Genomic DNA, 56,681 nt, shown 5'->3' with positions numbered 1-56,681 from the left:
TTCGGTGGCGACGACGGCAAAGCCGCGTCCCTGTTCCCCTGCGCGCGCCGCTTCCACGGCCGCATTCAGGGCCAGAATATTGGTCTGGAAGGCGATGCCGTCGATCACGCCGATGATGTCGACGATCTTGCGCGACGAGGCATTGATGCTGCCCATGGTATCGACCACTTGCGAGACGATATGGCCGCCGCGCACGGCCACTTCGGACGCGCTTTTGGCCAGCTGGTTGGCCTGGCGTGCATTGTCCGCATTCTGTTTCACGGTCGAGGTCAGCTCTTCCATCGAGGACGCGGTCTCTTCCAGCGAACTGGCTTGCTCTTCCGTGCGCGACGACAGGTCGTAATTGCCGGCTGCAATTTCGCTCGATGCGGTGGCGATGGCATCCGTGCCCTGGCGTACTTGCGCCACCACGCCCAGCAAGCTGTCGTTCATGGTTTTCAGCGCTTGCAGCAAGCGGCCTGTTTCATCGCTGGAGTTGACGACGATCTGCGATGACAAATCGCCGGACGCTACCGTTTCGGCCACGGCCACGGCGGCGTTGATCGGCTGCGTGATCGAGCGCGTAATGACCCAGGCAACAAAGGCGCCGGCCAGCACGGCAACGCTGCCCAGGGTAATCATGGCGGTGCGCGCGCTGTTGCTCAGTGTTTCGGCCTCGGCCGCCGCCTCTGCCACTTGCTCGCCTTCATAGGCGACCAGCTTGTCGAGTGTGTCGAGCACCCTTTTCAGGGCCGGCGCGGCTTGCTGGGTCAGGACGCCGGCCGCTTCTTCCGTCTGGCCTGCCTTGCGCAGTTCGATCACCTTATTGTTCAACGGTGCGCCCGCTTTCAGGGCGGCATCGAGTTCGCTCATCAGTGCGGCTTCCTGGCCGGTCACTACTTGCTTGAGTAATTGTTCCTTGGCCGCGCCATAGTGCTGGCGCGCCTCGCCTATCTTTGTTTGTTCCGTTTGCACCAGCGCATCCGTGGGCGCCACCACCAGGCTGGTGATGGCCAGGGTGATGTTGCGCACGTTGTCGCTCATGGTATTGGCCAGCGCCGTTTTGACGTTCTTGTCTTCAACGATGTCATGCGTGCGGCCGCTCAATTTCGCCATGGAATACAGGCCGACCAGCAATACGGCGACCAGCAAGCCCAGGACGACTGCAAATCCAATTCCCAGGCGGGTGCCGATTTTATAATGTGTAAGTGACATGATTGCTTTCGTGTTTCTGGAATAAAGAGGAATACCTGCTTGTGACGCCAGGGCGCTACGGGTTTATACGTAGCGAGGCCAGGCCATAATTGTTCCTGAAAATTCCGTGTGGCAATACTGTTAATTGCTGTCAATCTAATAAAAATTGGAAGATCGGCAGCAAATGAAATAGCTTGTCGTATGGAAACAACGAGAGAGGTGCTGAAGCGAACTCAGCCTTTTTGGAAAACGTGCTCCGCCAGGAAGTCGATCAAGGCGCGCAGCTTGGGTGACACATGGCGGCTGCCGGGCCACAGGATGCGGAAAGCGCCGGTGTGCTGCGTATGCTGCGCCAGCACGGGCAACAGGCGGCCGGCCTCGCGCGCGGCGCGCACGGCAAAGTCGGGCAGGGCGGCGATCCCCAGGCCGCTTTCGGCAAAGTGCAGCAAAGTCTCGACATTGTTGCAGCTGAGAACGGTGGGCAAGCCAGCCGCCAGCAAGCCGCTCCATGCCGGCAGCGGCCAGGCTTCGATCTTGCCGCTGCTGGGAAATTTATACAGCAAACAAGTGTGCCGGGCCAGGTCTGCCGGCGCGGCTGGCGCGCCATGCCGGGCCAGGTAGGCGGGCGAGGCCACGAGCTGCAGCTGGAACAGGCCCAGTTGCCGGCTCATCAAACGGCTGTCGGCGCTTTCGCCGGCCCGCACCACGGCGTCATAGCCTTCCTCGATCACGTCGACCCGGCGGTCCGTAAAATCGAGCTCCAGTTCCACTTGCGGATAAGCGTGGGCGAAGGCTGCCAGCACGGGATTGAGCAAGCTGCCCACCAGCGGCAGGCTCACTTTCAAACGCCCCTGCGGCGCATTCTTGCTGTTCGACAGTTCCAGCTCGGCCGCTTCGATTTCGCCGAGGATGCGCCGGCAACGTTCCAGGAACACACTGCCTTCGCTGGTCAGCGTGATGCTGCGCGTATTGCGGTGAAACAGGCGTACGCCGAGGCGCTCTTCCAGCCGCGCTATGCTCTTGCCGATGGCCGACGCCGAGATGCCCAGCACGCGCCCGGCCGCCACGAAACTGCGCGTTTCCGCCGCCTGCACGAAAGCCGTGAACCCTGCCAGATTATCCAATGTGTTCTTTCGATTGCGGATGTCAACGTCCGCTGTGAAAGAAACTATAGCCCATTTTTCTTTGATGACGATAGTTTTACGCTGTCAGCCTGTACTTTTACAAGGCTAGTCATGACCATCGATCTTTCTCCCGTCAATCTGTCATCCCGCATCGATACCCTGCTCGATACCGTCGTGCAGCAGCAGCGCCTGGTGGGCGCGGTAGTGCTGGTGCGCCACCAGGGCCGCGAAATTTACCGGCGTGCCGCCGGTTACCTGGACCGTGAAGCGCAACTTCCCATGCGCGGCGATGCGCTGTTCCGCCTGGCGTCTGTCAGCAAACCCATCGTCTCGACCGCCGCGCTGGCGCTGGTGGGCCAGGGCCGTTTGGGTCTCGATGACCTGGTGGCCCGCTGGCTGCCGTATTTCCAGCCGCGCCAGCCTGACGGCGCCGTGGCGCAGATCACCGTGCGCCATTTGCTCACGCATACGGCAGGCCTGGACTATGGCTTTTTCCAGCCGCCCGGTGGCCCGTATGCGCAGGCGGGCGTGTCGGACGGCATGGATGCGGCTGTCATGACGCTGGAAGATAATCTGCGCCGCCTGGCCAGCGTGCCGCTGGCTTATGCACCGGGTGAGCGCTGGGCGTATTCGATCGCCACCGATGTGCTGGGCGCCGTGATCGAGCACGCCAGCGGCTTGCCACTGGCGCAGGCGGTGCGCTCTCTGGTGACGGCGCCGCTGGCCATGCACGACACAGGTTTTATCGCCGTGGACCCGGCGCGCCTGGCGGTAGCCTATGCCGACCGTACGGCGCCCGATGCGCAGCCGCGCCGCTTATTGGATGTGGGCGACGATCATTTACCGTTCCTGGATGGCATGGCGGGCTTTCGCTTGTCGCCGGCGCGCGCCCTGAATGAACAAGCCCATGCTTCGGGTGGGGCCGGCATGGTAGGTTCAGCCGATGATTTCATGCGCTTGCTGGAAACGCTGCGCCTGGGTGGCGCGCCCTTGTTGCCGTCCAGCCTGGTCGAGCAATTGGGCGCCAGCCAGACGAGTCACTTTGAACTGCCATTCTGGCCCGGCCGTGGTTTCGGCCTGGGCTTTACCGTGCTGAACTATCCGCATTTGGCGGCCACGCCGGAGGCGGCCGGTACCTGGCGCATGGGCGGCACCTATGGCCATTCGTGGTTTGTCGATCCTGCCCGTGAGTTATCGGTGGTGGCGTTCACCAATACGGCGCTCGAAGGCATGGCGGGAGCGTTCGTAGGGGAACTGTGCCAGGCTGTGTATGGCGTGCAGGAAAAACCATGATGCGCCCGCAGCCGATTGTTTTTCTCGCGCTGGGCTTGTTTGGCCTGTATTGCATCGAGTTTGGCGTGGTCGGTATCTTGCCGATGATTATGCAGCGTTTCCAGGTGACGGCCGCGCAAGCCGGCTGGCTGGTCAGCCTGTTTGCACTGGTGATCGCGGTGGGTGGTCCTTTCCTGGTCTTGCTGGCCACGCGCTGGCGCCGCAAGCGCGTGCTGCTGGTCTCGCTGTGCGTGTTTGCGCTGACCAGCCTGATTTCAGCGTATGCGCCCCGTTTTGAATGGTTGCTGGCGCTGCGCATGGTGCCGGCGCTGTTTCACCCTGTGTATTTTTCGCTGGCGATGGTAGCGGCTGCGACCCTGTATCCGCCGCAGCAAGCGGCGCGGGCCAGTGCGCATGCCTTTGTCGGTACCAGCCTGGGCATGGTGCTGGGTATTCCGCTCACCACCTGGATTGCGGCCCAGTATGGTTATGAGGCATCGTTCCTCGCCTGCGCCCTGGTCAATGCGCTTGCCGCGCTGGGAGTGTGGCGTTATCTACCCGATGCGCCTCAGGAAAAACCCATGGCCTATGGCCACCAGCTGGCCATCCTGCGCAAGGGCGCGCTATGGCTCAATATCATCGCTGCCGTGCTGGTGTTTGCCGCCATGTTTTCCGTGTATGCGTATGCAGCCGCCTACCTGGAGCAGGTGACGGGCTTGAGTGCGCGCCAGACGGGCTTGATCCTGGTGGTATTTGGGGTGGGCGGCGTGGCTGGCAACTTGCTGGCGGGCCGTTTGCTGGGCATGCACGTATTGCGCACGGTGCTGTTGCAGCCGATCCTGCTGGGCCTGGCATATGGGCTGCTATACCGCTATGCGGGAGCGGACATGGGCTGGGCTGGTTTGGCCGTGCTGGCGCTGTTCTGGGGCGCGGCCCATACAAGCGGGCTGATCGTCACGCAAGTGTGGCTCAGCGGCGAAGCGCAGGAAGCGCCCGCGTTTGCCATCGGCGTGTATATCGCCGCCATCAACCTGGGCGTGACGGTGGGCGCGCTGGCCGGTGGTATGGCGATTGCCCGCTACGGCATGCAGGGGGCGATCGCCAGCGGCGTGCTGTTTGCCGTGCTGGCGCTGGTGGTGATCGTGTTCAAGGCCTGGCGCTACCGGGTGCCGTCCCTGCAGATGCTTGGGACGGCGGAATAGTCGATCGGTATCGCGTAGTCTTACAACGCCTAACAAAACCGTAGCGAGCGGAAGCTAGTTGCGGCTGAGAAGCGGAACTGTGCGCAGGCACAGTGAGCATCGCAGGCTGCAAATCGCGACGCGCAGTAGGTTTTGATAGGCGTTATCAGACGGATTTCAGGAAGACGCGTATGCCGGCCAGCAGCATTTCGATCGCCATCGCCGTCAGGATCAAGCCCATCAGGCGCTCGAAAGCGGTCATCACGCGCGGACCCAGCGCCCGTTGCAATCGTTCGGCGCACAGGAAGACGGCCAGCCAGACCATGGCCACTGCCGTCAGGCCCGCCACGTGGGCGACCACTTCGCTCATTTCATGCGAGGAAAACAGCAGTACGGTCGCCAGCGCGGAAGGGCCAGCCAGCGCGGGAATGGCCAGCGGCACGATGAACGGTTCGTCGCCGATGTCGTGGTCGTTATTGCCATTGCTCGGTTGCGGAAACACCATGCGCATGGCGATCAGGAACAGGATCACGCCGCCGCCGATGCGCAGCGCGACTTCCGACAATTGCATGGCTTTCAGGAAGTGGCGGCCAAAGAACATAAACAACAGCAAGATACCGAAGGCGATCATGCATTCGCGCACGACAACTTTCCAGCGGCGCTCGACAGGAACACGTTTCAAGGCATTGACGAAAAGGGAAACATTGCCGAACGGATCGGTAACGAGCAAGAGCAAAATAAAGGTCTGGAAGAAATTCTGTGTCATGTTGGTGCCGAAAGAAGGGGGAAACCGTCACCGGGATGGGTGCGGTTCATCAGGCTTGCGATGATATCAAGCGCTTCGGCAATCGCCCATGTTTATTGATGCATAGCAGCATTTTTTTTGGCTACGGAGGAGGTCGGCTGGTAAAACGCCGTCGGCGTGGTGCCGAAATGCTTTTTGAACATGGCAGCAAATGCGCTCTGGCTGGTGTAGCCATTGTCCAGCGCCACGTCGATCACCTTGCCGCCGCGCGCCAGTTGCTCGAGCGCCCGCAGCAATCTTGCCTGCTGGCGCCAGTGACCAAAGCGCATGCCCGTCTGTTTCTGGAATAAGCGGTGCAGGCTGCGCGCGGTAATGCCCAGTTGCCCGGCCCAGTCATCCACCGTCGCATGCTCGCCCGGCCTGGCCATCAGCTCGCTGCACACGCTGCGCAGGCGCGGGTCGGTCGGCACCGGCAAATACAGGGGCAGCACGGGCAGGCTGTCGAGTTCGTGCAACAGCAGTTGCAGCAAATGCCAGTCGCGGCCCCCTTCCGTGAAGCCGGGCACGATATCGATGGCCGCCAGGATCAGCTGGCGCAGCAGGGGGCTGACCTCCAGCACGCAGCTATGGCGCGGCAACAAGGGGGAGTGGGCGCAATCGACGAACACCGTGCGCATCTTGACCTCGCCACTCATGCGTATCTGGTGTTCCACGCCCGCCTGCAGCCACACGCCGCGCGTGGGTGGCACCACCCAGCGGCCGTCTTGCGTTGCGATGGTCATCACGCCATCGGTGGCATAGATCAGCTGTGCATGCGTATGCCGGTGCACGGAAATCACGTGGCCATGCGGATAATCGACAGCCAGCGCCATGGCACGCGTGTTCACGGGGATCAGGACTTGGTAATCAGCAATTTGCACGATATGTCACTTTTGCGATAGGTGTAGACATCTTAACGCGAGAAGGCGCGCCACGGTTGCGGCATGATGGTTTTCCATTATTCCTGGAGCCTGACAATGCCTGTCCGTGCATATATATATCCCTTCCTTGCCATGTTGCTGTGGGCCGGCAATGTGGTCGTGTCCAAGCTGGCCGCCGCCAGCATCGCCCCCACGGCCATCACCTTTTACCGGCTGGTGCTGGTGTTGCTGGTAATGACGCCCTTCATCATCCGCCCGCTGTGGTCCAACCGTGCCGCGATCTGCCGCCAGTGGTGGCAGCTGGCCGTCTGCGGCCTGATGTCGATGGCGCTGTTCCAGAGCTTGTCTTACCGGGCGGCCGATAGCACCACTGCCACCAATATGGCCATCGTCACGGCCCTGGCGCCCTTGATGACAGCCATCCTCAGCGTGCTGCTGCTGGGCGAGCGCCTGACGGTCGGCATGGCGGCCGGCGGCCTGCTGTCGTTTGGCGGTTTGCTGTACCTGGTCGGACGCGGCGATGTGCTGGCGCTGCTGCACGAAGGCGTGCATGCGGGTGATGGACTGATGCTGCTGGCCACCTTGATCTTTGCCCTGTACGGTGTCTTGCTGCGCCGCTGGCGTTTATCCGTGCCACCCTGGCAAATGATTTATTGCCAGGCGCTGGCAGCGCTGTTGTGCATGCTGCCGTTTTTCCTGCTGCTGCCGGCTGGCCATGCCGCGCTCGACGCCACCACCTTGCCGCTGATCGCCTACGCGGGCATAGGCTCGTCCATTGTTTTATCGTTTCTGTGGATACAGGGCGTGAAGTTGCTGGGCCCCAACCGTTGCAGCATCTACGTTAATCTGTTGCCCATACTGACGGCATTACTGGCCATCGTCTGGTTACATGAAAGCATGCGTGGCTATCATTTGATCGGTGGCGGCATCTCGCTGCTGGGCGTGCTGCTGGCGCAAACGGTGCAGCAACCCTTGTTTGCGCGGCGCGCAAACGTATCGGGTGTTCAGCAAAGCACGTTTTAATTTAAATAGCATAAATGGCGTTCCGCTACGACCCCGGAGCGCCATTCTGCTTAAAAAACATCAGTCTAGTGTGACAATGTGTGAAAATTGATGGTGAATATTGCTACTGATAATGTTTCCCTGTATCTTGAAATCAGGAAATAAAAACCGGGTCAACCTCTACCCCGTTACCCTGATTTTTCTCCTTATCGATCTGAGCGGGCCGCCTTTCCCCCTGCTGCCGCAGACGCTCCATCGACCGGTGTTTGCCCTGAACAAGTCATTCAAATCCTCGTCCATTTGACGTTTCTTTTTTGCTGGAGAAACGCGGGGATAGTTGCGCCCTTACCCTAGGAAAAATTGCATGTTCTCCAGAATTACAATAAAGATGCGCCTGATCGTCACCATGACTGTGCTGGGGCTGCTGATCGCTGTCCTGGGCGCCATGAGCATCATCGGCCTGAAGGCAGCCAATGGCAGCTTGAACGAGGTGTACACCAACCAGCTCGCTTCCACGCAGGCGATCGGCGAATCGCAGATTGCGCTGGGCCGCGCCCGCTTCACGATGGACCGGGTGCTGCTCCATCCCGACGCGCCCGATGCCAAGGATACGCTGGGGCGCGCGGAGCAGTTTGTTGAGACGTCCAACAAGGCCTGGAAAGTGTATCTGGCGCTGCCGCAAAACACGGATGAAAAACGTTTGTCCGATGACCTGGACAAGAAGCGCGGTGACTACATCAACAATGGCTTGCTGGCCATGGTCAAGGCCCTGCGTGAAGGAAAGAATGAGCAGGTGGACCGCATGATGATGGTCGATGTGCTGCCCCTGTCGCGCGCAGCCGAAGCGGCTGCCGTCACGCTGACCGATTTCCAGCTGACCTCGGCGCAACAACTGTATAACGATAGCCAGGCCCGTTACCGCAGTCAGGTGGCGATGGCCATCGGCGGCCTGGTGATCGGCGTGTTGTTGATCATCATCTCCAGCGTGCTCTTGCTGCGCGCCATCTTTGGCCCGCTGGATCAGGCCCTGCGCCACTTCGGCGCGATTGCCGAAGGCAACCTGGCCAATACCATCGTCATCGCGCGCCGCGATGAAATGGGACAATTACTGGATGGCTTGCAGAAGATGCAGGAGCGCTTGTCGAACACGGTGCGCGGCGTGCGCGATGGCAGCGGCGCGATCGCCACAGCCAGCAATGAAATTGCTTCGGGCAACCTTGATTTGTCGAGCCGCACGGAACAGCAAGCGTCCAGCCTGGAAGAAACCGCTTCCTCGCTGGAAGAGCTGACCTCGACTGTCAAGCAGAATTCGGACAATGCGCGCCAGGCCAATCAACTGGCTGTGTCCGCCTCCGACGTGGCCGTCAAGGGTGGTGCGCTGGTGGCGCAGGTAGTCACCACCATGGGCACCATCAGCGCCTCGTCGAAAAAGATTGCCGACATTATCGGCGTGATCGACGGCATCGCCTTCCAGACGAATATCCTGGCCTTGAACGCGGCCGTGGAAGCGGCGCGTGCGGGTGAACAGGGGCGCGGTTTTGCCGTGGTCGCTACCGAAGTGCGCAACCTGGCGCACCGCTCGGCCAGTGCGGCCAAGGATATCAAGCTGCTTATCGAAGCGTCGGTGCAGAACGTGGATGCAGGTAGCGAGCTGGTCAGCCAGACGGGCAGTACGATGGAAGAAATCGTCGCCAGTATCCGCCGCGTGACCGACATCATGGCCGAGATCAGCGCTGCCGGCCGCGAGCAGGAAATGGGCATCGGCCAGATCAACCAGGCCGTGGCGGAAATGGATACCGTGACGCAGCAGAATGCGGCGCTGGTGGAAGAAGCGGCGGCTGCCTCGGCCGCGATGCAGGATCAGGCGGCAGAGCTGGCCGCGATGGTCAGCATCTTCAAGGTTGACGCCGGACACCGCGGCGTGGAAGCTGCAGTGCGCAAGCCGCTAGCCACCACGCCAGCCCCGCGTGCGCCGCTGCCCAGCCCCGCCAAAAAACTGGCGGTCAAGCAGCGTGCCGCCAAAGCGGTAGCCGACAGCAGCGGCGAGTGGGAAGAGTTTTAATGCATTAAGTTAAAGATCCAGCGCGGCGCCACCAGGCTTGTCTTGCAGCGCCGCCGCTTTTTCAGCTTCTTTGGCGCGCCTTTCCGCCGCCGCCAGCTCTGCTTTCTCCATCGCATCATGGCGTAGCTGCAAGGCGGCCCGGGCGCGAACGAAGACGATCTTGATCGCCGCCATTACCGGTACCGAAAGGAAGATGCCGACTACGCCACCGAGCTGGTCGCCGGCCAGCAAGCCCACGATCACCATCAGCGGACTCACTTCCACGCCTTCGCTCATCAGATACGGATTAAGCACATAATCCTGGAACAGGCGGTAGGCGGCGATAAAGCCGATCAGCCAGAACACGTGGTCGAAACCGCTGAAGCCAGCCACGACGACGGCCAGGATCGCTGCCGCCAGCGGACCGGCAAACGGGATGAATTCCAGCAAGGCAGCGGCGCCGGCCAGCAGCAGGCTGTATGGTACGCCCATCAGTGAAAAGACCACGCTGTAGCAAATAAAGGTGGCGATCGACAGCAGCAGCAAGGCGCGCACATAGCGCGACAGCAAGATGTCGAGGTCTTCAATGATGGCGCCCCATAGTTTCTTGTTGGGGCGGTTCAGCAAGGACAGCAAGCCGTCGCGCATGTCCGGGCCTTCCTTGATCAGCAAAAAGCTCAGCACGGGCACCAGCACCAGATAGATCAGGTTGCTGGCCGCATGCATCACCGTCAAGCCCAGTTCCTTGGCCAGGGGCATGGCTTGGCCGGTGCCGCTGCTCAATTGTTCCTGAATGAAAGATAGCAGGCGGGCGCGCAAAGGTTCCATGAATTCCGGCAAAGGGATGCGCTCGGCAAAGTTACTACCTTTGAGCAAGGTCGGCAGCTGCGCGCTGAGTTTGGTCGCTTCCTCTTCGATACGGGTGCCGAAGATGGAACCCAGTATCGCCACCAGCAAGATGACGACGAGAAATACGATGCCGATGGCCGCCGTGCGCGGCAGCCGTTTCGGTCCATACCGTTCCAGCAGCTCGATCAGTGGATACACGAGATAGCTGAAGAAAATGGCAAACACCACCACGATCAGAGTCGATGCAACACGGTAAGTCAGGTACAGCAGCAGGGCGACCAGGAAAGTCGTCCATATCATCTTGGCGACACGCAAGTTAAAACCGAACATAAAAGTTCCTTAGGCAGAATGGCTACGCAAGCGTGGCGGAGCTGGAAGAGAGGGGCGGACAGGGCAGGTGCCGGGCACAGCCGCTTGATCGGAAATCATACCGCAGAATAGCAAAATGCCATGTTCTTGTGCGGCGTGGAAATTATTTACCTGGATACCTGTGCCGGTTCGCGGCTGCGGGGCGTGCCAAACATGCGCGGCGCTTGTGGCAGGAGTAACTGACTTTGGTATTGCTGTGGTGTTAGTGACGTGACGGTGTTTGCCGCTATTACTCGTTTATCTTAAGTAAAGATTGCCACTATTCGACGCCAATCAATTAAGCGAACATCATTGTGAATCCATATCATTTTCTATGCTTGTTAAAAAACCATCTCTCAATTTGTGTGCAGGAACAGAAATAAAGTCGATTGCTGTCGGATTGATGAAGATGGATCGGTGATAGCCTTCAGCTGGTAAGCAGATCATGTGTTTCTCATCATCGGCCGCACGTTCCAACATACTGAACATATCAGAAATTGTCTGGTTGCTATCAATGTATTCTTGGCGCTTTTTTCCCGATGATAGTTGCCAAGTCACCGTAGTTGCGCGCGCATAAAATGCTGCTGTACGCTTGTCCGCTTCTTCTCTAACTTCTGCACGGGAGTCCTCCGTTACATGCCCTTTAGCGACTAGATCGTTGAGGTCTTCCTCACTAAGCGATATCTTTTCAAATACCTCCTTGGTTCGCTGCAACCCGTAGTCTTCTTCTACAAATGTCGGATCTTCAAAGAATTCGACGATATGCCAAAAATCGTCATCAGGATAAATACCCAAATGATGTTCGTAGCTGCCATGTTCAGGTCCGTAGTCGTCATAGGCGTCGCTTGATAAAAAGATATCTGTAACGGCTGCCCGCCTGACATAGATCACTTGATTGTCCAGGCTTTCAACGGAAAATCCACTTCCTGTTTCTTCTAGCTGCGAGTACAGGCGATCACGTTCCTTCTCAGAGATTGGAAGTAACAGGGATGGATTTCCCGAATTAAAATGAATAACAATTTCGCCGAAGTAACTGCGAGCCCCATCTCCATTCTGTTGAATACCCAAATAGTCAAACGGCAGAGGCGTACCTTCAATTTCTGCGATAGTTGTTCCAAGGACTTTCGCTAACTTACGGATACTGTTTTTTGGAATTTTTGTGGCGCCTGTTTCCCAGCGCTGATAGCTCGGTTGGGCAATCCCCATGGCGATGGCGACTTCAGCCTGCGTTAGTCCTGCCAGAAGTCGGTGCTTCTTGAGATGCGGGAGCGTCATAGAATCCTCTGTTTGATATTATGCGTATATTTTATGTGTTAAGTATATATTTAATTTCATCTTTAGGGGTGTTCATTAAATAATTTAAATGGAAGCGACTGAGTTGTGTCAATTGACTTGGTAATGCATTTGCATTACCATTGACACTGTCCCTATCCTTGAGATGATTACCATGAATGCTGCGCTGGAAGCCGAGTCGACGCTCACGGATCGTTACCAGACGACCGTTCCGGAACCCGTGCGCCGTGCGCTCAAGCTGGGCAAACGCGACAAGTTGCAATACACGATACGTCCGGATGGTACGGTGGTGATTGCCCGTGCCGTGCCGCCCGATGAGGCTGATCCTGTGCTGGATCAGTTTTTGAGCTTTCTGGCGGTTGACATTGCCCGGCATCCTGAGCGGATAAGCGCCGTCGATACGGCCTTGCTTGCCCGTATTGATGCGCTGGTCGGTCAGGTGGACGTCGATCTGGATGCCTCCTTGCTTGAGGACGACGAGTAATGCCGCTGAGGACCAAGCCGCTGGTCGTCAATGGCTGGACTATTTTTGCCCATCCCTTGTTTCTTGACGCGCTGGAAGCCTTGATACGGAAAGTGGAAAGCTTGCGTCTGAAAGATCCGCTGGGCTATGCAAACAAGAATGCAAGCAAACGTCTTGCCGCCATCGCCAGGCTGGCTTTTGATGTGATTCCGCAAGATCCGACACGTTCCGAATACCGCCAGGGCCATACCCTGGGTGGCCATCATACGCACTGGTTCCGCGCCAAGTTCTTTCAGCAATATCGGCTATTTTTTCGCTACCACCTGGAAAGCAAAATCATCGTGTACGCCTGGGTCAACGATCTTGATACCAAGCGCGCTTATGAAAGCGACGATGATGCTTACCGGGTGTTCCGCAAGATGCTGGCAAGTGGATATCCGCCGGACGACTGGCTTGCCTTGCTGAACGAGGCGCAAGCAGGGCAGGGGCGGTTGGATCAGCTCGGCGAGAAAAAAAGCCCGCTATTTTAAAGTGGCCGTGCCGGCGGGGTGCCAGCCAAAGAAGCTGGTTACTGGCGGATTGACGTAGCTCAGGCTGTCGGAGCCGATGTAGTCGCGCTTGTTGAGCTGGCAGCCGTTGTGGCGCAGGATGTCGTGCGCGGTCGTAATGTGGAAGAAAAAGTTCGGCAGCAAAAAACTCAGCAGATAGACATCGCCGCGCATGACGCCGTTGATGCTGCGAAAGCGCAGCTCGTTGCTACGGCTCTCGCTGCCTTCCAGTTGTTCCGGCGTGATCGTTTCAAGGAAAGCGACGGTCTTGGCCACGCGTTCCTGTAACTCTTCGAGCGTGGTTTCGGTATCGGCGAAGTTGGGGCCGGTGATCCCTGCCAGGCGAGCCGCACCACCCTTGGCGTTGTCGCTGGCGCGTTGCACCTGGCCAGCCAGTGGCAGCATGTCCGGCGCCAGGCGCGCCTGTAGCAGCACCGAGACGGGAATATTCTTTTCGATCGCATAGGCTGCTGCCTTGTCGAGATAGTGGGACATGATGGCCAGGCCGCGGATCAATACCGGGATGGACGCATCGTACATGGAGAGGGACATGATGGTTCCTGTTGTGTTGGTTGTACGGGGTGTAGACAAACCAGCACTTGCACCCTGTCAGATGCAAGTGCCCGATCATGCTTAAACCTGCGCCATGCCGCCGTCCACTGGCAAATCGATACCGGCGATATAGCTGCTTTCATCGGACGCCAGGAACAGGGCAGCAGCAGCGATTTCGTCTGCCTGACCCATGCGGCCCAGAGGCACCTGGGTAGCGAAGAAGGCACGTACCTGGTCGGCGCCTTCCTTGCTCTCAGCCTGGCTGTCGATCATCGGTGTGTCGACCGGTCCTGGGCTCACGGTGTTGACGCGGATGCCGCGTTCTTTCAGTTCCATGGTCCAGGTACGGACGAAGGAACGCACTGCCGCCTTGGTGGCGCTGTAGGTGGCGTAGCCAGGGAAACCCTTGGACGAGACGATGGACGAGACCACGATGATGGCGCCGCCATTGCTGATCAGTGGCAAGGCTTTTTGCACGGTGTAGAACACGCCTTTGGCATTGATGTTGAAGGTCTTGTCGAAGTGCGTTTCGTTCGCGTCAGCGGTCGACTTTGGTTCCACGATGCCGGAGTTGGCCACCACGATGTCGAGCTGGCCTTTTTCGGCCTGGATGGTGGCGTACAGGCGGTCCAGGTCGGGCAGGCTGGTGACGTCGCCTTGCACGGCGGTGACGTTGTTGCCGATCAGTGCGACTGCCTTGTCCAGCTCGGATTGGCGGCGGCCGGTGATGTAGACGTACGCGCCTTCCTTGACGAAACGTTGCGCCGTTGCCAGGCCGATGCCGCTGCTGCCGCCCGTGATGACGGCGACTTTACCTTGAAGATTGCTCATGTCGATACTCCATTAATGGTCAGGTGAAGGGCTTGCTTGCGAGGGCCAGGTTTGCCTTGCATCCAAGCTACCCATGAAGCAAGTATCGGGGCGGGGCTAGCCGCCGATAAGACCATCCAGCCGTATAATGCCTATGCCTAAAAGGCATGAATAAGCTTGGTAGTGACGGTAGCTATAGCTAAAGGAGCATCAATTGGATCGTCTTTTACTCATGCAATGCTTCGTGCGCGCGGTGGAAACCGGCAGCTTTTCGGCCGTGGCGCGCGAGCTGGGCACGGGGCAACCTAACGTGAGCCGTAACATTGCGGCGCTGGAACAGCATCTCGGTACGCGGCTGCTGCACCGTTCGACGCGCAAGCTGACGATGACGGCGGAAGGCGAGCGCTACTACGCGGAAGTGCGGCAAGTGCTCGATGCGATTGCCGAGGCTGAATCCAATGCCCGGGGAGAAGACAAACCCGGCGGCGTGCTGAAAGTGAGTTGCCCCACTTCACTTGGCCGCACCCAGTTGCTGCCATGGGTGGTGACATTTCTGGAACAGCATCCCGGGATGGAAATCGACGTGCAGATCAGTGACCGCTTTATCGACATGGTGGAAGACGGGATCGACCTGGCCATCCGCATCGGTACCTTGAAAGATAGCAACCTGCGTGCCCGGCGCATAGGCGCGTCCGAGCGTGTATGTGTCGCCAGTACCGGCTACCTGCAAAAGAATCCGGCGCCGAAGCTGCCGACAGACCTGGCGCAGCATAACTGCATCGCCTATACCTTGTTTTCCGCTGGCAGCTCCTGGCTCTTCAGCGATGGCGAGGTGGCCATCAAGGGTAGCCTGAAGTCCAACACGCTCGATGGCGTGTATCAGGCCGTGATCGATGGCCTGGGTATTGGTTATGGTCCCCTGTGGATGTTCGAAGACGCCGTGCGCCGTGGTGAGGTGAAGCTGCTGCTGACCGATTTTAGCCCGCAGCCGGTGCCGATCCAGATTGTCTATTCAGCGGCCAGGCTGATGCCGCGCAGGGCCAGCGTCTTCATGGATTTCTTTTCAGAAGCTTTCAAAAGCCAGCCATCGCTGAACGAAGGAGCTTTGCAGAAACTGCTGGCTAGCCAGGGGCCAGGCGACAGTTTTACCGCTTGATTTGAGGAGATAAAAAGCAGCGATACAGTTTGGCGTTATGTGATGTAACTTTGGCGCGATCTGATTGGCGCGTGGCGCGCAGTAGTTTTACTCTGGACTTGTGCACTGTCAGCGGGCCTCAAAGTGGCTTGCTTGACGGGGCTATCGTCCCTTTGCTGCCCATCATTCCATAAAGGTTAGCCATGAACACCTCTGTTGCAAAAGATACGATCCAGACCATCACCACCCATTACATCAATGGCGCTTTCGTCGAGTCGCACGGCCGTGAAGTCGTCGACATCATCCGCCCCACCGACCGCGCCGTCATCGGCCACGCCACCCTGGCCGACGAGGAAGATACACGGCTTGCCATCGCTGCCGCCAGACGCGCCTTCCCCAGCTACAGCCAGTCCAGCAAGGAAGAGCGGACGCAAATCCTGCGCCGCCTGCATGCCGCCACTTCGGCCCGCGTGGATGACCTGACCGCCGCCATGGTGGAAGAATATGGCGGCGTAGTGCAGTTTTCCCGCCTGATCGTGGAAGCCGCCATCAACGCCTTCCATGCGGCAGAAGTTGCACTGCAAGACATGCCGCTGGAAAGCAGTTGGGGCACTACCACCGTGACCCAGGAAGCGGTCGGTGTCGCCGGTTTGATTACCGCGTGGAACGCCAACGCCCTGTTCATTTGCCTGAAACTGGCCTCGGCCGTGGCCGCCGGTTGTACTGTTGTCGTCAAGCCCAGCGAACTATGCTCGCTGCAAACCCGCGTCTTGCTCGAAGCGCTGCATGCGGCCAACTTGCCCAAGGGCTTGCTCAACGTGGTCACGGGGCGCGGCGACGTGGTTGGCGCGGAATTGGTGCGCCACCCGGACGTGGACAAGATCTCGTTCACGGGTTCGGTTGGCGTTGGTCAACACATCATGCGCGAAGGCGCGGCGACCATGAAGCGCGTCACCCTGGAACTGGGCGGCAAGTCGCCCACCATCGTGCTGGACGACGCTGACCTGGGCCAAGCGATCCCATCGGCCTTGATCATGGCTTTCCTCAACAGCGGCCAGGCTTGCGCCGCCGGCACGCGTTTGCTGGTGCCAAAGAGCCGCCTGGAAGAAGTCAAGCAAGTCACGCAGGAAGTGATGCGCGTCTTTGCCGTCGGCGATCCGGCCGACCCGAAGACGGCGGTGGGGCCGATGGTGTCGCTCAACCAGTATGAGCGCGTGCAGTCGTATATCCGCAAGGGTATCGAGGAAGGAGCCGAAGTGCTGGTCGGAGGCCTTGGCCATCCAGAAGGTTTTGAAGCCGGTTATTTCGTAAAACCGACGGTCTTCGTCAACGTGAAAAACGATATGACGATTGCCCAGGAAGAAATTTTCGGCCCCGTGCTGGCCATCATTGCCTACGACACGGACGAAGACGCGATCCAGATCGCCAACGATTCCAACTACGGCTTGCACGCCGCCGTGATCGGCACCGACTTGCAGCGCGCACGCCGCGTTGCCGTCCAATTGCGCGCCGGCCGCGTTGTCATCAATAATATGGCGGACGATCCGCAAGCGCCCTGGGGCGGATTTAAACATTCCGGCGTCGGCCGCGAATATGGCCGCTACGGCATTGAGGCGTATCTGGAACCACGCGCCATCCTCGAATCCAAAGGAGCATTCTAATGAGCAAGCACATCACCATTTCCCCAGCAGAAGCTGCCGATCGTCTGGCCATCCGTGAACTCGTCGAGGCCTACGCCTATTGCGCCGACCGCCGCGATGCCGAAGGCCAGATGGCGCTGTTCACCGAAGACACGCATTTCGTGGTGTTCATGGACGCCAAGGACCCTACGCCATCGATGGACTTGCACACGCGCCAGGACCTCGCTCTCGTATTCGCGGCCCTGAATCAGTACGAAGCGACGACTCACTTTATCGGCCAGAGCACCATCTTGAGCTTGACGGGCGACACCGCCACCGGCGTGGCATATTGCCTGGCGCACCATGTAACGGTGGCTGACGGCAAGCGCCGCCTGATGATCGCTTCGATCCGTTATCACGATACCTTCGTGAAAGCGGATGGCGTCTGGCTGTTCTCGGAGCGCCAGTTGCTGGTCGATTGGGTAGACGAACGTCCATTAGCTTAATTGAGATGGCCAGGGACAACATGCTACTGTAGGCGTCCCTGGTCCTTTCTTCACTACTTTCTAATCCCTACGATGGCTGACCGTGTCCCCATACCCATGGTGCTGTTCGAGCATCTTGCGCAAACCGGCCTCGATGTCGATGCCGTCCTGCGCCTGGCAAAACTGCCGCGCTCGCGCTTCAACGTTGCCAGGCCGGAAGGCACGACGGCCGAGTTTTTCGCCTTGTGGCGCGCTGTCGAACAGACCGCCGCCGATCCGGGCCTGGGCTTGCAACTGGGGCATGCCGCGCTGACCGATGAAGAGAACGTGGCGTCGCTTGCCGCGCTGCATTCGAATACCCTGGGTGAAGGGCTGGAGCGCCTGGCCCGCTACAAGCGCCTGGTGTGTCCGGAAAAAGTCTGGCTTGATATTGCGCATGGCGAAGCGCGTTTGCGCTTTCAATGGCTGCTGGCCAATGAAGAACCGCCGGCGCTGCTGACCGACCTGATCTTTGCAGGCATCGTCAAAGTGGCCCAGCAAGGCACGAATACGCCCATCAAGCCGCGCCGCATCGAACTGACCCGTGCGCCCGCGGATGAAATCATGCTGCAACAGCATTTCGGCTGCGAAATCTGCTTCGACGCCCCGCACGACGTGATGGTCTTCGACGAAGCCGCGCTGGCCTTGCCCATGGTCAAGCGCAATGCCCAATTCCTGGCGATACTCTTGCCGGGACTGGATCTCGCCCTATCGAACAACGATGCCAGCCGCACCCTGGTCGACGACGTGCGCGACGCGCTGGTCGAGACCATGGCTGGTGAACGCCCCGCGATATCAAAGGTAGCCAAGTCGCTTGGCATGAGCGTGCGCACCTTGCAGCGCCGCCTGGGCGAACTGGGCACCACGCACCAGGACCTGCTCGACGAAGTGCGCCACCAATCCGCCCGCCGCCTGTTGAAAGCCACCAGCCTGGGCATAGGCGAAGTCGCTTTCCTGCTGGGCTACGAGGAAGTCAACTCCTTCACCCGTGCTTTCCATTTGTGGGAAGGCGTCACGCCGGCGGGGTGGCGGCTGAACGCCGCAGCGTGAGTTGCCCTTAGAGCCGGATGAAATTATGTGCTGACAGGGCGCCAAACGGCAGCGAGGCCAATCGGCCTCCCGCGTCCAAGGTGCCCAGGTCCACCGGGAAGAAACCCGTCCTTTCGATCAATTGCCGCACTGCCGACTTGGCCGCTGCGTCATCGCCGCAATAAAACAGCACGCGCTTGCCACCGTTCGCTTCCGCTTCCGCGTAGGCATTCGCGTCGAGGTGGTTGTATGCCTTGACCACGCGCGCGCCAGGCAGCAACTGGCTGATCAATTCACTGGAATGCTGTGCTCCAAGATCGATGGCCTTGATGCCATAAGCGGCCAGCGGATTGGCCGGATCCTTGGCATCTGGCGAATTGGGGTCCAGGAATTCGACCGGGTTGATGCCGTCGATCACGATACGTCCATGCCAGGCCGGCAAGTGAGCCAAAGCCTGCTTGGCATCGGCCCAGCGCAAGGCAAGAAAGACGATATCCGCGCTGGCCGCTTCTTCGACCGTCCCTGCCGTGATGGCCGGCCCCAGTTCCTGCACCAGCGCCGCGAGTGATTGCGGACCGCGGCGGTTGGCAATGGTGGCGGCAATGCCGTTCCTTGCCAGGAGGCGGGCAATGCTGGAACCGAGGGCGCCTGCGCCGATAATACCTATACTCATGATGTACTCCTGTGGATGTGAGGGGCTAATAAGAAGAGCCGTCAGCGCCCCTGCCGGCTGGCGGTCCTTTGCATGCGTCGCTCGCACGAAGAATGTGTGTTTATGACACATCGACATTTATAAATAAAAAAATCACCAAATCAATGGAATGGAAAATTTCCCCAGACGCGACACTTCCAGCGCAATATCCGCAACGGTGGTTTTTGCCAATTCATCCTCCAGCGCGCCACGCGCACGGGCCAGTGCAGGCTGCAGCGCATCGAGAATATTGCCGCCCACAGCGCAGCTTTCACAAGGCGGCGTCCGGTGCACGGAAAACAGTTCCGTATCCTCGACCGCCGCATACACGTCCAGCAGCCTGATCTCGGCCGCAGGCTTTGCCAGCATGGCGCCACCACCAGCCCCCAGTTGCGAGCGCGTCAACCCCGCATCGTTCAGGCGCGACAGCAAGCCACGGATAACGACAGCGCCCGTGTTCGCGGAATATCCCAGATCTTCGGAGCGCAATGGCTTGTCGCCACTGACGGCCAGCGCAGCGAGGACATGGACGGCAACGGCGAAGCGGGTACTGGTAGGCATGGTGAGATAATTGGTTTGTGTGTCGGTGACTTTATTACAGATTAATCGTCATGTCAATTCTTGTTTGGTCTGCGTGCTAGCTGCGCTACTGGTTTTCCTCTGATCCATCAATGGTCCTTGGGTATGCGCAAAGAACCTGTTTAGCATTTTGATGTCCAACGCTCCATGCGTCGAACCATGACTGGGTCATGCCGCACTGACCGATGAAGAGAACGTGGCTTCGCTCGCCGCGCTGCACTCGAATACCCTGGGCGAAGGGCTGGAACGCCTGGTTCGTTACAAGCGCCTGGTCTCCCCGGAAAAAGTCTGGCTCGACATTGCGCATGGCGAAGCGCGTTTGCGTTTTCAATGGCTGCTGGCTAATGAGGAACCACCGGCGCTGCTGACCGACCTGATCTTTGCAGGCATCGACAAAGTCGCCCAGCAAGGCACGAATACCCCCATCAAGCCGCGCCGCATCTAACTGACCCGTGAACCCGCGCACGAGTCCATGTTGCAACAGCACTTCGGCTGCGATATTTGTTTCGACGCTCCGCACGACGTGATGGTTTTCGACGAAGCTGCGCTGGCGCTGCCCATGGTTAAGCGCAATGTCCAGTTCCTGGCGATACTATTGCCGGGACTGGACCTCGGGCTATCGAACAATGATGCTAGCCGCACCCTGATCGCGACCATGGCGTGCCCGATGAAGTACACTACCAATCCGCCAGCCGCCTGCTGAAAGTCACCAGCCTAGGCATAGGCGAAGTGGCTTTTTTGCTGGACTTCGAAGAAGTCAACTCGTTTGCGCGGGCCTTTCACCTGTGGGAGGGCGTGACACCGGCTGCGGGGACGGGGGCCAAAAAATTGATTTAGTAGGTTTTCTCCACGCCAGGACGTCAATATTCATCAAGTTCAATGTTGATCAAGTTTCGGGTCTCTACCCCGTGACCTGTTCCCCTATATCCTGTTGCACAGAGCTTGAGACGCCGGCATCGGTGCCTCCCAATAGAGCATAGACAATATCTCCAATTTTTTTTGCGAGAAGAGGGGGAACAGCATTTCCTACCTGATGGAACTGTTCGGTCCTATTCCCTTGAAAAAAATAGTTGTCCGGGAAGGTTTGCAGCCTGGCTGCTTCGCGCACAGTCAGGCTTCGGCACTGCTTTGGATCATAATGGATGAAGTAGTGACCATCTTTGGAAATGTGACTAGTGACCGTCGTGGCTGGCCGTCCGCGCAACTGGACACGGAAGCGATCAGAGAACTTGCCCGTTTCCCAATTATCATGATTAGGCCTCAATCCCTGCAGTGAGAATTCGACGTGTCCCTTCGGCGACCTGCCAAACGCGTCGGCAAACGCCGCAGCGTAAGCATAGCGCCGCAGATCGGTGCGCATATGTCCTCTGGCGTCATGGTTCAGCCAGACCGCAAGCCGTGGATCGTGATACCAGCCATTGAGTAGTTCCGGACTCTCCATATCCTGTTTTAGGATACCAAGCTGCTTGTTACCCGTGCCGAGTCCTCGTTTGATTGAAACAGATGCTTCTTTGAGTACCTCCTGCAATCCAGCATGTCCGTGGTTTTCCTTGACCTCATGTGCCATTTCGCTAAAGTGATTTGCCACCACGTCCCCCCAACCTTCATCCGAATCAGGCTCCTTGCTGAGCCGGCTGCGTAGCTTGGGTAGAGAACCAATAACTTGCTCTACGGTGACCTCACGTGCTTTCGCGATCTGCCCAGGGGGGGGCAAGCCTATATCTTCACGAACGCCGATGAGAATCACACGGTGCCGTGCTTGTGGTATCCCATGCTGTTCTGCCTTGATGACGAAATCGTGCACATCGATATTGCGAGGAGCGTCCTTGGCGGAATAGCTGGTCGCACAGGTAAGCGAATGGATACGGTATCCGCTTCCGGAGGCTGGCATTTTCATTGCCTTATCAGGATCCGAAAGATCTTTGAGGATCGTTTCGAAAATTTTCTTTCCACTAACAGTTGCTGTGAGAATACCCTTTACGTTTTCCATTACGAATACTGCAGGACGGTATTTCTGAATGATCCGTAAATATTCCTTGTAGAGGAAATGACGATGATCGTCTTCAGCACGGTACTCGACCTTGCCGCGGTTTCGAGCTCGCCCCACGAGCGAATATGCCTGACATGGAGGTCCGCCAATTAGTACCCATGGAGTGTCTGGACCGAGCTCATGGGCGGAAATTCTTCGGTCAAGCTTATCGTTATCATGAGGCTTCCCCAACTCCAGTTGCAGCGCTTCTTCGCCTGCCTCTACCCATGCGTCATGGTTGGTGTTGTCGTATGGGCATTCCGACTCGCCATTGCAAAAAAGATAATAAGATTCAAGGGAATTTTCGCCTCGACGTTTGAGTAGACGATAGAAAGCTCTCAGATGAAGTGTACTGTGCGCAGAAGAACTCATTTCTGCCGATACAATTATTCTGAAAGGATCATTTTCTACTGACGAAAATCCTTCGCCAAGACCTCCTGGGCCAGCAAAGAGGTCAACGATAGGAATATTTCCCGTAAAACTGGATTTCTGTTTGATGAGCAACTTTGCCTTAGATAAAAACTCGTATAGACCCATAGGATACCAGGAAAAATGGACATAGTCGATTCGGAGACTCGGTCGAGAATGATGTCAGGGATTCAGTCGAAAAATACGAAACCCGAAATGGCTGTACGACGATACCTCCATGGGCAGGGCTTCCGCTACCGACTGCACGTGCGTAAACTACCCGGCTCGCCAGATCTTGTATTGCCAAAATACCGCGTAGTGATTTTCGTGCACGGATGTTTTTGGCATCAACACGCTGGCTGTCGCTTTGCGACGCAACCTGCATCGAATACCGAACGATGGAAAACGAAGTTCCAGAACAACTTGGAGCGCGATGCCAAGAATCTTGCTGCTTTGCAGACAACAGGATGGCGCGTTATCGTTGTGTGGGAGTGCGAACTCAAACGCGAACCGGATGACAGACTTCAGCGGCTCGCTCGAGAAATCACGTAGTAGGACGTTGATTAGCCGGCGTTTATCCGATTGCGTTGCGGCTAACTCTGTCGTTCGTGTCTTCAATCGTCCTCATCTAACACACTTAAATTCAGCGCTTGTTCCGTCAACAGATCGTGGCATCTGAAAGCTGTACTTTCTTGCCTAAGCTACGAAGAGCGACAGAAACGTCGGGCAGTCAAATCAGCAATCAGAAATGTTTAGGGAAGTGGTGTTATTCTAAAAATACTGCAATAAATTCACTAATACCCTCTTTTAATTGAAATCCCGTTGGAAATCAGGGAAAGTATGGTGAGAATTTTGTAGCTCCCCCAGTCGCAGCATACTCCAGAGTATGATTCTGGATGCCCTTGACGTACTCTTTTGTATAAACAATACCCGATGAAGACGCTTGTTGTGGCTTTAATAAAGATGTATTCTAGAAAAGAAATTGCGAATGGTTAATTATTTAATGGGCCGAGTTAAACCATCGCTTTTCTGTAGGTAAAGTTTGCGTGGGGCGTGCAAATGTATTTTGCAGCGCATCTCAGAAAGCCGTCCAGCCTGAATCTTTTAAATATCGTCGATGTCCTGCGAGCGAGGGCAGTAATTACAACTCTATCGAGGAAATAAATTTTTGGCCAAGACGCTTGAAGTGCTTCCAGATCCAGTAAGCCTTATTGAATCCATGCGCGCGATTGGATATACCCCTGAAACCGCTTTGGCAGATCTCATCGACAACAGCATTTCTGCAGGTGCAACTAGCGTTAATATTGAGTATGACGGCACCGGCGAACCGTTTGTCGCAGTCCTTGATGACGGGCATGGCATGAGCGCTGCAGGTCTCACTAAGGCGATGCGTCACGGCAGCAGCAACCCGGTTGATGCCCGCTCGGCACAGGATCTCGGCCGTTTTGGTCTCGGACTGAAAACGGCCTCCCTATCCCAGTGCCGCCGCCTTACTGTCGTCACCAAGCAGGAAAACAAAGTTCATGTCCGTTGCTGGGATCTGGACGTAGTACGTGCCGAAAAGCGCTGGGTTGTAGTGGTACCTGACTTACGTGAATGCAGGGAGCTGCCGCTGTACGAAGAACTGCGGGGACAGGAAAGAGGAACGCTGGTGGTTTGGCAGCAGCTGGACCGTCTTATGTCGGGCTCACTCGATCCTGCTACAGAGATGACGGCGCGAATGGCGAATCTACATCAACACCTTTCCTTTGTGTTTCACCGTTACACCCGACGAGAGGCTGGTAGCCCTCCTGTCGCCATTGCGATTAACGGATTGCCACTGAAATCTATCGATCCATTTCTGAAGGGCAATAGCTTCACCCAGCCGCTGGAAGGGCAGACTATCAGCGTGAACGGACAGTCCATTCAGGTGCAGCCTTACGTGCTACCGCACATGAACTATCTGACGCGAGATGAGGCAGAGTATGCAGGAGGTCGCGAGGGTCTACGCAGCAGTCAAGGATTCTATGTTTACCGTAACCGCCGGCTGGTCATTTCTGGTACTTGGTTTCGGTTAGTCCCAAAGGAAGAATTTTTTAAGCTGACGCGCGTGCAGGTCGATATCCCCAATACCCTTGACCACCTGTGGTCGCTGGACATCAAGAAATCGGCAGCCTACCCACCTGACATTATCAGAAACCGTCTGCGCGAACTGATTCCCCACTTCGCCGGTACCAGCAGGAAGACGGTTACCTTTCCTGGGCGCCGGCAGAAGCAACCTCCTGGCTTCGAGCCCCTTTGGGATCGAATCGAGCCTTCGCCTGGAGCCTTCCGCTATGAGCTTAATCCGGATCATTCGATCATCCGTAGTCTGACGGACACTCTTGATGGGTCAGCACAAAAAGCGCTGCAACATATCCTCGATCTGGTGGCGGCCGCGCTGCCGCTGGAATCAATCTACTCCGACATGTGTGGTGATCGGAGGACAAAACTAGAGGATAGATATGCGGAGACAGCCACCGTCGCAGCAAGAATTATGGAAATTACCGGATTCACGATCAAGACCGTGATCGCCCTCGATCCAGTTGCACGTTTTCCTCAATATCACGAACAGCTTCTGAAGGAATTTGAACAATGAGCAGTTTTTCAATGGATCACGTTGGAATGGCAATGATGTTAATCAATGGACGGACGCTTACTGACGAACTTCTTCAAGAAGTGCTTGGGAAGCTGGCTCTGCTCGATACAGGCTTGGGTCAAGAAGGCTTGGCGCACGTATGCAAGAAGCTGGAATCGACAATCGGCATCCGCATGACGGTCGGTGAGGTCGTACGTGAGAGCAGCTTTGCACCTTGGGTTTCCGATGTAAAGGGTAGTATCGAATGGAACTACTGGGATAGCTACAGGCGGTTGCTACAGAGCCAGGGCTGGAGTCCCAACGTTGTCCGCGTGCTCGACGAGGACACAGATGGCATTCTGACAGAATGCGGCAATCCCGTCAGAGAGGAGTCATGGGGAATCCGAGGTCTGGTGATGGGCGATGTGCAATCTGGCAAAACGGCAAGCTACAGCGGACTGATCGCCAAGGCCGCAGATGCCGGTTACCGTGTAATAGTACTGCTGACCGGTGTGATTGAGGATTTGCGCAAGCAGACCCAAGAGCGGCTCGATTTGGGATTCGTCGGGCGAGATAGCAGCAAGCTTCTTGCCCGCGATCGCGAGAGCAAAGCCATTGGAGCAGGAATCAATAGAAAGCGTTCCGCTAACGTGCTAACGTCAGTCGAGCGTGATTTTCTTACCAGTAATGCCCAAGTACTCAACGGCATTCCCTTGGCAAACATCAGCGAGCCAATCTTGTTTGTCATGAAAAAAAATAAAGCGCCGTTGGAGAATCTCGTCGCCTGGCTTGAGGCACAACTTAAACTGACGGGCCACGCCGTCCACGACATGCCGCTGCTTGTTATAGACGACGAGGCAGACAACGCCTCGGTTAACGTTCGAAAGGAAGGTCAAGAACCAGCGACGATCAACCGCCTCATCCGCCAAGCCATCGGGAAGTTTTCCCGTTCATCTTACGTGGCCTACACCGCGACGCCATTTGCCAATGTTTTCATCAATCCGGACAATGAAACGGATCTCTTCCCGTCAAATTTCATTTATAGCCTTAACACGCCATCACATTACATCGGCGCCTCGAGCATCTTTCTCGAAGATGGCAGGTATTATCACCAGCTTCGTGACATCACCGACGTGGAAGAGAGCTTTCCGTATGTCCACAAGAAAGACCATATTGTAGACGCATTGCCTGAGAGCCTGCACGACGCTGTCCGTGTGTTTTTGCTCACCTGTGCCATACGCGATATTCGCGGTGAAGAGCTGAAGCATCGCTCGATGCTCGTTAACGTGAGTCGCTTTACCGATGTGCAGGGACGCGTATCAGAGAAGATCAATAGTTTTCTCTACACTCTGAAACAGGAAATTCATCAGTATCTCGCCGGGAGATCGTGGCGCACTCACCCAGAACTCGTTAGTCTGAAGACCGCTTGGGACGAGGAGTTCAAAAATGTGGAAGTCACTTGGGACCAGATCCGCAAGACTCTTAATGACTCTGTTGCTTCTATCAAAGTCGTAACGATCAATCAGAAATCACCGCCGGAGGAAAAGCTCGATTACTCGACCTATCGCGATACCGAAAAAGGTCGCCGTGTCATTGCGGTAGGGGGACTCACGTTATCCCGGGGAATCACTTTGGAGGGCCTGAGCGTTAGCTATTTCTATCGCAACTCCAAAGCATATGACACCCTTCTGCAGATGGGGCGCTGGTTTGGTTACCGTGCTGGATATGACGATTTGTTCCGTATCTGGATGGATGCCGATACCCAAGAGTGGTATGAACATATCGCCCAAGCGGTCGCAGAACTGCGTACCGACTTCCGACGCATGAGTGCCAATCGCTTACCTCCATCGAAATTTGGCATTCGGGTTAAGTCACATCCGGATACGTTAATCGTCACCGCCCAGAACAAGATGCGAAGCGGCCAGGACGTGGAGCATTCCGTATCATTCAGTGCATCTGGCATTGAGACTGCAAGCGTTCCGCGGGTTCCTGCCCTAAACGCAGAGAATGTCCGATTGGTTGAGAAATTTGTGCTTGAACAAGGGGGGGCCGAAATGGTTGGTAACCGTTTTGTCTGGTCTGGAATTGACAAGAGTCGGATCGCCACCATCCTTTCAGCGCTCAATATCAGCAACATGAATACGGAGTTTATTCCGGACTCAGAGGATGGTGTCCGCCCCTTGGTGCGTTTCATACAAGGTAACGGATACGCCGCGCTTGAAAAATGGGACTTGTCCATTCCGCAAGGCTTGGGCGAGATCGTAGCAGGCATAACGGTACCACTCGTCAACGGAAGTTTCGGGACAGTGCGCTGTCGGAAACGGCAATTCGAGAAAGTACCAAAAGGAGTTTCATATCTCAGGCTGAACAAGCAGAGGGTCGGTGATACAAGCGATGAGCTTGTAAAGATGGAGGCCAAGGAGATTCAAGCTGCCGAACTTGATTGGGAGCAGCAGAATAAGAAGGATCAGAAAACGCGCTCGGTGCCGGGACACCAATACCGGAGGTTCCGCTTGCGTCCTTTGCTGACGATTCACTTCATCCAGGCTAAAGAGCGGATTGAAAAGAACCTTAGTAAGAAGAGCCAAGGTAAGGGCATGATGGATGTCTCGGAAATCGGTACGGAACCGATGGTTGCAATCAGCCTCAGTTTCCCGGATTTCGATCCACTATCGGAAGGAGAGACAGTCGTATACCGACTAAACCAGGTCGCGCTGCGGGATCTGTTCGGCGATGATGCAGGAGAAGATGATGATGACGAAGATTGAGGATATATGGAGAGCCATCCGGGACGAGGCTATCACTAGTCCTTCCAATGACAACGGGTGGAAACTGGTCAGGCTCGATCCGGATCACCCCTTCGATATCTATGCCGCTATCGATGGGAGCGGGCTTGCGATGCTCGCCTTCGGCTTGAGCGCACTTCCTCCATCGATTGATGGTGATACTGATGCGCTTGACTATGTACGTTTTCAGCGTTCTGCAGGTCGATGGCTGATGGGGTTGCGGCTGGCAGGCCAAGGACTCGAAAGCGTGTTCGGCCGATTGTGCCAAGACTTGGTTGACGCGGCTGCGGAGATTCCCAGTGAAACGGCCCTTGTTGCTCTGTTTCGGGAGCGCCTGATGCTTTGGAAGCGGCTTTTCCGGGACGGTGGAAATGGGCTGCTGCAAAAATTCCAGATTAAGGGTTTGATAGGAGAGTTAATTGCGCTGGAAGAGTTTATCCGACTCCATCCTGACAAGCCATTGCTATCAGTATTAGCTTGGACAGGTCCTGGAGGTACAAGTCAGGATTTTATGTTTTCCAATTATGCGGTCGAGGTAAAAGCAGTATCTGCCAACGCATTGACAGTCAGTATTTCTTCCGCCGAACAGCTGGACTGTCTATTGCCGCTGGTACTTCGCACGTACGTACTGCGGGAGGCACCGACGGAGGAAGCCGGTGCTCTCACACTGCCCCTGCTTGCGGCGCGTATTGAACAGCTCTTGGCGGTTGTTCCGGGTGGCGCTGCTATGTTCCGGGAAAAGCTCCTCGAGTCAGGCTATGTGGAACACGAATATTACCGAAGCGTAGCGTACTCCACACTCGAGATGCGGCTCTATACTGTGGGTCCAGCCTTTCCCCGAATTACTCCGGTCAGCCTGCCGGTCGGGATTCCTGACGTTAGTTATTCCATCCTGTTCTCCTCGCTCGAGCAATTCAGGATACTGGAGACCCAAGATGCAGCCTGAAGACTTTCTTGGCGAACTGAGGCAGATGGTGGCACGACGAAGCTCTGCTAGGCATCTCGTCGATACCTTGGCCTTCGTACATGAAGTAGCCGACAGACTCGCAGAAGACCCCGTGTTCGGTGAATTCCGGTCTGCGGAATACCAGTCGTCTGGGACGAAAAACAGGACACTGAAACTGCACGGCTTTACACCGGTCGACGAATCCGACGGCACCGTCGGTATTGTCATCGGAAAGTGGGAGGACATCACGGTGCCGCAGACGCTTGGAAGCGCCGTGGTCGATCAGCTTTCCGCGTGGGTGGAAAATTTTGTTCGTGAGGCAGTCGAGAACAGCTTGCACGAGAGCATTGCTCACGCAAATGATGCCTATGATCTAGCGCTCCAGCTTAATAGCGAAGTACACCGGATCAACCGCATTCGTATCCATATCTTCAGCAACCTCTCCCTGAGTAGTCGCTTCAAGGAAGACGCTAGAGACGATATTGCAGGAATCCCCGTAGAACGACACATCTGGGATTTAAACCGCTTGACCGCGTTGTATGACTCCGGGCGCGAACGCGAAGCAGTAAGGATCGATCTTGAAGAGGCTGGAGGCACAGCAATTCCGTGCCTTGAGGCAGCCCAGAGCGGTGATATTTGCTCCTATCTATGTGTCGTAAAAGGAGATCAACTGGCCGACATGTTTGAACGTTACGGAAGCCGTCTTCTCGAAGGCAATGTGCGCGCTTTTCTTGGAATGAAAGGTGGAGTCAACAAGGGCATTCGCACCACGATACAAGATGAACCGGGGCTATTTTTTGCTTATAACAACGGTATAGCTGCAACTGCCTCGGATGTAAAGGTTGAGTCACGCGATGGCCAGCTAATGATCACGGGGTTGACGGACCTGCAAATCGTAAATGGAGGCCAGACCACGGCCAGCATACTTAGTGCCCGCAAGAAGGACCATCTTAGTCTGACAGGCGTGTCGGTGCCGATGAAACTCACAAGAGTCCTACCGGACAGGGCGCAGGAGCTGATCCCTAGCATTGCCGAGTTCGCCAACACTCAGAACAAGGTGGCGGCAGCGGACTTCTTCTCAAATCATCCGTTCCACAGGAAGATGGAAGAAATTTCGCGCAGGCTGCTTACGCCCGCACGTGCCGGTCATCGTATTCAGAGCAAATGGTTCTACGAGCGGGCCCGTGGTCAGTACCAGAATGGTAAGCTTTATCTCGACAAATCCAAGAAAGCGGTGTTCGAGCGGGAGTATCCTGCAGAACAGCTTATAAGCAAAACAGATCTGGCTAAGTACGCCCATACGTGGGATACAAAGCCACACTGGGTAAGTCTTGGTGCGCAGAAGAATTTTACGAAGTTCGCGGGCGCATTCTCCAGCGGGAATGCGGAGATATCCGAGTTCGAGCATTGGGAACGTATTAGTCCCAACTACGGCGAATCTTTTTTTCGCAGCATGGCAGCGGTGTGTCTCGTCTGGAAGAAAATGGAAGAAACGGTTGATGCCGGCCGCGGCTCATGGTATGAGGGCGGATATCGAATCAATATTGTTACCTACACAATTGCAAAACTTTTCCATGACATCAGGAATATGCGTGAGGAACTCGATCTTGAGCGTATATGGAATAGCCAAGATGCTGGTTCGGAAGTTGCGGCAAGGCTTGAAGAAATTGTCCCGCTAGTGCAGAACACCTTACTTTCACCACCAAATGGGGTCAGGAACATCGGTGAATGGTGCAAGCGCCCAGAGTGCTGGGATGCCATCGCTGCGATCGAAATCCCTTACGCTAGCACCGTTCACGGCATCGCAATCTCCAAAGACTCTCATGAGGAAAAAAAAGTAGATGGCAGAAAGCAGGGCCAAGTCGACGACGCTATCGACCTGCAGAGCAAGCTGCTGCACTTGACTGAATCAGGCTACTGGACGTCGCTTTATTCTTGGTCAAAGAGTAGCGCATACTTGTCACCGACGGATCGTGCACTCGTCCTAAAGGCAAGCACTCTTCAGGGGTTCATGAAAATCGCATTGCAGAAAGATTGGAAACGGCTGGCTGCGATCAGGAAAACCGCCGAGGACGAAGGCTTTCGTCAAGCAGCGGGTTAACTCGGGGTGCAGATTTTCCTCGGGTAAGCATGCTGCCGGAATATAGCTTGCCCAGCTCTTCTTTGCGGAGCTCGGGTTGCTATGTAGACGACTCAACGAGCAGACAAGACATTTCCATCAGAGCTGTCGCGTTTTGATTGTATCGGTTAGGGGGATGTCATCGTGCCATTCAATTGGATAAAAAAAGGCGACACATCGTGTCGCCCCTCTATCAATAATATCGCTTAAACGTCAATATTTCCCGCCCGCAGCGCATTGGTCTCAATAAAGTTACGCCGTGGCTCAACATCATCGCCCATCAGCGTAGTGAAGATCTGATCCGCAGCAATTGCGTCCTCGATCTGCACTTTCAGCAAGCGGCGCACGGTTGGGTCCATGGTGGTTTCCCACAGTTGTTCCGGGTTCATTTCGCCCAGTCCTTTGTAGCGCTGTTTGGAGACGGTGCGTTCGGCTTCGTCGCGCAGCCATTGGATGGCTTGGTGGAAGTCGACTACGGCGGTTTCTTTCATACGGTCGCCTTCGCCACGGCGCACGAATGCGCCTGGGCCCATCAGGCCCTGGAAGGTGGCAGCGCCGCTGGACAGCACGGCGTAGTCGGGGCCTTGCACGAAGTCGGCGTCAATGGCGCTGACTTTGATGTTGCCGTGATGCATGCGCTCGACGCGCAGCAGGTGTTTTTCCGACAGTTCGTCGGAGCGCACGTGCACTTTGACGGCGTTGTCATTGATGGCGGCTTGCAGGGCCTGAGCCGAGGTTTCCGCCAGTTCCAGGGTGCTCAAATCCAGTTGCACGCCGGTCATGATGGCGGTCAGGGCGGCGCGGTCGATCACGCGGGTCAAGCGCGTCATGATGCTGTTCGACAGGTTGAACTTGCGTACCAGTTCGGCCAGGGTGTCGCCGGCAATGCCTTCTGCGCCTTCGCGCGGCACCAGTACGGCCGAGTTCAGGGCCACCGTCATCATGTAGGTGGCTTCTTCGGCGTCATCTTTCAGATAGCGCTCGTCGCGGCCGGCCTTGACCTTGTACAGCGGCGGTTGCGCGATGTAGATGTGGCCGCGCTCGACCAGTTGCGGCATCTGGCGGTAGAACAGGGTCAGCAGCAGGGTGCGGATGTGGGCGCCGTCGACGTCCGCATCGGTCATGATGATGATACGGTGGTAGCGCAGTTTTTCAACGTTGAATTCGTCCGGTCCGATCGAGGTGCCCAGGGTGGCGATCAGGGTGGTGATCTGCTCCGAGGACAGCATCTTTTCGAAACGGGCTTTTTCCACGTTCAGCACTTTACCGCGCAGTGGCAGAATTGCCTGGAACTTGCGGTCGCGTCCTTGTTTTGCCGAGCCACCTGCCGAGTCACCCTCGACGATGTACAGTTCGCACAGGGCGGGGTCTTTTTCCTGGCAATCTGCCAGCTTGGCCGACAGGCCCAGGCCGTCCATGATGCCTTTGCGGCGGGTCAGGTCGCGCGCCTTGCGGGCCGCTTCGCGTGCGCGCGCCGCTTCGACGATCTTGCCGCAAATGATTTTGGCGTCGTTCGGTTTTTCTTGCAGGTAATCAGCCAGGGTCTTGGCGACGATCTCTTCGACCGGGCCGCGCACTTCGGACGACACCAGCTTGTCTTTCGTCTGTGACGAGAATTTCGGTTCCGGCACTTTCACCGACAAGACGCAGGTCAGGCCTTCGCGCATGTCGTCGCCGTTGATTTCCACTTTCGCCTTCTTGGCGAATTCGTGTTCATCGATGTATTTGTTGATCACGCGCGTCATCGCAGCACGCAGGCCGGTCAAGTGGGTGCCGCCGTCGCGTTGCGGGATGTTATTCGTGAAGCACAGTACTTGTTCGTTGTAGGCATCGTTCCACTGCATAGACACGTCGACCGTGATATTGGTGCCCTGGTCCGACTGGCGCTCGCCGGTGGCCTGGAAAATGGTCGGGTGCAAGACCGACTTGGCCTTGTTGATGTATTCCACGAAACCGCGGGTGCCGCCTTCAAAAGCGAACACTTCTTCCTTGCCCGTACGCTGGTCGGACAACTTGATGTTGACGCCATTGTTCAGGAAGGACAGTTCGCGGATGCGCTTGGCCAGGATTTCGTAGTGGAATTCCACGTGCGTGAAGATTTCTTCGTCGGCCCAGAAGTGCACGTCGGTGCCGCGCTTGTCGGTGTCGCCGATGACCTGGATAGGCGAGACGGCCACGCCATCGCGCATTTCGACGATGCGGTTTTGCGGCACGCCACGCACAAACTCCATGTAATGGACTTTGCCGTCGCGGCGGATGGTCAGTTTCAGCAGTTTCGACAAGCCGTTGACGCACGATACGCCCACGCCATGCAAGCCGCCCGACACTTTATACGAGTTCTGGTCGAACTTGCCGCCGGCGTGCAGCTCGGTCATGACGATTTCAGCAGCGCTGCGTTTCGGCTCGTGTTTGTCGTCCATTTTCAGGCCGGTCGGCACGCCGCGGCCATTGTCGGTAATCGAGATCGAATTATCCGCGTGGATGGTGACGTGGATTTCCGTGCAGTGGCCGGCCAGCGATTCATCGATCGAGTTGTCCAGCACCTCGAACACCAGATGGTGCAAGCCGGTGCCGTCCGAGGTGTCGCCAATATACATGCCGGGGCGTTTGCGTACGGCTTCCAGGCCTTCCAGGATCTGGATGGAGGAGGCGCCGTATTCTTCCGTTTTGGCCTGGATCGGGGTGTCTTGTGGATTCTCGGACATGGACTGCTTTCTCAAATAACGATTACTGATTGATTCGGGAATTGCTGACGCGGCGCCGCCCTGTCACAGGGTGGGCGCCGCGTTGATGCTCATCTAGATCCGCATTGGCATGACGACATATTTAAAGTCGGCATTGTCTGGAATCGAAATGAGCGCGGACGAATTCGAGTCGCCCAGCGCGATGTTGACATACTCGCACTTCAGGTTGTTCAACACGTCCAGCAAGTACGTCACGTTGAAGCCGATATCGACGGAATCGCCGCCGTAGTCGATTTCCAGTTCCTCGACCGCTTCTTCCTGGTCGGCATTGGTCGAGCTGATCTTCATGCTGCCCGGGGTGATGATGCAGCGCACGCCCTTGAACTTGTCGCTGGTCATGATGGCGGCGCGTTGCAGCGAGCGCAGCAGTTCATCGCGGCCGATGGTGAAGTCGTTTTTGTAGCCCTTTGGAATCACGCGCGTGTAGTCAGGGAACTTGCCTTCCACCAGTTTCGAGATCAGCTCGATGTCGGCAAAAGTCAGTTTCACCTGGTTGGCGGCGATGTCCAGTTGTACCGGTTCATCGTTTTCTTCCAGCAGGCGCTGCAGTTCGATGATGGTCTTGCGCGGAATAATGACTTCCTGGCGCGCAAAAGTTTGCTCGGTCGCCACCTGGCAGAAAGCCAGGCGATGGCCATCGGTGGCCACGGCGATCACGTTATTGCCATCGAGAACCAGCAGCAAGCCGTTCAGATAGTAGCGGATGTCTTGCTGCGCCATCGAGAAATGCACCATGTTGAACAGGTGTTTCAGGGTTTTTTGGGGCAGGGTGACGGTGGCGTTATAGCTTTCCGCTTGTTGCACGGTTGGAAACTCTTCCGCTGCCAGGGTTTGCAGCGCGAAACGCGACTTGCCCGTTTGCACGGTCAGGCGCTTGTTCAGCAGGGTCATCGTGACGTCGCCCGACTCCGGCAGCGCGCGCAGAATGTCCAGCAGCTTGCGTGCGGCCACGGTAGTGCCCGTCACATCGGCGCCCGAACCGATTTCCGCGTGCGTGGTGATCTGCACTTCGGTGTCGGTGGACAGGAAGGAGACATTTTCACCGTCTTTGCGGATGAGGATATTGGCCAGAATCGGCATAGTGTGCCGACGCTCGACAATACCGCTCACGATCTGCAGTGGCCGGAGAAGGGTATCTCGGGTGGTTTTGACCAATTGCATATTTATCCTCAATCTATAGGTTTAACAATACTTAGTTTAACGTATTTATTTAACAATGTTGCTCTGGAAGCTGCTCTGCAAAGTCCGACGGATCGGCCGCGGACTCTCTTCCAGATAATAAGGGTAAAGCACGATTTGAGCCAGTCTTGCAGCAGCGTGCTTTAGCCTTTTAGCGTTTGTTCCAGAACATGCAGTTCGTGGTTGCATTCCGGATTTTTTGTGCGGTCCAGCGCGATCTTGCGCACCGCGTGCAACACGGTCGTGTGATCGCGGCCGCCGAACAGTTCGCCGATCTCTGGCAAGCTCTTTTGCGTCAATTCCTTGGCCAAATACATGGCGATCTGGCGCGGCCGGGCGATATTTGCCGGACGGCGCTTCGAATACATGTCGGCCACCTTGATGTTGAAGAAGTCGGCCACCGTTTTCTGGATGTTTTCCACGGAAATCTGGCGATTCTGTACCGACAGCAAGTCCTTCAGGGCTTCCTTGACGATATCGATGGTGATGTCTTTGCCATGGAAACGCGAGTAGGCCAGGATCTTGCGCAGCGCGCCTTCCAGCTCGCGCACGTTCGAGCGCAAGTGTTTGGCGACAAAGAAGGCCACGTCGTCCGAGAAGGTCACGCCTTCCTGCTTGGCTTTTTTCAACAGGATCGCTACCCTCATTTCCAGTTCCGGCGGTTCGATGGCCACCGTCAGGCCCGAGTCGAAGCGCGAAATCAAGCGGTCATCCATGCCGGTGATTTCTTTCGGATAGGTATCCGAGGTGATGATGATCTGTTTCTTGGCGGCAATCAGTGCTTCAAACGCATAAAAGAACTCTTCCTGCGTGCGGCTCTTGCCGCCGAAGAATTGAATATCATCGATCAACAGCATGTCGAGCGAGTGATAGTAGTGCTTGAAGTCGTCGAAACCCTTGCGTTGGTAAGCGGTCACTACGTCGCGAACATACTGTTCTGCGTGGATGTAGCGTATCTTCGCACCCGGATTGTCGGCCATCACCTGGTTGCCGATGGCATGGATCAAGTGAGTTTTACCGAGGCCCACGCCGCCGTAGAAGAACAGCGGGTTATAGGACACGCCCGGATTGTTGGCCACCTGGATCGCGGCGGCGCGTGCCAATTGGTTGGCCTTGCCGGTGACGAAGCTGTCGAAGGTCAGGTCGGTGTTGATGCGGCTTTGCTCACGGCGCGGGGCGGCGCCTATGCTCAGTTCCGGCACGCTCGGGGGCGCTTCCACGGCGCTGCGCGCACTGGGCGCGCCGCCATTCGGATCGCTGGCCGGGGTGCTGGCGGCAACTGGTTTTTTAGGCAATGCCGGGCGCGGGTCGAGCACGAACTGCACGTCCGTGGGCGCTTCGAAATATTGTATGGCCAATGCGGTAATGCGGCTGGCGAACTGGGTCTTGACCCAATCGAGCTTGAATCGATTGGGCGCAGCAATGCGCAGCTTGCCCTCTTCGTAATCGAGAGGGATAAGCGGTTTTATCCACGCACTGAATTGTTGCGGTGTCAGCTCCAGTTCCAACTGCGCGGAACAGGCCTGCCAGAAATTATCCATGAATCGTCTATGTGAAAAGGTGTGGGAGGGCGTATCGATTCTGCCCTGCGTTCACCGTGTTGCAAGGCCGGCGTCGCGCGAGGGCTCGCCACACGTAACGCGCTATTCTACTCCCGACCGCCAAAGTTATCCACAGGCGCGCCGCTTATTTTTATGTGGGGCGCGTGACGGCATGTGCATAAGACGCGACTTATCCTTGCTGTTTTTCGCCGTTATCGAGCACTGATGCGGCATAGCGCCCTATGATGATGCGTGGAAAATTCCTGGCGATCACGGCAATCCTTGACAACAGGGGGCCATATGCTGAATAATTCAGGGTTCCCCGCCCGTATTCCGTGTTTATTCATTTGGAACGACAATATGGACTAAGCGTGGATTAACGACGCAGTAGCAGATTTGCTACGCGTTTCAGCGGGCGATGAGATTGGCCAGCTTGTGCCTTGGCATAAGTGCGCGATTGTCATTGGCACCAAAAACTGACGGGACGTCAGACCCGATTTTGCATTTTTTTTGTTTTTAGCGAGACCAACATGAAACGTACTTACCAACCTTCCGTCGTTCGCCGTAAGCGTACGCACGGCTTCCGCGCTCGTATGGCTACCCGTGGTGGCCGTGATGTGCTCAACGCACGTCGCGCAAAAGGCCGCAAACGTCTGGCCGTCTAGGCTTGTCGTTGACAGCTGATCGCGTGGCTAGCTGTACTCCAGTCGGCAATTTTCGCGAAGGTTCACACGACTTCGCGCGCTTTCGGCGTATCGTTAAAACGGATGAATTTTCATCCGTTTTTCGTTTGCGCCCTTCGCAAAAAACAGCGCATTTTGTGCTGTACACCCGACATAATCAATTGCCGCATGCGCGGCTGGGCGTCGTTGTGGCCAAGCGTTTCGCGCCGCGCGCGGCGACCCGCAACACGATCAAGCGCGTGACGCGCGAGCTGTTTCGCAACAGCGCGCTGCCGCCGGTCGACTGTGTGGTGCGCCTGTCGCGCGCCGTCAACAGCAAGGATGGTCCGGCCACCACGGCCAGGCTGAAAGCCGAACTGCGTGATGAACTGAGCCGCTTGTTTGCGGCGCAAGTCGCTGCCCAGGCCCGCTCGTCCGCTGCACCGCCACCACCGTCCGTGCCATGAAAACCCTGCTGCTGTTCTTGCTGCGTGCTTATCAGTTACTGATCAGCCCCGTGCTGGGACAGAATTGCCGTTTCTATCCTAGCTGTTCGCACTATGCGATGGAAGCGTTGCGCGTGCACGGCGCCGCCAAGGGCAGCCTGCTGGCTGCCAAACGCGTCTGCCGTTGCCACCCCTGGAATGACGGGGGCGTCGATCCGGTGCCACCGGCCGATGGCAAACAATCTTCAACGACCGCTTGCGGTTGCAACCACTCCTGACAAATACCCTAATGGATATCAATAAACGTACCATCCTGTGGATCGTGTTTTCCGTCTCGCTGGTAATTCTCTGGAACGAATGGATGATCTCGAACGGCAAGCCGTCGATGTTCTCCTCGAACACGGAACAAACCGCGAAGGCCCCCGTTTCCCCAGCCTCGACCGTTTTGCCGGCGACCGGCGGTGTGACGACAGGCGCGCCTGGCGATAGCGCTGATCCCGCCGCTTTCAAGAGCGAGCGCATTACCATCACCACCGATGTCATCAAAGTCGATATCGACACGCTGGGTGCCCAGGTCAAGCGTCTGGAATTGCTGAAGTTCAAGGGCGCGGGCAATCCGGGCTGGTTTGGCGGCTGCTTCGGCCTGTTCAAGGCTTGCCAGCCTGACGCCGGCAAGGAAAATGAAGTGCTGTTCGACGAAGGCGCGAACCATACTTATGTGGCGCAATCGGGCCTGGTCGGCGGTCCTTTCCCTACGCATAACACCGGTTTCACGGTATTGCCTGGCGTGCGCACCCTGGGTGATGGCAAGCAGATTCAACTGGTGATGGAAGCGGTGCAAGGCGGCGTCAAGCTGACCAAGACGTTTACCTTTACCCGCGGCGATTATGTGATCGATGTGCGCGATAGTGTCACGAACGTGGGCACCACGCCAGTCTCGCCACAGTTGTACATGCAACTGGTTCATGACGGCAATAAACCTGTCGGCGATTCTTTCTTCAATAGCAGCTACACGGGCCCAACCCTGTACACGCCGCAAGACAAGTACCAAAAGCTGACGTTCGAGAAAATCGAAAAAGCGACCCTGGAAGATGAGAAAAAAGGTACGGACGCGGCCATGAAGGGCTTGCATCCTCAAAAAGCGGACGGCGGCTGGTTTGCTATTTCGCAACACTTCTTTGTCTCGGCTTTCGTACCGCCAGCAAATATTGCACGCGATATCTTCACCAAGAAACTGTCGACCAATCTGTACGCGATCGGCAACGTGGTATCCCTGCCGACCCTGGCGCCTGGCGCCTCGGCTGCGCTGGACAGCAAGCTGTACTCGGGTCCGCAAATCGCCCATTTGCTCGAACCAGTCTCGCCTGGCCTGGAACTGGTCAAGGATTATGGCTGGCTGACCATCATCGCCAAGCCTATTTTCTGGGTCATGGAGCACATCCACAGCGTGCTGGGTAACTGGGGCTGGACGATTATTGCCTTCACCATCCTGATCAAGCTGGCCTTCTTCCCGCTGTCGGCTGCAGGCTACCGCAGCATGGCCAAGATGAAACTGGTCACGCCGAAGATGCAGGCGATTCGCGAGCGCTATAAAGGCGATCCGCAAAAGATGAACCAGGCCACCATGGAGCTGTACAAGACTGAAAAGATCAATCCGCTGGGCGGCTGCCTGCCGATCCTGATCCAGATGCCAGTCTTTATCGCCCTGTACTGGGTGCTGAACGCGTCGGTGGAAATCCGCGGCGCGCCATGGATAGGCTGGATCACCGATCTGGCCCAGCATGACCCATGGTGTATCCTGCCAGTGTTGTACGCGATCTCGATGTTTATCACGACCAAGCTGAACCCGGCTCCGGCCGATCCGATGCAAGCGAAGATGATGCTGTTCATGCCTTTGGCATTCTCGGTGATGTTCTTCTTCTTCCCGTCGGGTCTGGTACTGTACTGGGTCGTCAATAACGTCCTGTCGATCGGCCAGCAATGGGTGATCACCAAGAAATACGCGCCAGCCGCCGCCAAGTAAGCACGGCCCGCGAACCGAAAGCCCGCCTCGCGCGGGCTTTTTTTGCGCCTGCTTTTGCCCTGAAATAATCTACAATATCTCCATGAAACTCGACTCTTCCCCTATCGCCGCCATCGCCACCGCACCCGGACGCGGCGGCATCGGCGTGGTACGCGCCTCCGGCAAAAACCTCGCTCCCCTGATGACGGCCCTGTTCGGCGCCCAGGCCCTGAAACCGCGCCATGCCAGCTACCTGCCATTTACACAGGCCGATGGCAGCCTGATCGACCAGGGTATCGCCATCCACTTCAAGGGACCGAACTCGTACACGGGCGAAGACGTGCTGGAATTGCAGGGCCATGGCGGCCCCGTCGTGCTGCAATTGTTGCTGGCGCGCGTGCTGGAAGCGGGCAAGGACAGCGGCTTGCGCCTGGCTGAGCCCGGCGAATTCACGCGCCGCGCGTTTCTGAACGATAAGCTGGACCTGGCGCAAGCCGAAGCGGTGGCTGACCTGATCGACGCCTCGACCGAAGCGGCGGCAAAATCGGCTTCGCAATCGTTGTCGGGCGCTTTCTCGAAAACCATCCACGAACTGGTGGAACAAGTGACGGGCTTGCGCATGCTGGTCGAAGCGACCCTGGATTTCCCGGAAGAAGAAATCGATTTCCTGGAAAAATCGAATGCGCGTGGTCAGCTGAAGGCCGTGATCGAGGCATTGAATAAAGTCTTCAGCCAGGCGGCGCAGGGCGCGCTGCTGCGCGAAGGCTTGAATGTGGTACTGGCCGGTCAGCCCAATGTGGGTAAATCGTCATTGCTGAACGCGCTGGCGGGCGCCGATGTGGCGATCGTGACGCCGATCGCCGGCACCACGCGCGACAAGGTCAGCGAAACCATCCAGATCGAAGGCATACCGCTCAACATCATCGACACGGCCGGCATCCGCAACGCGGGCGAGAACATCGATGCCGTCGAGCGCATCGGCATCGAACGCACCTGGGGCGAAATCGGCAAGGCCGACGTGATCCTGCACTTGCTGGACGCCGACCAAGGGCCGACCCTGGCCGATGAAAGCATCGTCGCCGCCTTCCCCGAGGGCGTGCCGGTGGTGCGCGTATGGAACAAGATTGACTTGTCTGGCCACAAGCCCAGCGTCGATATCTTGCCGGATGCTACCCACGTGTACCTGTCGGCGCATGACCATCTCGGCATCGACCTGCTGCGTACCGAGCTGCTGCGTATCGCCGGTTGGCAACAGACGGGTGAATCGCTGTACCTGGCGCGCGAACGCCATTTGATCGCCCTCAAATCGGCCGGCAAGCATTTGAACATCGCCGCCGAACACGCGGCCCAGGACGACCAGTCGCTGGACCTGTTCGCTGAAGAGCTGCGCCTGGCCCAGGTGCAATTGTCGAGCATCACCGGCGAATTTTCGCCCGACGATTTGCTGGGCGTGATTTTCAGCCGTTTCTGTATCGGTAAATAAGCCGGATTCGTTTTCTTTTTATTGCGCGGCCGTCGCAGCGCGGCTGCTGCGCGCAAATGCACTGGGCGACAGACCAACCGAGCGACTGAAGGCCGTGCTGAAGGCGCTGGCCGATTGATAACCGATCGCATGCGCCACTTCCCCCAGGGACAAGCCATCGTGCCATAACATGTCCTTGGCCAGGGCCATGCGCCACCGCAGCACGTATTCCATGGGAGGAATACCCAGCACCTGCATGAAGCGCGCGGCAAACGCGGCACGCGACATGCCGGCCTGGCTGGCGAGGTCTTCCACCGTCCAGCGCCGAGCCACATCGGCATGGATCAGGCGCAGCGCCACCGCCATGCGCGTATCGCTCAGGCCGGCAAGCAGGCCGGACATTGCCTCTCTCCCTGCGGGCGGTTGCCAGCGCAGCGCTTCAATCAGCATCACTTCAACCAGGCGCATCAGGATGGCGTCGGCGCCCGGCCGTTGCGACTGCGTTTCCGTGCCGATGGCGCGCACGATCCAGGCCAGGTGGTCTGCGCCGCTATCGGCAGCCTTGATATGGATCACGGACGGCAGCAAACTCACCAGCAGCGGAGCGCTGGTGGGATCGAATAGAAAGTAGCCGCCCAGCATGCGGATGGCGGGTGCGTCTTGCTGGTTGCCATGGTGCACCTCCCCGGTCGGACTGGCTTCTGCGATGCGTGTCACCGGCTGTTCAAGGGCGGCCAGGTCGCTGCCCATACGAAAGCCCGGCGTGGCCGGCAGCAGGATGTAATCACCAGGCTCCATCAGGAATGGTGCGCTGGCGTCGAGCTGCATCCAGCAGGAACCTTCCAGCATCAGGCAGAAACTGGGTTGGCCATAGTTCGGGTATTGCACCGCCCAGCTGCCTGAGCCACTGACGAATTTTGACAGCACGGTGCGTGGCCGCAAGAGGCCAACGATGGAAGCTAAAGGGTCACTATTTAGATGATCGCGCATGATTCCAAGACTACTCGCTATGGATCGTCTTGGTCAAGCGTCTTATCATGTATCTCACTTTTTAAAGGAGATGCACATGAAAACGGTATTGATCACAGGTTGTTCCTCGGGTTACGGCAAGGCGACGGCCGAGTACTTTCTGGCGCAGGGCTGGAATGTCATCGCGACGATGCGTCAGCCCGATGCCGATTTACTGCAGGGGCCGGCGGAGCACCTTTGCGTGGTCCCACTCGATATTACGGACGCAGACAGCATAAGCCGCGCCATACGCCTGGGCCAGGCGGCCTTTGGCAAGATCGATGTGCTGGTCAACAATGCCGGCATCGGCCTGTTTTCGGCATTTGAAGCCACGCCGGCCGCGACCATCCGCGAAGTGTTTGAAACGAATACTTTCGGCGTGATGGCCATGACGCAAGCGGTGATACCGCTCATGCGCGCAGCGGGCGAAGGCATGATCATCAATGTGACTTCGAGCGTCTGTTTTGCGGGCATGCCGCTGGTAGCCCCGTATGCGGCAAGTAAATTTGCCATCGAAGGTTTTACGGAATCGCTGTTTTATGAACTCGATAGCGTCGGCTTGCGCGTCAAGCTGGTTGAGCCTGGCTACGGTCCGAATACGCGCTTCACAGCCAATGCAGGCGACCGCATGAACGGCCTCGTGTCGCCGGCCTACGCCGCTTATGCCGGACAATTGATGGCGCAATGGGCGAGTCCTGGCGCCATTACCGAAGCGCAAGACGTTGCCGAGACCATCTTCTTTGCCGCCAACGACCAGTCCGATCAATTGCGCTTTGCGGCAGGCGCCGACAGTAGCCATTTGGCCCATGCGCGCTGGAATAGTACGGATGAGCAATTCCTGTCCGGTATGCGTGCCATGATGAGGATGAAAAAATGAATGCCGTGAAAGCGCTGCCGTGGCTGCCGTGGTGCGTTTGCGCCTGCCTGCTGTTTGCCTGCATGTTGCTGGCTGGCTGCGTCAGCCAGCAGCAGGATGCGGCTAGCGGCATTGCCGAGGTACGTAGCCTGGCACAGGTACGCGGCGATGCCATCCATCGCCCATGCCATGCCGGTGCGCGTCCCGTGCTTGGCCTGGCGCTGGGCGGTGGCGGGCTACGCGGTTATGCGCATGTCGGCGTGCTGCTGGCCCTGGAAGAAGCGGGTATCGAGGTCGGATTGATTACCGGTACTTCGGCTGGCGCCGTGATCGGTGCCGCCTATGCCAGTGGCCGCAATGCTGCCGATATCCGCCAGCTTGCACAGCAAGCGGATATCCGCAGCCTGACTGACTGGCGCCTGAGCACGGTGTCTTTCATGCGTGGCGACGCCCTGGAGCGGTGGGCCGCCGCAATGGCCGGCAATACGGCGATCGAAGCCATGCCGCGCCGCTTTGGCGCCTTGGCGTCGCTGATCGAGAGTGGTGAAGCTGTCTTGATTGAAACAGGCGATCCGGGCCTGGCGATACGTGCGTCGGCTGCTGTTCCTGGCGCGATGCCAGCCGTTGCTTCACCGCGCGGTCCACTGGTCGATGGCGGTATTTCCAGCCTGGTGCCGGTGCGCTTTGCCCGTGCGATGGGGGCGGACGTGGTCATCGGCGTGGATATTTATTGCCATAGTCCGCGCCAGCAGGGAAACTCATTCCTGACGGCTTTTGCCAAGGTCGCGCATACCCAGACTTGTCTTGTGAGCCGTCCGGAAATGCTGGAAGCTGATGTGCTGATTGCCCCTAGCGTGAGCGTGACCGACATGAACGACGCTGCCCAGCGTACGCAAGCCATCATGGCGGGTTATCAGGCGGCAAAGAGTGCCATGCCACAGATCCTCGCGTTGCTGAATCAGGAGCCTTTGCATAAGTTTTCTTTGCAGACTAGCTCCGATTGAGAATTGTCATATACGGTAAATCGTGCTGACGTAATCTTGCTGAGCGGCCTTGAAGTGCCGCTAGGAAAGGGAGCGCCATGGACAGCAAACAGCCGGAAGTCGTGGAAGGCGAGAGGGCAATGACAGCAAGCCTGTCATATCCCTCGGCGCCGGAACTGATCGCGGTCTTGCCGCCCAAGGGCGCATGTTGGTATTGCGATAAGCCGCTCGATGCGGTGCGCCGTTTTTGCAGCAGGAATTGCAGCGCGGCCTATGCGGAAGAAGCGCAATACCATATTTAGACGGCTCAGCGGCAGCGCAGCAGCGCCGCCAGGGCGGCGTCGAAGTCGAATTCATGCGCGGCCGCCGCCACTTCCTGGTACACGTTCACGCCCAGGCTGGCGGCCAGCAGGGTGGCGGAATTTTCCAGGATATCGATGGCTGCGCCGTCGCCTTCGCGCAAATGGCTGGCCAGGCGCGCCAGCAGCAGCTGGATGGCTGGGGCGGCCGGATCGGGCGCCATGTCTTGCGCCGCGATATGTCTTTCTTCAGGCGCCGCCAGCTTGTTGCTGACTGCTTTGAGCAATCGATCCTGTGCCATCTCCAGTTGCTGCATCTGTTCCAGCAGGCTCGAGGCTTGCGCGCGCAATGCCGCTTCCAGGGCCAGCGACAGGGCATATACCTGGTGCGCGCCTATCATGCCGGCGGCGCCTTTCAGGCTATGGGTTTTCAAACGGGCCGACGCATAGTTGCCGGCGTTGAACTCGGCGCGGATCTGGCATGGGGTAGCGCCATGGTCATGCAGGAAGCGGCGCAGGATTTTCAGGTAGAGGATGCGGTCGCCCATAATGCGGCCCAGTCCGGTCTCGATGTCGAGTACCGGGACCGTGCCGGAGGCCGCCGTAGCGGCCTCGTCATCGCAAGTGGCGTGTGGTTTCAGCATGGCTGATTTGCAGGGTAAAGCCTGAACCTTGTCGATTACGGGAATAGCGGGAACGGCAATTCTACATCTGGATATCCTTGAGGCCGTGTTCGTTTGACGGGTTGGAATCAGCGTGTTGTAAACGACCAGTTACGCACTACCGCTGCGCCATTGACCGTGCCGGTGAAGCTGACATCATAGGTGGTTGCCGCTGCCAGTGTCGACAAGGGAATGATGGAAGCGGCCGAGGCCGGCGTATTCGTGTCGGTGGCTTTCTTCAGCAGCAGCACCGTCAGGTCGCTGCCGGCGCCGCGCTGGCGTACGGTGAAGCTTGTGACGTTGAGGCTATCGTAGATATTCGCATGGATGCTGATCGGGTAGCCGACGATGTCCTGGTTCGGTACCGGGTCGGGCGACTCGTTATCACTGGAGAAACTGGTCGCCACCTTGCTCTGTCCGTTGAACGGATAGGTAACAACTTGTCCATTCGATAAGCCCGGACCATAGCCGTTGTTGGCGGCAAAGTCGGTAGTGAAATAAGCGTAGCCGCTGGTATTGACCGCCGCACCGGAGCCGGCTTCCTTGAAGATCGGTTCAAAGATGACGAAGCGGTGATAGATGGCCGTGATCAGTTCTTCAGCCAGGTAAAAGCCCGAGGTATTCGAGGCGCCGGCGATGACTTCACCATAGGCATAGGAATTGGACGTGTTGATCACATAGCCGGCATTGCTCAGCCGGTCCGCCAGTTTCGCGCCCGTAAAGCCTGGTTTGCCTGCGACCTGCTCATGCGATACCGTGTTGTTGGTCTTCAGGTAATCGGAATGGCCCTGCGCCGCGCGGTCGATCAGGCTGTTGCGTGACAGGGACGCCACGCCGATCTGGTTGCGCCGGTAATTGATCCAGTTAAAGCCATCCGTGGCGATGTTGTTGGTCGCTACCGGTGCGCCCGGCTCCTGCGTCAACTGGGACGCTGGCGTCGAGGTCGATAGCGCCGTGCTGGCGCCCGTATCGCTGCCCCCGCCGCCGCAGGCACTGAGCAATGCCGCGATCAGGAGTGTGGGGATCCATGGTTTCCAACGCTGGGATGAGGCGATCAAGCTGGCTCCTGTCTTTTAAAGGGTAAGCTGAATGCGGCGCCTGGCTAGTTTAGCAAGGCGGCGAACCTTGTGAATCGATTTTAAGGCATTTTTATGTGCCGTAGAGCATCATTGCAAAGATATCTCATTGCTGTGTGCGGCTGTCCACATCTGCGGTGCCGCACGTGCGCAGGTTAGAATGAGCATAGTGCATCGTTTGCATTTCCGCTGCTTTTACTGATTTTTTTGATTGTCCATAATTTGAACACCTTGCCCAAGTCTCGCCTTCAACGCGCCAAATACGCCTTGCCCAGCATGGTGACTTTGCTTTCGATAGCATGTGGCTTCGCCAGCATTGTTATTTCCGTCGATAACGCCGGGGTGGGCGACCCTGCCGAGTACCGGCTGGCGGCCGTGCTGCTGGTGCTCGCTGGCGTGTTTGATGCGCTCGATGGCTTTGTGGCGCGCGCCACCGGCACCAGCTCGCAGTTCGGCGTGCAGCTCGATTCGATTGCCGACGTGATGAATTTTGGCTGTGCGCCAGCAGTCTTGCTGTACTGCTATGGTTTTGTGCAGATGGGTGTGCACGATCCGCTGCTGCTGCGTTTTGGCGGCATGGCCAGCTTTTTCTTCGTTGCCTGCGGCGCCATGCGCCTGGCCCGTTTCAATGTGAACGTGGGCCGTACCGATCCGCTGTATTTCGTCGGCATGCCGATCACCGCCGGTGCCGCCTGCGTGGCCGCGGTGGTGGTGGCGTGGCCGGCGCCGATCGACTCGCAGCTGCACAGCTATCTGCTGATGCTGCTGCTGGTGGGAGTAGGTAGTTTGATGGTGTCGACCTTGCGCTTTCCTAGTTCCAAACAAAAGAAAAGCCTGGCCGCCTTGCTGGTGCTGATCCTGGCGATCGCCGCGCTGGTGTGGCTGAAAACCAGTTTCTTTGCCTTCTTCTTCGCCGTCTACATCGTCGCTACCCTGGTCTTGAACCTGGCGTGGTACCTGGGGTGGCGCGGGATCGCTTTACCGCAAGTGTTCCACGATCCCGACGAGCTTGATTAAGCTTTAGCGTTCAAACCCTTAAGCCACCTCATGTCCACGCGCGGCGCGCAGGATGGCGAACCAGTCGTTGCGGCTGAGCGTGAATTGCGTGCCTTCGACCGCCACGCCGACCGCTTCGATGCGTCCCGTTCCCGTCAGTGGCAGTGGGCGCGATGGCAGTTGCATAATCCAGGCAAATACCACGCTGGCAAACGGGCGCTGATGCGCGTCGGCGATGGCCTTGATGACATTGCGCAGGTTTTCCACATTCGCATCGCCACCCTGGAACAAGCGGCCGCCGGCCAATGGCGACCAGATCATTGGCGACACTTTCAGGTCTTGCAATCCATCGAAGGTTTCATCGAACAGCGGCGCCACGTGCAGCGGCGAAAACTCGACCTGGTTCGTCACCAGCGGGAAGCGGCGGTTCAGGCTCTCGAACTGGTGGCGGCTGAAATTGGACACGCCGAAATGCAGCACCTTGCCCGCGTTTTTCAGTTGCGTGAAGGCGCCGGCGATTTCATCGAAATCCATCAGCGGATCAGGACGGTGGATCAGCAGCAAGTCCAGGCGATCGGTGCGCAGCTGGCGCAAGGATTGCTCGACCGAAGCGGTGATGTGCGCCGCGCTGGTGTCGTAGTGCTGGATCTCATGGCTGGGGTGATGCTGCGATAGCAGCTTGATGCCGCATTTGCTGACCAGTTCCATCTTGTCGCGCAAGCCAGGTTGCAAGGCCAGCGCTTCGCCAAACAGGCCTTCGGCGCTGTAGTCGCCATAGATGTCGGCATGGTCGAAGCTGGTAACGCCCAAGGCCAGGCATTGTTCAATAAAAGCCAGGCGTTGTTGCGCCGTCATATTCCATTCGCCGATGCGCCACATGCCGGCGACGATGCGCGACAATTCGGGACCAGTGGGACTGAGGCGGCTGCGTGGCGACTGCAAGCTGGCGGGTAGTACTTGGCTCATGAAAGGCTTTCTGAGGAAGGCGGGTGGATAATCCTGATGATTATAATCAGATGAGCTTGTTTGAGCTGTCATGCAGGCAAAAAAATGCCCGCATCGCTGCGGGCATTTTTCATTGTGCTATCAATGTGCGGCGATTATTTCAGCCACAGGCGCATCGAATCCCACGCGCGGCCAAAGATGGTCGCCTGGTTGATCGGCTCCAGCGCCACCACTGGCAGTTCCAGCAGTACCTTGTCGTCAACCATCATTTTCAGTTTGCCGACTGGTGCATTCTCGGCCAATGGCGCCACCAGCGGGTCCTTGCGTTCCAGCACCGGTTTCATCTTGGCGGCAACGCCTTTTGGTACGGTCACCAGCACGTCACGCGCAAAACCGATCTTCACGGTGCCTTTCGAGCCTTTCCAGACTTCCGGCGTGGCCACGGCCTGGCCTTTCGAGTACAGCTTGACCGTATCGAAGTTCTGGAAGCCCCAGTTCAGCAGCTTCTGGCTTTCTTGCGTACGGGCCTGGTCGGACGTGGTGCCCAGCACCACGGAAATCAAACGGCGCTCGCCCGAACCGCCAGGACGGCGAGCCGAAGCGATCATGCAAAAGCCGGCCGCTTCCGTGTGGCCGGTTTTCATGCCGTCAACGGTAGGATCGAGCCACAGCAGGCGGTTGCGGTTAGGCTGGGTGATCTTGTTGTAGGTGAAGCTCTTGATGGAATCGATTTTATAGAATTCCGGGTAGTCGAGGATCACGCGCGAGGCCAGCACGGACAAGTCTTGCGCCGTGGAGTAGTTCTCAGGGCTAGGCAAGCCGTGTGGATTGCCAAAATGGGTATTTTTCAAGCCCATGCGTTGGGCTTCGCGGTTCATCAGCACCACGAAAGTGCCTTCATCGCCGGCGACGGCTTCGGCCAGCGCCACGGCGGCGTCGTTACCCGATTGAATCATCAAGCCATGCAGCAAGTCATCGATGGAAACCGGGGTGGCGGGGTCGATGAACATTTTCGAGCTGCTGGAATCCACTTTCCACGCGTGCACGGAGACATTCACTTTTTGATCGAGGGTCAGTTTCTTTTCACGCAGGGCGGCAAACGTCAGGTATGCCGTCATGATCTTCGTCAGGGAAGCCGGTTCGATGCGTGCATCCGGATCTTGCGAAGCAATGATCTGGCCACTGGTGGCGTCGAGCAGCAGCCAGGACTTGGCGGCGATGGTCGGGGCCGGGATGGTTTGCGCAAAGGCGGAAGATAGGAAAAGTACACTGGAGGCCAGTGCCGCTAAGAGTTTTTTCATGGAGGCTGGTCTGCGAAAAAGATGAAGGCTGAGGACCATGTCGCCGATGCTGACATGGTCGCGTGGAAAAAACGGACTAATTATAGGCGTGGAAATGGTAGTAAGCCCACACTTCAGTGCTCATCCGGTGACGAAACCGGTTTATCGCCATGCCACAGCGCGATCACCAGATTCTTGATGTGATTGAGCTTGCGGTGGAAGAAGTGGTCGGCGCCCGGGATCACGATCACGGGAATGTCTTGCGGCCGGGCCCAGTCGAACACGGCGGACAAGGGAATCGTCTCGTCGAGCTCGCCATGGATCAGGATAGTGTTGGCAGGAATGTCGGCCATGGCCCATTTGCCGGCCGCACTGCCGATCAGCGCCAGGCGCTCGGCCGGTGTGCCGGCGGCGCTCAGGCGTTCCTGCAATTTCGACTGCACGAAGGTGCCGAATGAAAAACCGGACAAGGCTACTGGCAAGCCTGGATACAGCTTGAGCATGTGTTCGTATAACAGTTGCATGTCGTCGGTTTCACCCGCGCCATGGTCGTGCACGCCTTCCGAGGCGCCCACGCCGCGAAAGTTGATGCGCGCCACCACATAACCGAGGGCGACAAAGGCGCGCGCCAGGGTTTGCGTGACCTTGTTATCCATCGTGCCGCCATACAGCGGATGCGGATGGGCAACCAGGGCGATGCCGCGCGGGGTGTCTGCCGGGAAATCGAGCAAGCCTTCCATGCTGCCTGCATGGCCGGCGAGGGTAAATTTTTCCGAATTTCTGTTCATGATGCTCATACTGGTGGCGGATGCTTAAGTTAAAGTTAAAACTTGAGGTGAAAGGCTTAAATCTTCAGGCGGTCGACGACTTTGCCGCCCACCAGGTGGGTATCGATGATTTCATCGATATCGCTGTTGTCGACATAGGTGTACCAGGTCGCTTCCGGGTAAATGACCAGTACCGGTCCCTCTTCGCAGCGGTCCAGGCAGCCGGCCTGGTTGATGCGGATCTTGCCCGCGCCACTCATGTTCAAGTCCTTGATGCGGCGCTTGCAATGTTTTTGTGCGCTTTCCGCACCATGGTCGCCGCAGCTGTTGCGGCCGTCTTCACGTTTGTTCATGCAGAAAAAAACGTGGCGTTCAAAATACGATGCTTCGCTCATACTGTTCTCCTGCTATGTTCTCAATGCGCCATCATAACGCTTATGGATGGTCCTCGCGACGTTGGCGCTGCACATCTTCTTGCCGGTTCAGTCTATGCGAGGGCAGGCACAGGAACCACAAGGTCACGAATGGCCATAACAATGCCAGGAATTGGGCCGCGCCATTAAAGTTCAGGAACTTGCCTTGTACCCAGCCTTGCAAGGTGGACATGAAGTAGGGATTGATCGGCGTGACATTCACCATGACCAGGCTGAGCAGCAAAGTGGCGGCCGCCACCCTGCGCTGCGCCACATGCGGTGCGAAAGCCAGGCCGCCCAGCATGATCAGGCCGATCAAAAAGCCGCCCTGGGCGCCCGGCGTAATCCACACAAAAGCGTTTTGCGGCGAAAACAGCAGGGCGCTGGCCATGGAACGGACCACCAGCGCGGCGGCGATCAGGATCAGCATCAGTGCGGCGCGCGGTGCGCCACGGCGCAGCAGGCATAGTAAAGTCAGCACGGCGCCCGTCATGCCGCAGGCCGTGATGATCGTTTCCGATAGCCAATACTGTTCCACCGTCAAGATGGTATCGGGGCGCAGATAGGCGGCCAGGTCGATGTCCGTTCCCACCAGGGTCGACAGCCAGTCCGACAAAATCGGCAGCAATTGCCCCAGGCCGAACAGATAGCCTTGCGGATAGATTTGCGCCAGCGGCCACAGCGCGACCAGTATCAGTCCCTGGCTGGCGTGCTGGGCAAACCAGCGCTGGCGCAAGCGTATCAAATTGCTTTGATCGAGCAGCTTGCGCACCGACAGCGCGCCGATGATGGCGCCCGCGCAGCAGCCGGCCGAATTGGTATAAAAATCCAGGTTCGAAGAGACGCGGCTGGGCAGATAACTTTGCACGGTTTCCATGCTGCCGGAAATAAACACACCGCACACGGTGGCGATCAGGATGGCCAGCCAGCCCGTGACTCTTGGAAACAAGGAGTACACGATCAGCGCGCCCAGCGGCACGTAGCCGACGATATTGATACCCACGTCGAAACCGGTCCAGTAGCGCGGCATGGCCGTGTTTTCCAGAAAGGTGAACGGCGACAAGCCCGTGCTGCGCCAGCCCGTAAACGGAAACCAGCTGGCATACACGATCAGGAAGACATAGGCGAGCAGCGCCGCGCGTGCCAGCGGCGAATGCCTCAGGGGCGGCAGCGCTGCTGGCGGACTGTCGGCGGCATCCGGGGCAGTCATTCTTTCGGTATGTTCAGCGTGCCCAGCCAGGTCAGCAGGTCGGCGGCGATGGCATCCGAGGCCGAGGCCAGCGCTTGCGCGCCTCCTTGCGCATCGGCGCTGCGGGCGTCGCTGCTGCGGCTGAAGGTTTTCTGGTCGATCAGGCGGTGGCCGCGGAACAGCGAGGCGCGCAGCGAGACATGGCCGCTGCTTTGCGTCTGGGTATCGAAGTTTTGCGAAAAATCATCGACGTCGATGCGCAGCAGCGGTATGCCGCTGGCTGCATCGGTGGTCGACAGCACTTTCACTCCACCCTGGGCGATGCGTGTCTTCAGGCGCTGACTCAGCAGTTGCAGCGGCGGCGTATTCCAGCGGTTGTAGGCGTAAGGGCGCGATTGCTGCGCATCGGCGTACAGCAAACGGTAATACATGCGTTGGCTGTCCAGCCACGATGGACCATTCGCGTCGGCGATCACCAGCACCGGCAGCGGCGGCGCCGTTTGTTGCACCGTCTGGGCGCCAGCCGGGCCGAAATCATAGAAAGTAGGCACCGGGCCGCGGCTGGCGCAACCACCCAGCAGCAAAGCAGTAGCCAGGGTCAGCACGGTAACTGGACGAGAGATGGACATGATGGGTTCTCCTTATTTGCCTGGCGCCGAAAAGCCGGGTTCGCCCGGACCGGGCGGGATGTCAGGGGCGCCAAACAAGATGCTTTGCGGCTGTTCGTTGAGCGTGCTCATGGTGGTTTTCAGGGCGCGCATCGAGGAACGCGCTTCGCCGCTCAGGTCTATGACTTGCGGCAGTACTTCCAGCGCCACGCCGTTGGCCACTGTTTCTACCGACGTGCCCACCTTGTCGACGGTACCATTGACCTTCTCCAGTACGCCGCCTGGCGCCTGGATATCGTTGCCCAGTTTTTTCCAGGTTTGCGTCAGGTCGGACACATTCTTGCTGGCCGTACTGACGGCCGTCAGGGTTTGACGCGTCTGTTCCGTCAATTGCGGCAATTGCACCAGGGTCGGTTGCAACTGCTGGGGAATCGCGCCAAAGGCCTTGGCCGCCTTGCCCACTTCATTGAAGGCACCCAGCATGGCCGCCTGATTGTCCGGGCTCAGCAGGTTGTTGACCTTGCTGGTGATCTGTTCGGCCTGGTCGAGGATGCGCTTGCCGCGTTTTTCCAGCTGGTCGAGCAAGCCTGCGCGCAGGGGTATCAACGAAGGCTGATCCTTGCTGGTGCCCAGCAATTTGGAGCCCACGTGCTCATCGTCCAGCTGGATATAGGCGATACCTGTCACGCCCTGGTAGCCCAGGCTGGCAAAGGTGGTGTTAGTCACTGGCGTATCGGGCGCAACACTGATATGCACCAGGATTTGGCCCGCTTTTTGCGTATCGAAATCGATGGCGTCCACTTTGCCCACTTCCAGGCCACGGTAGCGCACGGTGGCTTGCGGGTTCAGGCCCGGCACCGACAAGGTGGTAGCCAGTAAATAAGGCACCCGTTCCACGCGGTCGCGGTTGAACCAGACGCCGAACAGGATGGCGGCGATCAGCAGGGTGAGTGTGAAAAAGCCCGTCATCAGGGCGTGTGATCTGTTTTCCATTACTTCTCCGCTTTCTTGTCTATGCCGACGTGTTCGCCTGGCGCTGCAGCGTTGTCATTTCCATTATTCTTTTCATCGAGCGCTTCCAGCGCGCGTTTGCCGCGGTCGCCAAGGAAAAATTGCTTGATGAACGGGTGATCAAACTGGATCACCTCGCGCGTGGGACCGATCGTGATCACGTGTTTTGCCGCCAGCACGGCGATGCGCGTGGACAGGGCGAACAGGGTGTCGAGGTCATGCGTGACCATCACCACCGTCAAGCCCAGTTCGCGGTGCAGCGACTGTATCAGGCTGACGAAACTTTCCGACAAGTCCGGGTCCAGGCCCGCCGTCGGTTCATCGAGAAACAGCAGCTTCGGTTCCAGCGCCAGGGCCCGTGCCAGCGCCACGCGCTTGATCATGCCACCCGACAAGTCCGACGGCATCTTGGCGGCGTGTTCCGGGCCCAGACCCACCATATTCATCTTCAGCAACACCGCGTCGCGTATCAGCGCTTCCGGCAGCACGCGCAATTCGCGCATGGGCTGGGCCACGTTGTCGAACACGGTCAGGGCAGAATACAGTGCGCCTTGCTGGAACAACATGCCCCAGTGGTTGCGCAATTGCTGCAATTGTGCGGAACTGGCTTGATTGATATCTTCGCCAAACACTTTGACGCAGCCGCGCGCCGGATGTTCCAGGCCCAGCATCTGGCGCAGCAGCACTGTTTTACCGGTGCCGGAGCCGCCCACGATAGAGAGAATTTCACCGCGTTCGATTTCCAGGTTCAAGTCCTGGTGCACCACCGTGCGGCCGAACTTGGTCCACAGATTGGTGATTTCCACTACCGGCGCGTCGCCGTGCAGATTGAACTGGCCTTCGCTGGCGGGGCTGCAAATGTTCTCGCTCATCGGTAGCCCACCCCATTGAAGACGATGGCGAATACCGCGTCAGCCAGGATGACGACGGTAATGGCCGTGACGACGGCGGTGGTGGTGCCGCGTCCCAGGCTTTCCGTATTGGCCTTGATGCGCAAGCCGAAGTGGCAGGAAATCAGGGCGATCAAGATGCCGAAGACCACGCCCTTGCCCAGGCCGATCATATAGTTGGCCAGCGGAACGGCATCCGGCAGTTTCTGGATGAAATAGCGGGCTGACAGATTCAGTTCTGTCTTGGCCGCCACCATGCCGCCGATCAGCGCTGCCGTATCGGTCCAGATCACCAGCAGGGGCATGGAGATGGCCAGTGCCAATACTTTCGGCATGATCAGGCGAAAGCCGTGCGAGATGCCCATCACCAGCATGGCGTCGAGTTCTTCCGTGACACGCATCACGCCCAGCTGCGCCGTGATGGATGAGCCGGAGCGGCCGGCTACCAGGATCGCGGCCAATAAGGGCCCCAGCTCGCGGATCACGCTCATGCCCAGCAGGTTGACCAGATAGATATCGCCGCCAAAGGCGCGCAGCTGCTGTGCAGACAAGTAAGACAGCACCACGCCGATCAGAAAGCCCACCAGCGCTGTGATGCCCAGCGCCTGGAAACCGGCATGGTAGATATTGGCGGAAATTTCACGCCATGGGCCGCGCAGCGGGTGGCGGATAAAGTGCGCCGTATCCTGCGTCACCTGGCCTACCAGGGCAATAAAGCCTTTTAAATGCTCGAAAAACAGCAGGATGGCCATGCCCAGCTTCATCACGGGCGTCAGGCGGTTGGCGCGGGACGCCGGCATTTCCAGTGTCCCGGTTTCCTCGATGCGCTTGAAAAATTCTTCCTGGGCCGGCGCCAGGGTCAGCTGCGCAGGGCGTACCTTGCCCCAGGCATTCCAGAAATACTGGGCGCCGATATGGTCCATGCTGGCAATTTGTGACAAATCCCAGCTGACATTCTTGTCACCAAGCACGGGCTTGAGCTGGGTTTCGATGGCCTTGATGGCATTGTCGTGCGCCAGCGCATGCACCTGCCAGGTGCCGCTGGCAGTCACAAGAGCTCCCTGTTGGGAGCTGGTATGGGAGAGAGTCAGTATCGGCGATTGGACAGTGGGCATCGCACCAGTTTAAGGGAGATTGGCCCAGACCGCCACCGATGTTCATTTTGCTATGTTTACTGGCGCACCTTAGGCGGCAAGATGGCGCGCCTGGCGCTGCGGCAGAGTGGCCTCCGGACGCGCCTTGGTTGTGTGGCTATGCGCCTGCGCGCCACCCGCATAATCGCTGGCCAGCAAGGCATTCGCTTCGACCTCGCTCATGCCGCGCGTTTGCAGCCATTGCGCCACCAGTTTGGCCAGGCGCTCCATGGCGATACGGTGGGTGGCGTCCGTGTGTGCGTACAGCCAGTTCGAGAAATCCATGAAGTTCTCGAATGGTGCATCGCCCAGCATCCACTGCACCGTATTGGCGAAACGGCCCGAGTTGGCGACCAGGTCCCAATAGCGGGCGAAACGCACCAGGCGCTGCATGCTCATGAAGTCCAGCTGCTTGTTGGCCAGGATGGTGTAGGGCGGATGCGGGTCATACACCATGCCAAATTGCTCGGTATGGCGGATGATGGGTGTGCCGCGCAGGCGTTTCAAGATGCCGAACTGGATTTCATGCGGATTCAGGGCCACCAGTTTATTAAAGCCGGCGGCAAAACTGACCTCATCTTCGCCTGGCAAGCCGGCGATCAAGTCCACGTGCAAATGGGCGTTCGATTCTTCGCATAGCCAGCGGATATTGTCGGCCGCCTTTTGATTGTCTTGCTTGCGGCTCACCAGCGATTGCACGTCCGGGTTAAAACTCTGGATGCCGATCTCGAATTGCAGCGCGCCGGGCGGGAACTTGCTGATGCCTTCCTTCAGTGCATCGGGCAAGTGATCGGGCACCAGCTCGAAGTGGGCGTAAATCGGATCGTCCGGGTTGGCTTCTATCTTGTCGAGGAAGAACTGCATGATCTTCAGGCTGGTCTTGATATTCAGATTGAAGGTGCGGTCGACGAATTTGAACAGGCGGGCGCCGCGTGCATGCAGGGATTCCATCTCGGCCAGGAAGTTCTCCAGGGCAAATGGCCAGGCCGTCTTGTCCAGCGCGGACAGGCAGAACTCGCACTTGAACGGGCAGCCACGCGACGCTTCCACGTAGATGGTGCGATGTTTGATATCGTCTTCTGTATATAAAGAGTAGGGCAGCTGCAGTTCGGCCAGTGGCGCTTGCACGCCCGCATGGATCTTCATCAGCGGCTTCGGGCCATTCAGAATCTCGCCGCACAGCTTGGGGAAAGTCACGTCGCCCCAGCCCGTGATCAGATAATCGGCCAGCTTCACGATCTCCTGTTCGCCCGGCTCATGCGACACTTCCGGCCCGCCCAGCACGATGATGACGTCCGGCGCCACGCGCTTGAGCATGGCAACCAGCTTGGTGGTTTCTTCCACGTTCCATATATACACACCGAAACCGATGATGCGCGGCTTGTTCGCCAGGATGCGCTCGACCAGTTCCGTGGTCTTGGTGCCGATCACGAATTCCTGCAGCCGCGTCCGCTCTTGCAGAGGCCCCATATTGGCCAGCAGATAGCGCAGCCCCAGCGAAGCATGGGTATAACGGGCGTTCAGGGTAGAGAGCAGGATAGTCATGACGGGCGCAGGTCGGGAAAAACCGTCATTTTACGCGGCTATGGAAGAAAAGCTTGCTTAACAGCCTGGACTTGGCTATAGTTCGCCCCCTCGCTGAACGACGCATCCAAATGCAGAGTGAAGTAGAGAAAAAGAAGGAGTTGACGGACGTAGCGAATTGCTTCATACTCTTCCTTCTTCGCAGCTGACAAACACAACGCTT

The 56,681-nt window shown here is 57.6% G+C and carries 53 protein-coding genes (1 of these 53 running past the window's edge); 26 read left to right on the top strand and 27 right to left on the bottom strand.

The genetic code is table 11. The annotated features are described in order from the left end of the window. Together HDE75_RS26015 and HDE75_RS26010 are read right to left on the bottom strand one after the other, a co-directional pair. Positions 1-1,194 carry the 5' portion of a methyl-accepting chemotaxis protein gene (locus tag HDE75_RS26015; protein ID WP_183682853.1) on the bottom strand. Its footprint begins 486 nt before the window's first position, so 1,194 of the gene's 1,680 nt are visible here — the first part of the coding sequence; the start codon lies at positions 1,192-1,194; the stop codon falls past the left edge of the window. Positions 1,195-1,406: 212 nt separating this feature from the next. After that, on the bottom strand, positions 1,407-2,297 hold the full coding sequence (locus HDE75_RS26010) for a LysR family transcriptional regulator (RefSeq protein WP_183682850.1): 891 nt from the start codon (positions 2,295-2,297) through the stop codon (positions 1,407-1,409). Between the two features lie 111 nt (positions 2,298-2,408). On the opposite strand from HDE75_RS26010, the gene HDE75_RS26005 reads away from it, so the two are divergent. Both HDE75_RS26005 and HDE75_RS26000 read left to right on the top strand, forming a co-directional pair. Next, positions 2,409-3,590, top strand: coding sequence for a serine hydrolase domain-containing protein (locus HDE75_RS26005; protein WP_183682847.1), 1,182 nt, complete (start codon positions 2,409-2,411; stop codon positions 3,588-3,590). After that, entirely contained in the window at positions 3,587-4,771 is a 1,185-nt protein-coding gene (locus tag HDE75_RS26000) for an MFS transporter (protein ID WP_183682844.1), read from the top strand. Before HDE75_RS26005 ends, HDE75_RS26000 begins: the two co-directional genes overlap by 4 nt. A gap of 145 nt (positions 4,772-4,916) precedes the next feature. Here the strand turns inward: HDE75_RS26000 and HDE75_RS25995 are convergent, their stop codons facing one another. Both HDE75_RS25995 and HDE75_RS25990 read right to left on the bottom strand, forming a co-directional pair. After that, complete coding sequence (locus HDE75_RS25995; RefSeq protein ID WP_183682841.1) at positions 4,917-5,516, bottom strand: MarC family protein; 600 nt, start codon at positions 5,514-5,516, stop codon at positions 4,917-4,919. Between the two features lie 92 nt (positions 5,517-5,608). Next, positions 5,609-6,415: an AraC family transcriptional regulator gene (locus HDE75_RS25990; RefSeq protein WP_311735165.1), complete on the bottom strand. Its 807-nt coding sequence runs from the start codon at positions 6,413-6,415 to the stop codon at positions 5,609-5,611. 96 nt (positions 6,416-6,511) lie between these two features. Here HDE75_RS25990 and HDE75_RS25985 point away from each other — a divergent pair, with 96 nt between their 5' ends. Both HDE75_RS25985 and HDE75_RS25980 read left to right on the top strand, forming a co-directional pair. Further along, positions 6,512-7,438, top strand: a complete 927-nt coding sequence (locus HDE75_RS25985; RefSeq protein WP_183682838.1) for a DMT family transporter — start codon at positions 6,512-6,514, stop codon at positions 7,436-7,438. Positions 7,439-7,781: 343 nt separating this feature from the next. Then, complete coding sequence (locus HDE75_RS25980; protein ID WP_183682835.1) at positions 7,782-9,479, top strand: methyl-accepting chemotaxis protein; 1,698 nt, start codon at positions 7,782-7,784, stop codon at positions 9,477-9,479. Between the two features lie 9 nt (positions 9,480-9,488). Here HDE75_RS25980 and HDE75_RS25975 read toward each other — a convergent pair whose 3' ends face one another. Then, positions 9,489-10,637 (bottom strand): AI-2E family transporter, encoded by a 1,149-nt coding sequence (locus tag HDE75_RS25975; protein ID WP_183682832.1) that lies wholly within the window; start codon positions 10,635-10,637, stop codon positions 9,489-9,491. 327 nt (positions 10,638-10,964) lie between these two features. Beyond that, entirely contained in the window at positions 10,965-11,930 is a 966-nt protein-coding gene (locus tag HDE75_RS25970; protein ID WP_183682829.1) for a helix-turn-helix domain-containing protein, read from the bottom strand. A gap of 172 nt (positions 11,931-12,102) precedes the next feature. Here HDE75_RS25970 and HDE75_RS25965 point away from each other — a divergent pair, with 172 nt between their 5' ends. Together HDE75_RS25965 and HDE75_RS25960 are read left to right on the top strand one after the other, a co-directional pair. Next, positions 12,103-12,432, top strand: a complete 330-nt coding sequence (locus tag HDE75_RS25965) for a type II toxin-antitoxin system PrlF family antitoxin (protein WP_183682826.1) — start codon at positions 12,103-12,105, stop codon at positions 12,430-12,432. Further along, complete coding sequence (locus tag HDE75_RS25960; RefSeq protein WP_183682823.1) at positions 12,432-12,941, top strand: type II toxin-antitoxin system YhaV family toxin; 510 nt, start codon at positions 12,432-12,434, stop codon at positions 12,939-12,941. Before HDE75_RS25965 ends, HDE75_RS25960 begins: the two co-directional genes overlap by 1 nt. On the opposite strand, the gene HDE75_RS25955 is transcribed toward HDE75_RS25960, so the two are convergent. Beyond that, positions 12,933-13,511 carry a DUF1993 domain-containing protein gene (locus HDE75_RS25955; protein ID WP_183682820.1) on the bottom strand — a complete coding sequence of 193 codons (579 nt, stop codon included), beginning with the start codon at positions 13,509-13,511 and terminating at the stop codon, positions 12,933-12,935. The two genes, HDE75_RS25960 and HDE75_RS25955, sit on opposite strands and share 9 nt — an antisense overlap. Positions 13,512-13,592: 81 nt before the next feature. Further along, on the bottom strand, positions 13,593-14,342 hold the full coding sequence (locus tag HDE75_RS25950; protein ID WP_183682817.1) for an SDR family NAD(P)-dependent oxidoreductase: 750 nt from the start codon (positions 14,340-14,342) through the stop codon (positions 13,593-13,595). Positions 14,343-14,535: 193 nt separating this feature from the next. On the opposite strand from HDE75_RS25950, the gene HDE75_RS25945 reads away from it, so the two are divergent. The 4 genes from HDE75_RS25945 (at position 14,536) to HDE75_RS25930 (ending at position 18,649) form a co-directional block, all read left to right on the top strand. Beyond that, on the top strand, positions 14,536-15,477 hold the full coding sequence (locus tag HDE75_RS25945; RefSeq protein WP_183682814.1) for a LysR family transcriptional regulator: 942 nt from the start codon (positions 14,536-14,538) through the stop codon (positions 15,475-15,477). 209 nt (positions 15,478-15,686) lie between these two features. Further along, positions 15,687-17,117 carry an aldehyde dehydrogenase family protein gene (locus HDE75_RS25940; protein WP_409254939.1) on the top strand — a complete coding sequence of 477 codons (1,431 nt, stop codon included), beginning with the start codon at positions 15,687-15,689 and terminating at the stop codon, positions 17,115-17,117. Beyond that, complete coding sequence (locus HDE75_RS25935) at positions 17,117-17,581, top strand: nuclear transport factor 2 family protein (RefSeq protein ID WP_183682808.1); 465 nt, start codon at positions 17,117-17,119, stop codon at positions 17,579-17,581. The genes HDE75_RS25940 and HDE75_RS25935 overlap by 1 nt, the downstream gene beginning before the upstream one ends. Before the next feature lie 72 nt (positions 17,582-17,653). Then, positions 17,654-18,649, top strand: coding sequence for an AraC family transcriptional regulator (locus tag HDE75_RS25930; protein WP_183682806.1), 996 nt, complete (start codon positions 17,654-17,656; stop codon positions 18,647-18,649). A gap of 7 nt (positions 18,650-18,656) precedes the next feature. On the opposite strand, the gene HDE75_RS25925 is transcribed toward HDE75_RS25930, so the two are convergent. Then, entirely contained in the window at positions 18,657-19,301 is a 645-nt protein-coding gene (locus HDE75_RS25925; protein WP_183682803.1) for an NADPH-dependent F420 reductase, read from the bottom strand. Between the two features lie 132 nt (positions 19,302-19,433). Continuing rightward, the gene (locus HDE75_RS25920; RefSeq protein WP_183682800.1) at positions 19,434-19,880 is read right to left on the bottom strand and encodes an Rrf2 family transcriptional regulator; all 447 of its coding nucleotides are present in this window, start codon (positions 19,878-19,880) and stop codon (positions 19,434-19,436) included. Between the two features lie 214 nt (positions 19,881-20,094). On the opposite strand from HDE75_RS25920, the gene HDE75_RS25915 reads away from it, so the two are divergent. Both HDE75_RS25915 and HDE75_RS25910 read left to right on the top strand, forming a co-directional pair. Further along, positions 20,095-20,343, top strand: a complete 249-nt coding sequence (locus tag HDE75_RS25915) for an AraC family transcriptional regulator ligand-binding domain-containing protein (RefSeq protein ID WP_183682797.1) — start codon at positions 20,095-20,097, stop codon at positions 20,341-20,343. A 27-nt stretch (positions 20,344-20,370) separates the two neighbouring features. Beyond that, positions 20,371-20,601, top strand: coding sequence for a hypothetical protein (locus HDE75_RS25910; RefSeq protein WP_183682794.1), 231 nt, complete (start codon positions 20,371-20,373; stop codon positions 20,599-20,601). Between the two features lie 198 nt (positions 20,602-20,799). Here the strand turns inward: HDE75_RS25910 and HDE75_RS25905 are convergent, their stop codons facing one another. Then, positions 20,800-22,431 carry a DNA cytosine methyltransferase gene (locus tag HDE75_RS25905; RefSeq protein WP_260178642.1) on the bottom strand — a complete coding sequence of 544 codons (1,632 nt, stop codon included), beginning with the start codon at positions 22,429-22,431 and terminating at the stop codon, positions 20,800-20,802. A gap of 48 nt (positions 22,432-22,479) precedes the next feature. Between HDE75_RS25905 and HDE75_RS25900 the strand changes: the two genes are divergently transcribed. The 5 genes from HDE75_RS25900 to HDE75_RS25880 all read left to right on the top strand — a co-directional run bounded on the left by HDE75_RS25900 (position 22,480) and on the right by HDE75_RS25880 (position 30,764). Next, positions 22,480-22,887 (top strand): very short patch repair endonuclease, encoded by a 408-nt coding sequence (locus HDE75_RS25900; protein WP_183682788.1) that lies wholly within the window; start codon positions 22,480-22,482, stop codon positions 22,885-22,887. Positions 22,888-23,503: 616 nt separating this feature from the next. After that, entirely contained in the window at positions 23,504-24,952 is a 1,449-nt protein-coding gene (locus HDE75_RS25895) for an ATP-binding protein (protein WP_260174441.1), read from the top strand. After that, on the top strand, positions 24,949-27,699 hold the full coding sequence (locus HDE75_RS25890) for a Z1 domain-containing protein (protein WP_183682785.1): 2,751 nt from the start codon (positions 24,949-24,951) through the stop codon (positions 27,697-27,699). The genes HDE75_RS25895 and HDE75_RS25890 overlap by 4 nt, the downstream gene beginning before the upstream one ends. Continuing rightward, positions 27,683-28,663 carry a PD-(D/E)XK motif protein gene (locus tag HDE75_RS25885; RefSeq protein ID WP_183682782.1) on the top strand — a complete coding sequence of 327 codons (981 nt, stop codon included), beginning with the start codon at positions 27,683-27,685 and terminating at the stop codon, positions 28,661-28,663. Before HDE75_RS25890 ends, HDE75_RS25885 begins: the two co-directional genes overlap by 17 nt. After that, positions 28,653-30,764, top strand: a complete 2,112-nt coding sequence (locus HDE75_RS25880; protein ID WP_183682779.1) for an AIPR family protein — start codon at positions 28,653-28,655, stop codon at positions 30,762-30,764. Before HDE75_RS25885 ends, HDE75_RS25880 begins: the two co-directional genes overlap by 11 nt. A 224-nt stretch (positions 30,765-30,988) precedes the next feature. On the opposite strand, the gene gyrB is transcribed toward HDE75_RS25880, so the two are convergent. The 3 genes from gyrB to dnaA form a co-directional block, all read right to left on the bottom strand. After that, entirely contained in the window at positions 30,989-33,487 is a 2,499-nt protein-coding gene (gene gyrB, locus HDE75_RS25875; RefSeq protein WP_183682776.1) for a DNA topoisomerase (ATP-hydrolyzing) subunit B, read from the bottom strand. A gap of 93 nt (positions 33,488-33,580) precedes the next feature. Next, entirely contained in the window at positions 33,581-34,687 is a 1,107-nt protein-coding gene (gene dnaN / locus HDE75_RS25870) for a DNA polymerase III subunit beta (RefSeq protein ID WP_092801273.1), read from the bottom strand. A 161-nt stretch (positions 34,688-34,848) separates the two neighbouring features. Beyond that, positions 34,849-36,246 (bottom strand): chromosomal replication initiator protein DnaA, encoded by a 1,398-nt coding sequence (dnaA, locus tag HDE75_RS25865; RefSeq protein WP_183682773.1) that lies wholly within the window; start codon positions 36,244-36,246, stop codon positions 34,849-34,851. A 530-nt stretch (positions 36,247-36,776) separates the two neighbouring features. Between dnaA and rpmH the strand changes: the two genes are divergently transcribed. The 5 genes from rpmH to mnmE all read left to right on the top strand — a co-directional run bounded on the left by rpmH (position 36,777) and on the right by mnmE (position 40,839). After that, positions 36,777-36,911 (top strand): 50S ribosomal protein L34, encoded by a 135-nt coding sequence (gene rpmH / locus HDE75_RS25860; protein ID WP_010401996.1) that lies wholly within the window; start codon positions 36,777-36,779, stop codon positions 36,909-36,911. Positions 36,912-36,934: 23 nt separating this feature from the next. After that, positions 36,935-37,375: a ribonuclease P protein component gene (rnpA, locus tag HDE75_RS25855; protein WP_183682770.1), complete on the top strand. Its 441-nt coding sequence runs from the start codon at positions 36,935-36,937 to the stop codon at positions 37,373-37,375. Further along, positions 37,372-37,632 carry a membrane protein insertion efficiency factor YidD gene (yidD, locus tag HDE75_RS25850; RefSeq protein ID WP_183682767.1) on the top strand — a complete coding sequence of 87 codons (261 nt, stop codon included), beginning with the start codon at positions 37,372-37,374 and terminating at the stop codon, positions 37,630-37,632. The genes rnpA and yidD overlap by 4 nt, the downstream gene beginning before the upstream one ends. Before the next feature lie 11 nt (positions 37,633-37,643). After that, entirely contained in the window at positions 37,644-39,377 is a 1,734-nt protein-coding gene (gene yidC / locus HDE75_RS25845) for a membrane protein insertase YidC (RefSeq protein ID WP_183682764.1), read from the top strand. A gap of 82 nt (positions 39,378-39,459) precedes the next feature. Then, complete coding sequence (gene mnmE / locus HDE75_RS25840) at positions 39,460-40,839, top strand: tRNA uridine-5-carboxymethylaminomethyl(34) synthesis GTPase MnmE (RefSeq protein ID WP_183682761.1); 1,380 nt, start codon at positions 39,460-39,462, stop codon at positions 40,837-40,839. 18 nt (positions 40,840-40,857) lie between these two features. Here mnmE and HDE75_RS25835 read toward each other — a convergent pair whose 3' ends face one another. Next, positions 40,858-41,808: an AraC family transcriptional regulator gene (locus HDE75_RS25835; protein ID WP_183682758.1), complete on the bottom strand. Its 951-nt coding sequence runs from the start codon at positions 41,806-41,808 to the stop codon at positions 40,858-40,860. Between the two features lie 76 nt (positions 41,809-41,884). Between HDE75_RS25835 and HDE75_RS25830 the strand changes: the two genes are divergently transcribed. From HDE75_RS25830 to HDE75_RS25820, 3 genes are all read left to right on the top strand, one after another. Further along, positions 41,885-42,703, top strand: coding sequence for an SDR family oxidoreductase (locus tag HDE75_RS25830; protein ID WP_183682755.1), 819 nt, complete (start codon positions 41,885-41,887; stop codon positions 42,701-42,703). Next, complete coding sequence (locus HDE75_RS25825) at positions 42,700-43,686, top strand: patatin-like phospholipase family protein (RefSeq protein ID WP_183682752.1); 987 nt, start codon at positions 42,700-42,702, stop codon at positions 43,684-43,686. The genes HDE75_RS25830 and HDE75_RS25825 overlap by 4 nt, the downstream gene beginning before the upstream one ends. Positions 43,687-43,763: 77 nt before the next feature. Next, a complete protein-coding gene (locus HDE75_RS25820) occupies positions 43,764-43,967 on the top strand; it encodes a hypothetical protein (RefSeq protein WP_183682749.1) in 204 nt (67 codons plus the stop codon). A 5-nt stretch (positions 43,968-43,972) separates the two neighbouring features. On the opposite strand, the gene HDE75_RS25815 is transcribed toward HDE75_RS25820, so the two are convergent. After that, a complete protein-coding gene (locus tag HDE75_RS25815; RefSeq protein WP_183682746.1) occupies positions 43,973-44,608 on the bottom strand; it encodes an Hpt domain-containing protein in 636 nt (211 codons plus the stop codon). Positions 44,609-44,715: 107 nt separating this feature from the next. Continuing rightward, positions 44,716-45,684: a CAP domain-containing protein gene (locus HDE75_RS25810; protein ID WP_221292011.1), complete on the bottom strand. Its 969-nt coding sequence runs from the start codon at positions 45,682-45,684 to the stop codon at positions 44,716-44,718. Between the two features lie 294 nt (positions 45,685-45,978). Here HDE75_RS25810 and pssA point away from each other — a divergent pair, with 294 nt between their 5' ends. Then, positions 45,979-46,719: a CDP-diacylglycerol--serine O-phosphatidyltransferase gene (gene pssA, locus HDE75_RS25805; RefSeq protein WP_183682743.1), complete on the top strand. Its 741-nt coding sequence runs from the start codon at positions 45,979-45,981 to the stop codon at positions 46,717-46,719. Between the two features lie 18 nt (positions 46,720-46,737). Here pssA and HDE75_RS25800 read toward each other — a convergent pair whose 3' ends face one another. The 10 genes from HDE75_RS25800 to HDE75_RS25755 all read right to left on the bottom strand — a co-directional run bounded on the left by HDE75_RS25800 (position 46,738) and on the right by HDE75_RS25755 (position 56,479). Next, a complete protein-coding gene (locus HDE75_RS25800; RefSeq protein ID WP_183682740.1) occupies positions 46,738-47,664 on the bottom strand; it encodes an aldo/keto reductase in 927 nt (308 codons plus the stop codon). Between the two features lie 134 nt (positions 47,665-47,798). Then, positions 47,799-48,944 carry a D-alanyl-D-alanine carboxypeptidase family protein gene (locus tag HDE75_RS25795; protein ID WP_183682737.1) on the bottom strand — a complete coding sequence of 382 codons (1,146 nt, stop codon included), beginning with the start codon at positions 48,942-48,944 and terminating at the stop codon, positions 47,799-47,801. Positions 48,945-49,057: 113 nt separating this feature from the next. Then, positions 49,058-49,711 (bottom strand): alpha/beta hydrolase, encoded by a 654-nt coding sequence (locus HDE75_RS25790; RefSeq protein WP_183682734.1) that lies wholly within the window; start codon positions 49,709-49,711, stop codon positions 49,058-49,060. 56 nt (positions 49,712-49,767) lie between these two features. Next, positions 49,768-50,085: a (2Fe-2S) ferredoxin domain-containing protein gene (locus HDE75_RS25785; RefSeq protein WP_183682731.1), complete on the bottom strand. Its 318-nt coding sequence runs from the start codon at positions 50,083-50,085 to the stop codon at positions 49,768-49,770. A 40-nt stretch (positions 50,086-50,125) separates the two neighbouring features. Continuing rightward, positions 50,126-51,313, bottom strand: coding sequence for a VanZ family protein (locus tag HDE75_RS25780; RefSeq protein ID WP_183682728.1), 1,188 nt, complete (start codon positions 51,311-51,313; stop codon positions 50,126-50,128). Continuing rightward, positions 51,310-51,921: an ABC-type transport auxiliary lipoprotein family protein gene (locus tag HDE75_RS25775; protein WP_183682725.1), complete on the bottom strand. Its 612-nt coding sequence runs from the start codon at positions 51,919-51,921 to the stop codon at positions 51,310-51,312. The genes HDE75_RS25780 and HDE75_RS25775 overlap by 4 nt, the downstream gene beginning before the upstream one ends. Positions 51,922-51,933: 12 nt before the next feature. Further along, a complete protein-coding gene (locus tag HDE75_RS25770; RefSeq protein ID WP_183682722.1) occupies positions 51,934-52,893 on the bottom strand; it encodes an MlaD family protein in 960 nt (319 codons plus the stop codon). Further along, positions 52,893-53,783, bottom strand: coding sequence for an ABC transporter ATP-binding protein (locus tag HDE75_RS25765; protein WP_183682721.1), 891 nt, complete (start codon positions 53,781-53,783; stop codon positions 52,893-52,895). Before HDE75_RS25765 ends, HDE75_RS25770 begins: the two co-directional genes overlap by 1 nt. Continuing rightward, a complete protein-coding gene (locus tag HDE75_RS25760) occupies positions 53,780-54,916 on the bottom strand; it encodes an MlaE family ABC transporter permease (RefSeq protein ID WP_183682719.1) in 1,137 nt (378 codons plus the stop codon). The genes HDE75_RS25765 and HDE75_RS25760 overlap by 4 nt, the downstream gene beginning before the upstream one ends. A 69-nt stretch (positions 54,917-54,985) precedes the next feature. Then, the gene (locus HDE75_RS25755) at positions 54,986-56,479 is read right to left on the bottom strand and encodes a B12-binding domain-containing radical SAM protein (protein WP_183682717.1); all 1,494 of its coding nucleotides are present in this window, start codon (positions 56,477-56,479) and stop codon (positions 54,986-54,988) included. Between the last annotated feature and the right edge of the window lie 202 nt (positions 56,480-56,681).

It is taken from the genome of Janthinobacterium silvisoli (assembly GCF_014200725.1).
GTDB lineage: Bacteria > Pseudomonadota > Gammaproteobacteria > Burkholderiales > Burkholderiaceae_D > Janthinobacterium.
Note: the sequence above shows the minus strand (reverse complement) of the source record. Positions and strands in the feature narration are given on the sequence as shown.

Excerpts from the sequence above, each read along its gene's own strand:
- HDE75_RS25935 (WP_183682808.1), top strand. The coding sequence starts at position 17,117 with ATGAGCAAGCACATCACCATTTCCCCAGCAGAAGCTGCCGATCGTCTG.
- HDE75_RS25950 (WP_183682817.1), bottom strand. The coding sequence starts at position 14,342 with ATGAGCAATCTTCAAGGTAAAGTCGCCGTCATCACGGGCGGCAGCAGC.
- HDE75_RS25760 (WP_183682719.1), bottom strand. The coding sequence starts at position 54,916 with ATGCCCACTGTCCAATCGCCGATACTGACTCTCTCCCATACCAGCTCC.
- HDE75_RS25970 (WP_183682829.1), bottom strand. The coding sequence starts at position 11,930 with ATGACGCTCCCGCATCTCAAGAAGCACCGACTTCTGGCAGGACTAACG.
- HDE75_RS25795 (WP_183682737.1), bottom strand. The coding sequence starts at position 48,944 with ATGAAAAAACTCTTAGCGGCACTGGCCTCCAGTGTACTTTTCCTATCT.
- HDE75_RS25930 (WP_183682806.1), top strand. The coding sequence starts at position 17,654 with ATGGCTGACCGTGTCCCCATACCCATGGTGCTGTTCGAGCATCTTGCG.
- HDE75_RS25890 (WP_183682785.1), top strand. The coding sequence starts at position 24,949 with ATGAGCAGTTTTTCAATGGATCACGTTGGAATGGCAATGATGTTAATC.
- HDE75_RS25880 (WP_183682779.1), top strand. The coding sequence starts at position 28,653 with ATGCAGCCTGAAGACTTTCTTGGCGAACTGAGGCAGATGGTGGCACGA.
- HDE75_RS25960 (WP_183682823.1), top strand. The coding sequence starts at position 12,432 with ATGCCGCTGAGGACCAAGCCGCTGGTCGTCAATGGCTGGACTATTTTT.
- yidD (WP_183682767.1), top strand. The coding sequence starts at position 37,372 with ATGAAAACCCTGCTGCTGTTCTTGCTGCGTGCTTATCAGTTACTGATC.
- HDE75_RS25985 (WP_183682838.1), top strand. The coding sequence starts at position 6,512 with ATGCCTGTCCGTGCATATATATATCCCTTCCTTGCCATGTTGCTGTGG.
- HDE75_RS25790 (WP_183682734.1), bottom strand. The coding sequence starts at position 49,711 with ATGAACAGAAATTCGGAAAAATTTACCCTCGCCGGCCATGCAGGCAGC.
- HDE75_RS25815 (WP_183682746.1), bottom strand. The coding sequence starts at position 44,608 with ATGCTGAAACCACACGCCACTTGCGATGACGAGGCCGCTACGGCGGCC.
- dnaN (WP_092801273.1), bottom strand. The coding sequence starts at position 34,687 with ATGCAATTGGTCAAAACCACCCGAGATACCCTTCTCCGGCCACTGCAG.
- HDE75_RS25820 (WP_183682749.1), top strand. The coding sequence starts at position 43,764 with ATGGACAGCAAACAGCCGGAAGTCGTGGAAGGCGAGAGGGCAATGACA.
- HDE75_RS26005 (WP_183682847.1), top strand. The coding sequence starts at position 2,409 with ATGACCATCGATCTTTCTCCCGTCAATCTGTCATCCCGCATCGATACC.
- HDE75_RS25925 (WP_183682803.1), bottom strand. The coding sequence starts at position 19,301 with ATGAGTATAGGTATTATCGGCGCAGGCGCCCTCGGTTCCAGCATTGCC.
- HDE75_RS25975 (WP_183682832.1), bottom strand. The coding sequence starts at position 10,637 with ATGTTCGGTTTTAACTTGCGTGTCGCCAAGATGATATGGACGACTTTC.
- HDE75_RS25955 (WP_183682820.1), bottom strand. The coding sequence starts at position 13,511 with ATGTCCCTCTCCATGTACGATGCGTCCATCCCGGTATTGATCCGCGGC.
- rpmH (WP_010401996.1), top strand. The coding sequence starts at position 36,777 with ATGAAACGTACTTACCAACCTTCCGTCGTTCGCCGTAAGCGTACGCAC.
- HDE75_RS25755 (WP_183682717.1), bottom strand. The coding sequence starts at position 56,479 with ATGACTATCCTGCTCTCTACCCTGAACGCCCGTTATACCCATGCTTCG.
- HDE75_RS25920 (WP_183682800.1), bottom strand. The coding sequence starts at position 19,880 with ATGCCTACCAGTACCCGCTTCGCCGTTGCCGTCCATGTCCTCGCTGCG.
- HDE75_RS25780 (WP_183682728.1), bottom strand. The coding sequence starts at position 51,313 with ATGACTGCCCCGGATGCCGCCGACAGTCCGCCAGCAGCGCTGCCGCCC.
- yidC (WP_183682764.1), top strand. The coding sequence starts at position 37,644 with ATGGATATCAATAAACGTACCATCCTGTGGATCGTGTTTTCCGTCTCG.
- HDE75_RS25775 (WP_183682725.1), bottom strand. The coding sequence starts at position 51,921 with ATGTCCATCTCTCGTCCAGTTACCGTGCTGACCCTGGCTACTGCTTTG.
- HDE75_RS25910 (WP_183682794.1), top strand. The coding sequence starts at position 20,371 with ATGTTGCAACAGCACTTCGGCTGCGATATTTGTTTCGACGCTCCGCAC.
- HDE75_RS25785 (WP_183682731.1), bottom strand. The coding sequence starts at position 50,085 with ATGAGCGAAGCATCGTATTTTGAACGCCACGTTTTTTTCTGCATGAAC.
- gyrB (WP_183682776.1), bottom strand. The coding sequence starts at position 33,487 with ATGTCCGAGAATCCACAAGACACCCCGATCCAGGCCAAAACGGAAGAA.
- HDE75_RS25885 (WP_183682782.1), top strand. The coding sequence starts at position 27,683 with ATGATGACGAAGATTGAGGATATATGGAGAGCCATCCGGGACGAGGCT.
- HDE75_RS26000 (WP_183682844.1), top strand. The coding sequence starts at position 3,587 with ATGATGCGCCCGCAGCCGATTGTTTTTCTCGCGCTGGGCTTGTTTGGC.
- HDE75_RS25765 (WP_183682721.1), bottom strand. The coding sequence starts at position 53,783 with ATGAGCGAGAACATTTGCAGCCCCGCCAGCGAAGGCCAGTTCAATCTG.
- HDE75_RS25900 (WP_183682788.1), top strand. The coding sequence starts at position 22,480 with ATGGACATAGTCGATTCGGAGACTCGGTCGAGAATGATGTCAGGGATT.
- HDE75_RS25770 (WP_183682722.1), bottom strand. The coding sequence starts at position 52,893 with ATGGAAAACAGATCACACGCCCTGATGACGGGCTTTTTCACACTCACC.
- mnmE (WP_183682761.1), top strand. The coding sequence starts at position 39,460 with ATGAAACTCGACTCTTCCCCTATCGCCGCCATCGCCACCGCACCCGGA.
- HDE75_RS25995 (WP_183682841.1), bottom strand. The coding sequence starts at position 5,516 with ATGACACAGAATTTCTTCCAGACCTTTATTTTGCTCTTGCTCGTTACC.
- HDE75_RS25830 (WP_183682755.1), top strand. The coding sequence starts at position 41,885 with ATGAAAACGGTATTGATCACAGGTTGTTCCTCGGGTTACGGCAAGGCG.
- HDE75_RS25965 (WP_183682826.1), top strand. The coding sequence starts at position 12,103 with ATGAATGCTGCGCTGGAAGCCGAGTCGACGCTCACGGATCGTTACCAG.
- HDE75_RS25825 (WP_183682752.1), top strand. The coding sequence starts at position 42,700 with ATGAATGCCGTGAAAGCGCTGCCGTGGCTGCCGTGGTGCGTTTGCGCC.
- pssA (WP_183682743.1), top strand. The coding sequence starts at position 45,979 with ATGGTGACTTTGCTTTCGATAGCATGTGGCTTCGCCAGCATTGTTATT.
- HDE75_RS25835 (WP_183682758.1), bottom strand. The coding sequence starts at position 41,808 with ATGCGCGATCATCTAAATAGTGACCCTTTAGCTTCCATCGTTGGCCTC.
- HDE75_RS25800 (WP_183682740.1), bottom strand. The coding sequence starts at position 47,664 with ATGAGCCAAGTACTACCCGCCAGCTTGCAGTCGCCACGCAGCCGCCTC.
- HDE75_RS25980 (WP_183682835.1), top strand. The coding sequence starts at position 7,782 with ATGTTCTCCAGAATTACAATAAAGATGCGCCTGATCGTCACCATGACT.
- dnaA (WP_183682773.1), bottom strand. The coding sequence starts at position 36,246 with ATGGATAATTTCTGGCAGGCCTGTTCCGCGCAGTTGGAACTGGAGCTG.